At 69.4% G+C, this 57671-nt stretch carries 46 protein-coding genes and 11 pseudogenes; 23 read left to right on the top strand and 34 right to left on the bottom strand.

The window, feature by feature from the left end; all coding sequences use genetic code 11:
• Position 1: 1 nt before the first annotated feature.
• From ACZ4MF_RS38545 to ACZ4MF_RS38535, 3 genes are all read right to left on the bottom strand, one after another.
• The gene (locus ACZ4MF_RS38545; protein ID WP_467497596.1) at positions 2-280 is read right to left on the bottom strand and encodes a hypothetical protein; all 279 of its coding nucleotides are present in this window, start codon (positions 278-280) and stop codon (positions 2-4) included.
• 242 nt (positions 281-522) lie between these two features.
• Complete coding sequence (locus ACZ4MF_RS38540) at positions 523-1152, bottom strand: carboxymuconolactone decarboxylase family protein (RefSeq protein WP_467497594.1); 630 nt, start codon at positions 1150-1152, stop codon at positions 523-525.
• A complete protein-coding gene (locus ACZ4MF_RS38535; protein WP_467497592.1) occupies positions 1149-2129 on the bottom strand; it encodes an MBL fold metallo-hydrolase in 981 nt (326 codons plus the stop codon). The genes ACZ4MF_RS38540 and ACZ4MF_RS38535 overlap by 4 nt, the downstream gene beginning before the upstream one ends.
• 116 nt (positions 2130-2245) lie before the next feature.
• Here ACZ4MF_RS38535 and ACZ4MF_RS38530 point away from each other — a divergent pair, with 116 nt between their 5' ends.
• From ACZ4MF_RS38530 to ACZ4MF_RS38510, 5 genes and pseudogenes are all read left to right on the top strand, one after another.
• A complete protein-coding gene (locus ACZ4MF_RS38530) occupies positions 2246-2884 on the top strand; it encodes a TetR/AcrR family transcriptional regulator (RefSeq protein ID WP_467497590.1) in 639 nt (212 codons plus the stop codon).
• Positions 2885-2947: 63 nt separating this feature from the next.
• Positions 2948-3451 carry a helicase associated domain-containing protein gene (locus ACZ4MF_RS38525; RefSeq protein WP_467497589.1) on the top strand — a complete coding sequence of 168 codons (504 nt, stop codon included), beginning with the start codon at positions 2948-2950 and terminating at the stop codon, positions 3449-3451.
• 533 nt (positions 3452-3984) lie between these two features.
• Positions 3985-5385: pseudogene (locus ACZ4MF_RS38520) on the top strand (alkaline phosphatase family protein); the annotation flags it as partial.
• Positions 5386-5469: 84 nt separating this feature from the next.
• Entirely contained in the window at positions 5470-6498 is a 1029-nt protein-coding gene (locus ACZ4MF_RS38515; RefSeq protein WP_467497632.1) for a cytochrome D1 domain-containing protein, read from the top strand.
• Positions 6499-7251: 753 nt separating this feature from the next.
• Positions 7252-7722, top strand: a complete 471-nt coding sequence (locus ACZ4MF_RS38510) for a hypothetical protein (RefSeq protein ID WP_467497587.1) — start codon at positions 7252-7254, stop codon at positions 7720-7722.
• Here the strand turns inward: ACZ4MF_RS38510 and ACZ4MF_RS38505 are convergent.
• The gene (locus ACZ4MF_RS38505) at positions 7694-8509 is read right to left on the bottom strand and encodes an IS5 family transposase (protein ID WP_467497630.1); all 816 of its coding nucleotides are present in this window, start codon (positions 8507-8509) and stop codon (positions 7694-7696) included. The two genes, ACZ4MF_RS38510 and ACZ4MF_RS38505, sit on opposite strands and share 29 nt — an antisense overlap.
• 754 nt (positions 8510-9263) lie before the next feature.
• Between ACZ4MF_RS38505 and ACZ4MF_RS38500 the strand changes: the two are divergent.
• From ACZ4MF_RS38500 to ACZ4MF_RS38490, 3 genes and pseudogenes are all read left to right on the top strand, one after another.
• Positions 9264-11223: pseudogene (locus tag ACZ4MF_RS38500) on the top strand (ATP-binding cassette domain-containing protein).
• Between the two features lie 100 nt (positions 11224-11323).
• The gene (locus tag ACZ4MF_RS38495) at positions 11324-11896 is read left to right on the top strand and encodes a class I SAM-dependent methyltransferase (protein ID WP_467497585.1); all 573 of its coding nucleotides are present in this window, start codon (positions 11324-11326) and stop codon (positions 11894-11896) included.
• 7 nt (positions 11897-11903) lie between these two features.
• Complete coding sequence (locus ACZ4MF_RS38490) at positions 11904-13091, top strand: bifunctional class I SAM-dependent methyltransferase/NUDIX hydrolase (protein ID WP_467497583.1); 1188 nt, start codon at positions 11904-11906, stop codon at positions 13089-13091.
• A 155-nt stretch (positions 13092-13246) separates the two neighbouring features.
• Here the strand turns inward: ACZ4MF_RS38490 and ACZ4MF_RS38485 are convergent, their stop codons facing one another.
• From ACZ4MF_RS38485 to ACZ4MF_RS38455, 7 genes are all read right to left on the bottom strand, one after another.
• The gene (locus ACZ4MF_RS38485) at positions 13247-14086 is read right to left on the bottom strand and encodes an IS5 family transposase (RefSeq protein ID WP_467497581.1); all 840 of its coding nucleotides are present in this window, start codon (positions 14084-14086) and stop codon (positions 13247-13249) included.
• A gap of 497 nt (positions 14087-14583) precedes the next feature.
• A complete protein-coding gene (locus ACZ4MF_RS38480; RefSeq protein WP_467497579.1) occupies positions 14584-17946 on the bottom strand; it encodes a tetratricopeptide repeat protein in 3363 nt (1120 codons plus the stop codon).
• The gene (locus tag ACZ4MF_RS38475; protein ID WP_467497577.1) at positions 17943-18419 is read right to left on the bottom strand and encodes a hypothetical protein; all 477 of its coding nucleotides are present in this window, start codon (positions 18417-18419) and stop codon (positions 17943-17945) included. Before ACZ4MF_RS38475 ends, ACZ4MF_RS38480 begins: the two co-directional genes overlap by 4 nt.
• Positions 18420-18511: 92 nt before the next feature.
• Positions 18512-21829 (bottom strand): hypothetical protein, encoded by a 3318-nt coding sequence (locus ACZ4MF_RS38470; protein ID WP_467497576.1) that lies wholly within the window; start codon positions 21827-21829, stop codon positions 18512-18514.
• 540 nt (positions 21830-22369) lie between these two features.
• Entirely contained in the window at positions 22370-22939 is a 570-nt protein-coding gene (locus tag ACZ4MF_RS38465) for a hypothetical protein (protein ID WP_467497575.1), read from the bottom strand.
• An 87-nt stretch (positions 22940-23026) separates the two neighbouring features.
• On the bottom strand, positions 23027-23737 hold the full coding sequence (locus ACZ4MF_RS38460) for a recombinase family protein (protein WP_467497573.1): 711 nt from the start codon (positions 23735-23737) through the stop codon (positions 23027-23029).
• Positions 23738-23773: 36 nt separating this feature from the next.
• Positions 23774-23980 (bottom strand): transposase, encoded by a 207-nt coding sequence (locus tag ACZ4MF_RS38455; RefSeq protein ID WP_467497571.1) that lies wholly within the window; start codon positions 23978-23980, stop codon positions 23774-23776.
• Positions 23981-24353: 373 nt separating this feature from the next.
• On the opposite strand from ACZ4MF_RS38455, the pseudogene ACZ4MF_RS38450 reads away from it, so the two are divergent.
• A pseudogene (locus tag ACZ4MF_RS38450) lies at positions 24354-25022 on the top strand (cation transporting ATPase C-terminal domain-containing protein); the annotation flags it as partial.
• A 1201-nt stretch (positions 25023-26223) separates the two neighbouring features.
• Here the strand turns inward: ACZ4MF_RS38450 and ACZ4MF_RS38445 are convergent.
• Positions 26224-26532: a DUF3759 domain-containing protein gene (locus tag ACZ4MF_RS38445; protein ID WP_467497570.1), complete on the bottom strand. Its 309-nt coding sequence runs from the start codon at positions 26530-26532 to the stop codon at positions 26224-26226.
• Between the two features lie 669 nt (positions 26533-27201).
• Here ACZ4MF_RS38445 and ACZ4MF_RS38440 point away from each other — a divergent pair.
• A complete protein-coding gene (locus tag ACZ4MF_RS38440) occupies positions 27202-27654 on the top strand; it encodes a hypothetical protein (protein ID WP_467497568.1) in 453 nt (150 codons plus the stop codon).
• Between the two features lie 257 nt (positions 27655-27911).
• Here ACZ4MF_RS38440 and ACZ4MF_RS38435 read toward each other — a convergent pair whose 3' ends face one another.
• From ACZ4MF_RS38435 to ACZ4MF_RS38395, 9 genes and pseudogenes are all read right to left on the bottom strand, one after another.
• A complete protein-coding gene (locus tag ACZ4MF_RS38435; protein WP_467497566.1) occupies positions 27912-28160 on the bottom strand; it encodes a hypothetical protein in 249 nt (82 codons plus the stop codon).
• Between the two features lie 296 nt (positions 28161-28456).
• The gene (locus ACZ4MF_RS38430) at positions 28457-29005 is read right to left on the bottom strand and encodes a type 1 glutamine amidotransferase domain-containing protein (protein WP_467497564.1); all 549 of its coding nucleotides are present in this window, start codon (positions 29003-29005) and stop codon (positions 28457-28459) included.
• A gap of 245 nt (positions 29006-29250) precedes the next feature.
• A pseudogene (locus ACZ4MF_RS38425) lies at positions 29251-30197 on the bottom strand (TIGR03557 family F420-dependent LLM class oxidoreductase).
• Between the two features lie 129 nt (positions 30198-30326).
• A complete protein-coding gene (locus tag ACZ4MF_RS38420) occupies positions 30327-30482 on the bottom strand; it encodes a DUF6131 family protein (protein ID WP_467497562.1) in 156 nt (51 codons plus the stop codon).
• Positions 30483-30673: 191 nt separating this feature from the next.
• On the bottom strand, positions 30674-31522 hold the full coding sequence (locus tag ACZ4MF_RS38415) for a SigB/SigF/SigG family RNA polymerase sigma factor (protein ID WP_467497560.1): 849 nt from the start codon (positions 31520-31522) through the stop codon (positions 30674-30676).
• A 592-nt stretch (positions 31523-32114) separates the two neighbouring features.
• Positions 32115-32906: a metallophosphoesterase family protein gene (locus ACZ4MF_RS38410; RefSeq protein WP_467497558.1), complete on the bottom strand. Its 792-nt coding sequence runs from the start codon at positions 32904-32906 to the stop codon at positions 32115-32117.
• Complete coding sequence (locus ACZ4MF_RS38405; protein WP_467497557.1) at positions 32903-33145, bottom strand: hypothetical protein; 243 nt, start codon at positions 33143-33145, stop codon at positions 32903-32905. The genes ACZ4MF_RS38410 and ACZ4MF_RS38405 overlap by 4 nt, the downstream gene beginning before the upstream one ends.
• Positions 33142-33797, bottom strand: a pseudogene (locus tag ACZ4MF_RS38400) (hypothetical protein). Before ACZ4MF_RS38400 ends, ACZ4MF_RS38405 begins: the two are co-directional and overlap by 4 nt.
• Complete coding sequence (locus tag ACZ4MF_RS38395) at positions 33794-34447, bottom strand: diguanylate cyclase (RefSeq protein WP_467497555.1); 654 nt, start codon at positions 34445-34447, stop codon at positions 33794-33796. Before ACZ4MF_RS38395 ends, ACZ4MF_RS38400 begins: the two are co-directional and overlap by 4 nt.
• A 168-nt stretch (positions 34448-34615) precedes the next feature.
• Here ACZ4MF_RS38395 and ACZ4MF_RS38390 point away from each other — a divergent pair.
• The 3 genes and pseudogenes from ACZ4MF_RS38390 to ACZ4MF_RS38380 form a co-directional block, all read left to right on the top strand.
• Positions 34616-35322 (top strand): annotated as a pseudogene (locus ACZ4MF_RS38390) (LLM class flavin-dependent oxidoreductase); the annotation flags it as partial.
• 25 nt (positions 35323-35347) lie between these two features.
• A complete protein-coding gene (locus tag ACZ4MF_RS38385; RefSeq protein WP_467497553.1) occupies positions 35348-35914 on the top strand; it encodes a cysteine hydrolase family protein in 567 nt (188 codons plus the stop codon).
• A gap of 279 nt (positions 35915-36193) precedes the next feature.
• Positions 36194-36481 carry an ANTAR domain-containing protein gene (locus ACZ4MF_RS38380; protein ID WP_467497551.1) on the top strand — a complete coding sequence of 96 codons (288 nt, stop codon included), beginning with the start codon at positions 36194-36196 and terminating at the stop codon, positions 36479-36481.
• A gap of 184 nt (positions 36482-36665) precedes the next feature.
• Here the strand turns inward: ACZ4MF_RS38380 and ACZ4MF_RS38375 are convergent, their stop codons facing one another.
• Entirely contained in the window at positions 36666-36992 is a 327-nt protein-coding gene (locus tag ACZ4MF_RS38375; RefSeq protein WP_467497550.1) for a plasmid stabilization protein, read from the bottom strand.
• A 157-nt stretch (positions 36993-37149) separates the two neighbouring features.
• Positions 37150-37613: pseudogene (locus ACZ4MF_RS38370) on the bottom strand (MDR/zinc-dependent alcohol dehydrogenase-like family protein); the annotation flags it as partial.
• A 181-nt stretch (positions 37614-37794) separates the two neighbouring features.
• Between ACZ4MF_RS38370 and ACZ4MF_RS38365 the strand changes: the two are divergent.
• The 4 genes from ACZ4MF_RS38365 to ACZ4MF_RS38350 are packed head-to-tail and all read left to right on the top strand — an operon-like array spanning position 37795 to position 39857.
• Positions 37795-37959, top strand: a complete 165-nt coding sequence (locus ACZ4MF_RS38365; protein ID WP_467497548.1) for a hypothetical protein — start codon at positions 37795-37797, stop codon at positions 37957-37959.
• Positions 37956-38633 carry a HemK2/MTQ2 family protein methyltransferase gene (locus tag ACZ4MF_RS38360; RefSeq protein ID WP_467497546.1) on the top strand — a complete coding sequence of 226 codons (678 nt, stop codon included), beginning with the start codon at positions 37956-37958 and terminating at the stop codon, positions 38631-38633. Before ACZ4MF_RS38365 ends, ACZ4MF_RS38360 begins: the two co-directional genes overlap by 4 nt.
• Positions 38617-38829 (top strand): CDGSH iron-sulfur domain-containing protein, encoded by a 213-nt coding sequence (locus ACZ4MF_RS38355; RefSeq protein ID WP_467497544.1) that lies wholly within the window; start codon positions 38617-38619, stop codon positions 38827-38829. Before ACZ4MF_RS38360 ends, ACZ4MF_RS38355 begins: the two co-directional genes overlap by 17 nt.
• Entirely contained in the window at positions 38826-39857 is a 1032-nt protein-coding gene (locus tag ACZ4MF_RS38350) for an iron-containing redox enzyme family protein (RefSeq protein ID WP_467497542.1), read from the top strand. Before ACZ4MF_RS38355 ends, ACZ4MF_RS38350 begins: the two co-directional genes overlap by 4 nt.
• A gap of 48 nt (positions 39858-39905) precedes the next feature.
• On the opposite strand, the gene ACZ4MF_RS38345 is transcribed toward ACZ4MF_RS38350, so the two are convergent.
• Positions 39906-40196, bottom strand: coding sequence for a hypothetical protein (locus tag ACZ4MF_RS38345; protein WP_467497541.1), 291 nt, complete (start codon positions 40194-40196; stop codon positions 39906-39908).
• A 198-nt stretch (positions 40197-40394) separates the two neighbouring features.
• Between ACZ4MF_RS38345 and ACZ4MF_RS38340 the strand changes: the two are divergent.
• Positions 40395-40952 (top strand): annotated as a pseudogene (locus ACZ4MF_RS38340) (aminotransferase class I/II-fold pyridoxal phosphate-dependent enzyme); the annotation flags it as partial.
• A 3-nt stretch (positions 40953-40955) separates the two neighbouring features.
• A pseudogene (locus tag ACZ4MF_RS38335) lies at positions 40956-42134 on the top strand (catalase); the annotation flags it as partial.
• A gap of 562 nt (positions 42135-42696) precedes the next feature.
• Here ACZ4MF_RS38335 and ACZ4MF_RS38330 read toward each other — a convergent pair.
• A complete protein-coding gene (locus tag ACZ4MF_RS38330) occupies positions 42697-43800 on the bottom strand; it encodes an SDR family NAD(P)-dependent oxidoreductase (protein ID WP_467497539.1) in 1104 nt (367 codons plus the stop codon).
• A 325-nt stretch (positions 43801-44125) separates the two neighbouring features.
• Between ACZ4MF_RS38330 and ACZ4MF_RS38325 the strand changes: the two genes are divergently transcribed.
• From ACZ4MF_RS38325 to ACZ4MF_RS38315, 3 genes are all read left to right on the top strand, one after another.
• Entirely contained in the window at positions 44126-45661 is a 1536-nt protein-coding gene (locus ACZ4MF_RS38325) for a CYTH and CHAD domain-containing protein (RefSeq protein ID WP_467497537.1), read from the top strand.
• A 157-nt stretch (positions 45662-45818) separates the two neighbouring features.
• On the top strand, positions 45819-46046 hold the full coding sequence (locus tag ACZ4MF_RS38320) for a DUF5133 domain-containing protein (protein ID WP_467497536.1): 228 nt from the start codon (positions 45819-45821) through the stop codon (positions 46044-46046).
• 147 nt (positions 46047-46193) lie between these two features.
• The gene (locus ACZ4MF_RS38315) at positions 46194-46334 is read left to right on the top strand and encodes a hypothetical protein (RefSeq protein ID WP_467497535.1); all 141 of its coding nucleotides are present in this window, start codon (positions 46194-46196) and stop codon (positions 46332-46334) included.
• A 1322-nt stretch (positions 46335-47656) separates the two neighbouring features.
• Here the strand turns inward: ACZ4MF_RS38315 and ACZ4MF_RS38310 are convergent.
• The 9 genes and pseudogenes from ACZ4MF_RS38310 to ACZ4MF_RS38270 all read right to left on the bottom strand — a co-directional run.
• Entirely contained in the window at positions 47657-47974 is a 318-nt protein-coding gene (locus ACZ4MF_RS38310; RefSeq protein WP_467497533.1) for a DUF6400 family protein, read from the bottom strand.
• Between the two features lie 160 nt (positions 47975-48134).
• Entirely contained in the window at positions 48135-48794 is a 660-nt protein-coding gene (locus ACZ4MF_RS38305; protein WP_467497531.1) for a DUF5825 family protein, read from the bottom strand.
• 44 nt (positions 48795-48838) lie between these two features.
• Complete coding sequence (locus ACZ4MF_RS38300) at positions 48839-50797, bottom strand: RiPP maturation radical SAM C-methyltransferase (protein WP_467497529.1); 1959 nt, start codon at positions 50795-50797, stop codon at positions 48839-48841.
• A gap of 96 nt (positions 50798-50893) precedes the next feature.
• A complete protein-coding gene (locus ACZ4MF_RS38295) occupies positions 50894-51016 on the bottom strand; it encodes a hypothetical protein (RefSeq protein ID WP_256257095.1) in 123 nt (40 codons plus the stop codon).
• Between the two features lie 56 nt (positions 51017-51072).
• Positions 51073-52890 carry a S9 family peptidase gene (locus ACZ4MF_RS38290; protein WP_467497526.1) on the bottom strand — a complete coding sequence of 606 codons (1818 nt, stop codon included), beginning with the start codon at positions 52888-52890 and terminating at the stop codon, positions 51073-51075.
• 20 nt (positions 52891-52910) lie between these two features.
• Positions 52911-54350, bottom strand: coding sequence for an MFS transporter (locus tag ACZ4MF_RS38285; RefSeq protein ID WP_467497524.1), 1440 nt, complete (start codon positions 54348-54350; stop codon positions 52911-52913).
• A gap of 692 nt (positions 54351-55042) precedes the next feature.
• Positions 55043-55471, bottom strand: coding sequence for a PPOX class F420-dependent oxidoreductase (locus ACZ4MF_RS38280; protein WP_467497522.1), 429 nt, complete (start codon positions 55469-55471; stop codon positions 55043-55045).
• Between the two features lie 349 nt (positions 55472-55820).
• Positions 55821-56255: a hypothetical protein gene (locus ACZ4MF_RS38275; protein WP_467497521.1), complete on the bottom strand. Its 435-nt coding sequence runs from the start codon at positions 56253-56255 to the stop codon at positions 55821-55823.
• A gap of 66 nt (positions 56256-56321) precedes the next feature.
• Positions 56322-56582: pseudogene (locus tag ACZ4MF_RS38270) on the bottom strand (VOC family protein); the annotation flags it as partial.
• Between ACZ4MF_RS38270 and ACZ4MF_RS38265 the strand changes: the two are divergent.
• Positions 56520-57090, top strand: a pseudogene (locus ACZ4MF_RS38265) (winged helix-turn-helix domain-containing protein); the annotation flags it as partial. The pseudogenes ACZ4MF_RS38270 and ACZ4MF_RS38265 overlap by 63 nt on opposite strands.
• Positions 57091-57671: the final 581 nt, after the last annotated feature.

Raw genomic sequence — 57671 nt, 5'->3', positions numbered from 1 at the left:
GTCAGAACGGCGCTGGCGCCCCACTCGGCCGTGCGCCGGTGCGTTCGGCGCTCCTGCGGCAGAACTCCTCGATCTCGAAGCTCTCGGCCTGCCGGGGCTTGGCCTCGGTGAAGGCCAGGGAGATCGCGGTGGAGCTGGGCCGGGAGACGACGCCGGCGAAGGTCGAGCGGGTGCGCTCGAAGGCAGGCGCCTTGGCGGAGCGCGGGTGCCTCGTGCAGGAGATTGGCCGTGCCGGTGTCCGGCAGGCCGGGGCTCGGTGGTCCTGCGGCCCCGGGCGCACCGCAGGACCACCCCGAGTGTCTCCATAAAGGAACACACTCCATGAAACCGATCGCCTACCGGCGAAAAACACTATGACATAAGGGGTTATCTACCTACAGCAGATGCCCTCTCAGCTCCTGGCCCGCCCGGCTGCTACCTCTTGACGGCCCGCCCTCCGGCTGTGGAGCGGCGCCCGACGTTGCGGCGGGAGCGCAATTTGAATCGAGGTCAAGACCCATGTCAGCCGCTCCGAAGAGGGTGTCACCCCGCGTCCTGCTCATCGGCCGTGAACGCCGACGCGGGGGTGAGGGCCGGGACCGGCCGGGGGGCTTGCCAGTGGTCGAGCGGCACCTGGCAGCTGTTGAGCACGGTGGCCAGCATGCGGAAGGCACCGACGAGGTGGATCAGCTCCAGCAGTTGTCGTCGGTCGTAGTGGGCGGCCAGGATGCGCCAGGTCGTGTCGCCGATGATGGCGTCCCGTTCGAGTTCGTCCACCGCCCGAATCAGTGCGGCGTCTGCAGCAGACCAGTTCGCAGCGTCAGGCCCCTGTCCCACCTGGACGATCTCCGCGTCGGTCAGGCCGGCGGACCGGGCGAGCTGGTAGTGGTGTGACCACTGATAGGTGCACTGTGCGCGATAGGCGGTGCGCAGGATGAGAAGTTCCCGGTCTCGGGGAGGGATGGTCCCTGCCGTGATCGCGGCGAGGAACGGTGTTGTGATGTCGAACAGCCAGGTGTGGTTGGCCAGCGTGGACAGCACGTTGAGCACCGGCTCGCCGGACAGCTCTGCGAGCACGGGGGTTTCTTCGCTCGCATCGAGCGTCGCGCGGGCCGTGCCGTCCCACTTCTGAAGCGGCAGCGGTGGAATCCGGGGGATGTTCTGCCCGTTCATCGCCCACTCCCGGTTCGACAGTCGGCTGCCGTGGCCGCCCAGAACCCGGCCGACCGGCCGAGTAGGCGCCCGAAGTCCTCGTCCGAGGCGCCGAGTTCCCGGTATACGGCACCGATGTTCAGCACGATGCGCTCCGCATCCGACCAGTCCGAGTAGGCCTCCATCGGGAACCGGTCGGCGGCTTCCTCGATACTGAGGCCGGATTCCACCGATCGCGTGGCATGCTCGGCGACTTGCTCCAGGTATCCGCGGAACCGGGTGACGTAGTGCTTGCCGGTGACGGGCCCGTGGCCCGGAACGATGGTCTCCACGTCCAGGCTCCGGATCAGCTCGCAGGCGTCGATCCAGCGCCGGATCGGGCCGGTGTGGACGATGGGGTGGCTGCCTGCGAACAGGATGTCGCCGGTGAACAGAACGGCGTCGTCGGGCACTTCGACGAGCACGTCCCCGTCCGTGTGCGCCGGCCCAACCTGGATCAGCCGGACCTCCCGTCGCCCGACCGCCACCTGCATCTCCCCGGAGAACGTCGTGTCGGGCGGCGTCGATTCCACCCCTGACAGGTCGAACGCAGCCATGGACCTGCGCAGATAGGTCCCCAGTACGCCCAGCTCCCCCGCCTGGGCCTGCGCTATGAGGCCGGTGAAGTACTCCACCGAGGGCGCTGTGCGCATGTGCTCCGCGGTCGCAGCACTGCTGATGATTCTCCTGTCCGCGAACAGCTGGTTTCCGAAGACATGGTCGCCGTCGTCGTGGGTGTTGACCACCGTGGTGATCCGTGTCCCCGGTAGCTCTGCGGCAATGACGCGCACCATTTCCTCGGTCATCGGCAGGGTGAACAGGGTGTCGACGAGGAGCGCCTCGTCCTCGTCCACGACGAGACCGCTGTTGGACAGCCCCCAGGAGCCGTTCGGCTGAAGGTACGCGTAGCTGCGCGAGCCGACTCGATGTAACCCCCGGGTGTAGAGCGCGCCGGTCATCCTGGACTCCTTCGTGTGCCGTGCTTCACGTGCGCCGACAGAAAGTAACTGTACTCAAGTACAATCTGTACTCTACTACAGTGAGTTGGAGCGGGGTGGCTGTACAGCGAGGGAGCATGATGGGCCGGAAAGACTCGACCGACGGCGCGGTCGGCTGCGGAGTGAGCCGGCGGGAACTACGCAGGCTCGACACCCGGGAGCGGATCCTCGACGCCGCGCTGACGCTCTTCACCGAGCAGGACTTCGAGGCCACCACCTTCGATCAGATCGCCCTGCGGGCCGACGTCTCGCGACAGACGGTCTTCAACCACTTCCCCAAGAAAGACCATCTCGTCGACGCCTGGGGCCAGCGGCGCCGGGGACGACTGCAACAGATGCTGGACGAGGAGGAGTTCCGCAACAGCGGAACCGCCGAACAACTCTGCGGATATCTGGATATTCTGGCCGAGTTCAACGAACAGGAACGCCTCCTGACCCAGCGACTGCTCGCCGGTTCGCCCCGCTTCCTGTCCGTGATGTACGACACCACCATCACCACGGCCTTCGCCGCCTCGATCCGCCTTGGTCGGCAGCGCGGGGAGATCGATCGCGACACCCAGCCGGAGCTCGCCGCCGAGATGCTGGCCGACTGCTACTTCGGAACCCTCAACCGCTGGCTCAACACACCGTATGCACCCGGCGCTCTGCACGAGGACCTCAGACGCAAGCTGTCGCTCCTGCTCAGCGGCCTGGCGCCGAGCCCACGTCAGGGCTAGACAAGTAGTTCCGAATGCTGTCGGTCCGTCCGGAGGCACAGGGAGGGTGCCCAAGATCGTTTTGTGACGAACGAACACTTGGACACCCTCATCACCGGACTGGTGGAGTGGCAGCTCATCTTCCACCTCGTCCGCCGGCACCTGCACGCCAGCGGCACACTGCCTACCGCACCGGGCCAGGCCGTGAGCCAAGGCGAAGACCTCGGGCGATGGGTGCGCCAGCAGCAGCTCGGCTTCGACAAACTCACCGCCGTGCAGCAGTGGATGTGCGAGAACGTTCTCGGCATCGAACCCGCGGCCGAGGAGGACAAGTCGAAGCCGCGCCGTGCGCACTCCGACCCGTGGGCGATGAACTACGACGCCGCCCGCCAGTACTACGAACGCAAAGGACACCTCCGGGTACCCAAAGGACACATCGAACGGATCATCACCGGCGACGACGGCGGGGACCAGGAGGAACGGCAGCTGAAGCTGGGGGCGCGGATCGGCAACCAGCGCAGCAGGGCCGCCACGCTCTCCCCCGAACGGGTCGAGCAGCTCTCCGCGAGAGGCATGCGCTGGACATAGCCGCGTAACCGAGGAACGGCCGAGGACCGGGCAGGGCAGGACGACCGCCTGGGGGCCTGCCATGGCCCGTGTGACGGCCGCTGAGTGCCTGCGGGAGGCCTGAGCTGTGGTCCAGTGCCAGGTGGATGGCGGGGTGGTGAAGGGCCTGGTCGCTTCCCCCGTCGGGACAGCGGCTGCGCCTGGGTGATGGTCCATCACACAGGTCTAATGAGCTTCGGGTAGGGCCGGTAGTGGGCGACGCCTGCGTAGGACATCCCACGGAGACAGTGAGGATCTTGGCGTCGAGTTCGTCTGCGAGATCGAGCAGACGTGTGGAGCGCAGGACGCGTGGCAGGAGGCCGACGGGCGCGAGGCTGTCGCGGATGTGGGCGGCGCCGGCAGGTCCGTGACGTGTTCGAGTGAGCCGCATAACCCCGTTTGTCGGGAAGTCACATGAATCCGGCACTACCTGAAACTGCCTCACGCACTCTTGTGCCGGGGGGCGATGTGGTGTGTGCTGACGCGCGTTCTCGATCTTCGGTGCAGGGGTGAACATGGCTGGACTGTCCCGTCGCAGGCTCCTCGGTTCCGCGCTGGGCATGGGTGCGCTCGCCGCCGCCACGTCGTTGCTCCCACCCAACCTGCAACGGGCCATGGCCGACACGGCCCGTCGGCCGGGATCGCTCCACGACATCGAGCACGTCGTGATCCTCATGCAGGAGAATCGTTCGTTCGATCACTATTTCGGCACCATGCGCGGGGTGCAGGGTTTCGACGACCCGGACGCCGCCGTCCTGTCGACCGGCAGACCGGTGTTCTACCAGCCGGACCCGGAGAACCCGGACGGCTATCTGCTGCCGTTCCACCTCGACACCAGGACCACCAGCTCCCAGGCCATCCCGTCCACCAGCCACGCCTGGTCGGTGCAGCACGAGGCCTGGAACAACGGCCAGATGGACAACTGGGTGCCAGCGCACCGCAAGGCGGACGGCGAGGCCAAGGGTCCGTTCACCATGGGCTACTACGAGCGCGCCGACATCCCCTTCCAGTTCGCGCTCGCCGAGTCCTTCACCCTCTGCGACGCCTACCACTGCTCGCTGCTCGGCCCCACCTGGCCCAACCGGCTCTACCACTGGACCGGCACCATCGACCCGCACGGCCTGGCCGGCGGGCCGGTCATCAGCAACATCATCCCCGAGCCGTTCCGCTGGACCACCTACCCGGAGCGGCTCACCAAGGCCGGCGTGTCCTGGCACGTCTACCAGGAGGAGGACGACTACGGCTGCAACCCGCTGAAGTTCTTCCAGCAGTACCAGGACGCCGAGCCGGGCGACCCGCTCTACGAGCACGGCCTGACCATCGGCTCCGCCGACCAGTTCGTCCGCGACGCACTGGCCGGACGGCTGCCCACGGTGTCGTGGATCATCCCGACCGCCGCGCAGTGCGAGCACCCCGACTACCTGCCGGCCTCCGGCGCCGACTTCGTCGCCCGGCAACTGGACGCGGTCGCCGCCAACCCCGAGCTGTGGCGCAAAACCGTCTTCATCCTCAACTACGACGAGAACGACGGCCTGTTCGACCACGTCATCCCGCCGACCCCGCCGGTCGGAACGCCCGACGAGTTCGTCGACGGGGTGCCGATCGGCGCGGGCATCCGGGTGCCGTGCATCATCGTCTCGCCGTGGACGCAGGGCGGCTTCGTGTGCAGCGAGCCCTTTGATCACACCTCCGTGCTGCGGTTCCTGGAGCGGATCACGGGAGTGCACGAGGAGAACATCAGCCAGTGGCGCCGCCGCACGTTCGGCGACCTGACCTCGGCGCTCGGCTTGCCCAGCAAGCGTCCCTTTCCGCACCTGCCGCCCACCAAAGGCCGGCTGTGGACGGCGGAGCACGAGGTGGCGACCCTGCCGCGGCCCGCCCTCCCCGGCGCGGGCCAGACCCCGCCGCACCAGGAGACCACCGGTCCCGAGCCCGCCCCGGCCGGCACCGCCGCGACCGCGCGCGAGACGGAGCCCCTGGCGGGGCTGCGGCCGTACGTCATGAGCCGCATGGTGGAGAACGCCACCACCCACCGCGACGACTTCGCCGGTGACGCACCCACCCGCCACTCCGGCACCGGGGGCACGAACTTCCCGGGCATCCAGGACTCCGTGCCGAAGACCGGGCCTATCAGCGGCGTCCACGCCTACGCGACCGCACTGGTCAGCTACTCCATCGTGGTGATCGACACCACCACTCGCAGGCTGGTCGCGAGCATCCCCGGCGGCGCCAACCCCTGCGGCATCGCTTCCGCTCCGGGCACCGGCAAGCTGTACGTGACCAACTCCGGCGCCGGCGACGTCTCCGTGCTGGACACCACCAAGGGCACGATCACCGGCACCGTCGACGTCGGCCTCTACCCGCACGGCGTGGCCTCCTCCCCGGACGGCCGCACCGTCTACGTCGCCAACACCGGCCCGGACACCGGCACCGGCGGATTGCGGACGCTCACGGTGATCGACACCCGCGCGGACAAGGCCACCGCCGCCTGGCAGACCGGCCTCGCGCCGCACTCCGTCGCCGTCAGCCCTGACGGGCGGACCGTCTACGTCAGTTGCTACGACGGCCTGACGGTCCTCGACGCGGAGACCGGCAGAACACGCAGGCGGCTACCCGAACTGGCGCAGGCCGGGGGTGTGGCCGTCCACCCCGACGGCAGGCGGGTCTACGCGGTCAGCCCGTTAAGCGACATCCTCGCGGTGCTCGACGCCGGCTCGCTGCGCGTCGTCGCCCGGGCCCGGGTGGGCCGCACCCCGTGGCAGGTCGCGCTGAGCCCAGACGGCTCACGGGCCTGGGTCAGCGGCGCCAACGACGACACCGTCACCGTCGTCGACACCGCGAGCGCGAAGGCAGTCGGCACGGTCCGGGTCGGCCACATCCCGACCGGCATCACGGCGACCGGCGACACCGTCTGGGTCTGCACGAACGCCGGCGCCACCGTGGACGCGATCGACACCACTAGCCTGCGGGTGCTCGCCAGCATCGAACTGGGTCTGTCCTCCGGCCCCAGCGGCGTCGTGGTCACCTGACCCGCCTTGCACCGGCTGCAGACACACCCACACCCGCCGGAAGGAAACAAACCTTGTGGTGCGGCGGTCCTGTTCCTCATGCAGCGCCGACGCATCAGCTTGGATCCACCGCGCGATACTCGGTCTGTGGACAGCGAAATGAGAAGAGGTGCCCGCTGAGCTGGGATGACGGGAGTTCCTACGCCCTCATCAGTCCCACGCAGCAAGGCACCTCGTAAGTGAAAGTCTCCCACAGCACGGCGACGCTGTTCGCCGCGTTCGACGACCCGGACCTGATCGCGCCTGCCGGGCTGGTCCCGACGATCCGGTTGGCCAAGCGGTGCGGGCTGCCCGCCTTGGTGGCCGAGAAGGTGAAGCTCACGGGCGCGAGGAACGGTCCAGCACCTGAGCGCGGGAAACGATCTTCGGTAGCTCCCAGATAGTCGCTGATCAGCGTCTTTCGTCGGTGCCCCATATCCCGACGTGGCCGGAGCTGGAGGACGTGCTGCGGGCAGTCCTCACCGCCCCCGTCCCCAGCCGGCCAAGCGCCCTCGACCTGGCTCAGTGCCTGCGGGGGATCGCCCGTTGGGCAGATCGATCACGTTGCCCAGCGACGCAGTACTCGGCCGGAACAAGACGGCCGAGTCTGCGCACTCAGAAGCCATCCGCTTTCCGAACGTGATCGTTTAGTTCGGGTGGGTGGGCATGAACTCCGGTCGGCAGCGGGAGAGATGGGCGTGATTGGTCCGCTCGTCTGTCTCGTGGAGGTGGCTGGTGCCGTCTGTGCTCGGTTTGCTGGAGGCCCGGGAGAAGGGGGCCCGGGAAGTGATCGCGCGGTTGCGGGAGGAGGCCGAGCGGGTGCAGGCCGCGCTCGGAGAGGCGGAACGCGTGCTGCAGCGGCTGGTGGATGCCCGTGCAACGGTGGCCGAGGTGCTGGCCGGGCCACCTTCCGCGGTCGAGGAGCCGCAGCGGGGCTCGGTGGCGGGCTCGTTGGTGCCGCACCGGACCGACGGCATGGTGGCGGCGGTCCTGGCGCCGGACTACCAGCGGATCGTGTCGGTGCTGGAGTCGGATGCGGGCCGGGAGGGCATGCGCTGTCAGCAGCTGGCCAGGGCTCTGGGGCTCCAGGTGGTGCCGGCGAAGGTCGAGGGTCTGCGCTCGAAGGCGAAACGCCTGGTGGAGCGGGGGTGGGTGCTCCAGGTGAGGTCGGCAGTGTTCACCGCGCTCGTGGTGCCGGCCGAGTGAAGGCACCAGAGCGGCGTCCGGCCAGGCGGCCGCTCATGAGCATGGTCATCGACCACAGCACCATGGCCTCGTGCATGGCGGGCAGCGTCTCGTAGTCGCGCACCAGGCGGCGCGAACGCATCAGCCAGCTCAACGTTCTTTCCACCACCCACCTGCGCGGCAGCACCACGAAGCCCGTGGTGTCGTCGGTGCGTCTGACGATCTCCAGGGTGAGGTGGAGCTTCTCTGCAGCCCAGTCGACCAGCCGCCCGGCATAACCGCCGTCCGCCCACACCAGGCGGATGGAGAAGTACAGCCCGCGCAGCCGCTCCAGCAAGGTGACGGCGGCGTCGCGGTCCTGGGCGCTTGCCGCGGTCACCGCGACGACCAGGACCAGGCCGAGACAGTCCACCACCAAGTGCCGCTTGCGCCCTCCCACCTTCTTCCCGCCGTCCCAGCCGGACGTCGAGCGCGGGATGTTCGCCGCTGCCCGCACCGACTGTGAGTCCACAATCGCGGCCGTCGGGTCCACCGCGCGGCCTTCCTTGGCCCGGACGCGGTCGCGCAGCCGGTCGTGGAGCTCGGCGAGCAGACCTGTCACCTGCCAGCGGCGGGCGAAGGCATGCACACGCCGGTACGGCGGGAAGTCGGCGGGCAGGTTGGCCCACTTGACGCCGTTGTCGGCCACATAGCGGACAGCGTCCAACATCACGCGGTGACAGTAGCCCTCCGGCCGCCCGCCCCGCCCCTGAAACCATGCCGGAACGGGCAGCAACGGCCGGATGACCTGCCACTCCGCCTCCGTCATGTCGGAGGCGTAACACCGCACGCGCTCCGGCCCGTCCGCCGCGTTGCCGAACCTGTGCGCGAGGCAGTCACACGACATGGACGGCGAGTTGGACTCCACGCACGCGAGCGCGAAAGACTGCGGCAACAGGGCCTCCTGGTGATCGGTTTGGTTCGCACCCCCGAACTACCAAGAGGCCCTGCTGTCATGCGCCGGTGCTCTCGCGCGATCACCCGAACAGGAACCCTGTTCGACCAGGCCAGCCCCCGTGATCGATAAGCGGATGGCGTCTCAGGCCAGCAGCCTCGGTGGCTGATGGCAGCCCATCGTTTCCACGGACTGATCACCAGCAGGGAACCTCATCCGTCACACGGGTTGCGGCTGTCGGCGATTCGGCCAACTCCCAGGCAAAGAGCGGCCCTTGCACAACAAGGGTCGGTGCAACCCGCACCTCCATGTCGCGCTCAACCACGGGGTTCAGAGTCCGGCCGGAACACGGATGTTCGAAATCGTAACCAACTCGTTGAACCTCACGAGCCAACCGCACGACCGTCAAGAGGGGAACCACTTTGACCTCAGCCAGCACACAGGAACGACCAACCCCTGATGCATCGGGGTCAAACCCGGACGACACCAAGAGCACACAGGACGAGGCACCGGCTCTGCGCCATGCCGACCTGCCGCTGCCGCCCACCGTCGTGCCCACAGAAACCAGCGGGAGCAGCAACAGGCTGGGCGGCGGTGCCTTGTGAACAGGCTTTTCGGACGTGTGCGGATGGCCGAGCCCGAGGTCTCCGACGCCGAGCAGGAGCTTTTCGGGGGCCCTCTGCGCTACGACATGGGCTGGTCCCAACACGAGCACTCGTCACTGGACTTGACCATGATGTCGGCTCTGCGTTCCATGCCGAGGCTGGTCGGGGCGACCTTACGGATGGCGTGGCACGCTGGCCGCCGGGCCTTGGTCGTCGTCGCGATCAGCGAGATCGGGCAGGGGATCGCCGCGGCGATCGGGTTGCTCGCCGTCAACGCCGTCATGCACGCGCTTCTCAGTTCGGGCGCCCCTGAGCAGCGGTTGCAGGCGGTGCTGCCTGGCTTGGCCGCTGCCGCCGGTGCCGCGGTGGTCAATTCGGGTCTGGCCGGGTGGTCCACCTCGCGGGCGGGCCGGCTGGAGCCGATGGTCGAGCGGATCGCCACCACCCAGTACCTGGCCGCCGCCGCGTCAGTAGAGCTGGAGGCTATCGAGGACCCGGAGTTCCGGCGGCTGATCGACGTCGCCCAGTACGGCGCCGGCTCGGCCCGGCGCATGATCTCCGCGTGCGTGGCCGCGCTGCACGGGACCATCTCCCTGATCTCCACGGCCGGCGTGCTCACCATCCTCCACCCGGTCCTCTTGCCGATGCTGATCCTGATCGCGGCGCCCCGCGGCTGGGGCGCGATGCGGGTGGCGCAGGAACGGTACGTGTCCGTGATGAGCTGGATCGAGCATGTGCGGGCCAGCCGTCTCATCGGCAACCTGCTGACCGAGCGCACCGCGGCCCAGGAGGTTCGCATCCACGCCGTCGGGCCGTTCCTGCTCAGCCGCTATAAGCGAATGGCCGAGAGCGCAGAGGCGGAGCAGGAGCGGCTGGCCTCCAGCAAGGCCGTCACCGAGTGGGTGGCCGCAGCGATGTCCGGCCTGGCCATGGCCGCGACGTACGGAGCCATGTTCTTGCTGATCATGAGCGGGCAGATGGGTCTGGCCGTGGCCGGGACTGCCGTCGTCGCCGTCCGGTCCGGCTCGGCGAGCCTGGGCGCACTGGTGATGAATGTGAACCAGCTGCACGAGGAGTCCCTCTACGTCCGTGACCACGCCCGGTTCCTGGACGAGGCGGCACGCCGCACCATTCCCAGTGGAGGCGATCCTGTTCCGGCGCAGGTGAAGCAGGTCGCCCTGGACCGGGTCAGCTACCGCTACCCGGACCGCGACACTCCCGCCCTGGACGAAGTGTCCCTCACGCTGTCCATGGGCTCGGTCACCGCAGTCGTGGGTGAAAACGGCAGCGGCAAGAGCACGCTGATGAAACTGCTCGGGGGGAATGCTGCTCCCGCAAAACGGGACCGTACTCTGGGGCGAGGCGGATATCGCCCACCTGAACCGCTCCGAGGTCTTCGACCGCGTCGACCTGCTCACCCAGGACTTTCAACGCTGGCCCGTCACAGCCGCGTTGAACATCAGGATCGGCCGGCCCGCTCAGGAAGCCGACACCGAGGACCTTCAACCGTCCATCGACTACGCGGGGGCCAGGCCGGTCATCGCGAAGCTACCCGACGGCCTGCAAAGCCTCCTGGCCCGGATGTTCCGCGGAGCCAGCGAACTGTCCGGCGGGGAATGGCAGAAAATCGGGCTCGCCCGGACCCATTGGCGCAGCTCCACCTCGGATGACGACAGCGTCCTCATCGTGGACGAGCCGACCTCCGCCCTCGACCCGGAAGCAGAGATCGCCGCGTTCGACCGCATCCGCCGGCTCGCCGCCCCGAACCGCGCCGTCGTCCTGGTCACCCACCGCATGTCCGGCGTCCGCTACGCCGACCGTATCTACGTCCTGCACCAGGGACGGCTCGTCGAGCACGGCAGCCACGACGAACTCATGGCCGCCAACGGGCGTTACGCCTCGATGTTCGACGCGCAAGCCGCCCAGTACGCCCCCGGTTCCATCCCCCGCCCCAGCCCGCCCACCGTCGCGGATCCCGCATGACCCCGCCCATACTCCGGGGCGGAACAACCGACCTGTGCCGCCCCGGCACCCCTCAGCAGCGCGCCGCCGCGTCCATGGCGCCAGCCAGCGAAGGAGCCGAATGACAGCTGTCACCGCCACCGCCGAGCACTGGGAACCGCTCTGGGCCGGCGGACGCCGGTACCGGGCAGTCTCCAACGCCGAAGCCACGCTCCTGTCGGATCATGTCAGGCTCGGCCACGGACGTCCTGCGCTCGACATCGGCACCGGCGACGGTGCCCTCGCCCACCTCCTCCACCACCTCGGATACCGCACCGTCGGCGTCGACTTCGCTCCGAGTGCCATCACCGCAGCGCAGAGCACCCAGCACAGCCACGGGCCGACCTGGCAACTGATGAACTTCGCCACCGACGACCTCAGCACCCTGCCGGACACCGCGTACAACGTCGTCGCCTGCCGCCTGGTCTACCGGTGGCTCGACGACAAGCCGGCCTTCCTCGACCGCGTCCGCAAGATCCTGGCACCGGGCGGGACCTTCTGGGGCGTCACCGAAATCGCCGGCCGACGCACAGACAGCGGCCCCTGCCAACGCCTCGGGATCACCGCCGCCGAAGCCGAGACCCTCACCGCACGATGGTCCGTCGTCCGAACCGCCGACCTCGACGTGCTGCGCTGCTACGCACTTCGCCCTTGAACTCACTATGGAAGCCGCCGTGTTGGACATCGAAAGACAGACACACCTCGCCTGGACCGCCTACGGAGAGCATCACCTGCAACGCGCCACGCCTCTGCCGGACGTCGACCGAATCTCCTGGGGCCCGGCGACGACCGGGCCGGGGGACGAGATCCTCGGGGACCTGCGGGGATTGCGCGTTCTCGACCTCGGCTGCGGCACCGGCCGGCACGCCGCACACGTGGCTCGCGCCCACGGCGCCCAGGTCGACGGCGTCGACACCTCCCCCAGCCAGATCGAGCGTGCTCGCACCCGCTATCCCGACGTACCGGGACTGCGGCTGATCCACGCCGACGCCGTGGACCACCTGAGCACATCGGCCCCGTACGACGTGATCGTCTCCCTCAGCGCCTTCCACTTTCTCGACCCGCAACGGCTCCTGCCCGCCCTGTCGACCGCCCTCAAACCCGGGGGCCGGCTGTACTTCACCGTGCTGCACACCGACTCCACCGGCGACGGCCCCACCCCGACCGTCACCCCGCGCCCGGAGATCCTGCGCCTGGCCGGCGGCGGCGAACTCAGCATGCACATGTGGGTGCTCGCACCCGAGCTGTGGGAAGACCTGCTCGCGCAGTACGGGCTCCGGGTGCGGGACATCACCGTCCTCGACGCACCGGAGGAGGACAACCACGCCTCCTACCGGCTGTTCGAGGTACACCGGCCGACCCGGATCATCGCCCGTCCACGCACGACTAAGCCACCCGTCGCCCACGCGGCGGTAGGCGTCGGAGCCGTGCTGCTCGGGCCCCAGGGCCTGCTCCTGGGCCGACACCGGCGAGGCACACGAGAACTGCCCGGCGGGACCGTGGAGGCGGGCGAGTCTCTGCAAGAGGCGGTCGTACGCGAACTCGCGGAAGAAACCGGCCTGCGCGCGGATCCCGACGACGTCCACCTCCTGGGCATGCTCCACGACCACGTCGGCGACATCGTCCGCATCACCATCGGCGCACTCGTCACACGCTGGCGCGGAAATCCGGCCGACCAGCCCGCCGAGAGCGTCGGCGACTGGCGCTGGTGGCCCCTGGACGCCCTGCCCCCGGAACTCTTCGAGTGCAGCGCCCAGATCCTCACCGCCTGGCGCCCCGACCTGCCGATCGACCACGCCCCCGCCCGCTTCGTCCCCATCGCCGACCCTCATCCACCCACCGCCGCATGAACCCGCCTGTGCGGCCGAGGCGAACAACCAGGGACAACGAGTTGCTCCACCCCGGCCGCCCCTCTCCCGCCTCACTCACCGCCGAACCGAGAAGGGCCACATCCTTGACCGACCTATCAGAGGACGTTTGATCTAGGCGGATTGCCCTTTATCTCCTAGCAAGTTCCTCGCCAGGTGGGTGTCGTCTCGTCCGTTATGCGCTTGGTGAGGTTGTCGATCGAGGCGACGTGGATCATGACTTCGGAGCTGGCAGGCAGGGTCCCGTAGTCTCGGGCGAGGCGCCGGTGCAGCATGATCCAACCAATACTTCGTTCGACAACCCAGCGCCTTTTGACAACGTGGAAGCCGCGAACTCCTGGGTTTCTATTGATGCCTTCGACGTCGATTCCGAGGCTGGCGCCGTGCTCGATGACGGCGTACTTGAAGCCGGTGTCGACCCAGCTCTTGGAGATGGTCGGGTAGGTCTTCTTGGCCTGGTTGAGGAGCTGGATTCCGACGGTGTTCTCGGAGAGGCTCACGGCAGTGACGGTCACGGCGAGGATGAGTCCGATCGTGTCGGTGAGGATGCCCCGTTTCCTGCCGACGATCTTCTTGGCGGCGCCGGTTCCCTGGCTGGCCAGAGGCACATTGGTGGAGGTCTTCACGCTCTGGGTGTCGATCACGGAAGCGGTCGGTTCGGGCTTGCGTCCTTCCTTCACGCGGGCCAGTCCGGTCAGGTCGTAGTTAAGCCGGGTGAGAATTCCCTCGTCGCGCCAGGCAGCGTAGTAGGCGTAGACAGTGCCGTGGTTGGGGAAGTCGTGCGGGAGGTATTTCCAGGGGATTCCGGTGCGGTTGATGTAGAGGAGGGCGTTGAATACGTCGCGCAGGTCGACCTTGGCCAGCTGCCCGGTGGGCCTGCGGTCGAGCCGAGCTTTTCTCCAGGCCGTCAACGTCGGCTCGATTAAGGCCCATCGGGCGTCGGACAGGTCGCTGGGGTACGGCTTCCGCTGGCTCACGCCGTAGCGTGATCACGGATGCGGCGGACTGTGCTGTTCCGCTGTTGCTGGGCGTTTCTGCCTGATCTTCAAATCAGACGGACTTCGTGTATGAGAACCGGAGTAAACGGGTGGTCAAGTTCGCAGCTCGGCGAATGCAGAGGTGCTCGTATGGGGCAAACGCCTCAAGCCTGGCGAACATGAAAGCCACTTACCGACATAGATCGTCCCTAAATACCCACCGAGTGGGCGTTTAGGGAAGGAATGTGATGATAAGTCACTCCTGCAATCAACCAACGGCGGGGTGATTTACACCTTATTTTTGTTTTCTTGGGCTTCCGGGCGTCAGCGGTGTGCCCGTTTGATCCGCTTATCAGCACTGGATTCCGTCTGGCTTAGCAATGGGGCGGAAGATTGCCATCAGTACACCCTCCAGGCATCCCAGGTTTGCGCGCGATGGCGGCGAATACGGCAAAGCGGATCGAAATGCCCATCGCGAACCAACATTAAACGTCCACTCACATCCCCAGTACTTCGTATACGGCATCCATCGTGGCTTCTGTCTCGGTCACCCTCCTGATGCGATCAGCCCTGGCCGTGGAGCCGAGCTTGTCGAGCACGGCGGCGTAAGTGATCAGTGCGCCTCTCAGGTCGTCCGCGTACTCGTACGGCGCGTACGAGGCCAACTGCACGAACAGGGCGACCGCTTCCTCCAACGCGGCCTCGGCCTGCGGGAGCCCGCTGCCCCGGGCGGCCCTCAGTCGGCCCGCCCCCCACAGCGCCTTGGCGATGAAGGGGCGGTAGACAGCCGGGTCGGCCGGAGAGAGGCGGCGCAGGTTCCCGACGACCTCGTCGGCCGCGGTGAGTGCCTCGTCGTACCGCTCACCTTTGACCAGCAGGCTGTTGAGCCTGTTCACGGACACGGCGAGATGCGGCAGATGGGTCGCGGGATCCGCTGCGACCAGGCGCCAATAGACGGCCAGCGCCTCGCGCGCGGCCGGCAGCGCCCCGTCCTCCTCAGCGTCGGCCAGCAGACTGCTCAGGTTGACCAGGCTCCTGGCGAGGCCCGCCTGGTGGGCCTCGGAGCCGATTCCGGCCAGGCGCCGGTGGATCTCGACCATCTCGCGCAGGGGCACCAGCGTCTCCCGCAAGCGCCCAGCGGCCCGGAGCCGGGTGGCTAACTCCTCCAACAAGGCGATGAGACGGTCGAGTTGGGCGTCCGGGTCGGCTTCGGCCAGTCGCCTGCGCACATCGATCGCCTCCCGCAGGGCGGCCAGCACCTCGGGGCGCCGCATGCCCCCCAGCAGGGCGCACAGGTTGTCCAGGGCCAGCGCGAAGTCGGGCAGGTGGGCGGCGGGGTCCACATCGGCCAGTCGGCGGCCCACGTCGACCGCTTCCCGTATCACCTGCGACGCCTCGTCCAGACGTCCCAGGCGGGCGAAGACGGCACTCAGGTTGTTCAACGACTTGGCGAGGTCGGGCTCGTGGGCGTCGGGGTTGATCGCGGCCAGCCTGCGGAAGAGCGCCACGGCCTCCTCAAGCGTCGGCACCGCCTCGTCCGGCCATCCGGCGTCGACCTGGTAGCTGCCGAGATTGTCCAGGGCCGCGGCGAGGCCGGGTTCATGGGCATCGGAGTTGGCAGTGACCAGTCGTCTTGAGGTGGTGACGACCTCCTCCAGAGTCAGGGCCGCCTCCTGCGGCAGTCCGAGTTCCCGCAACCACATCGCCCGGTGGCGCAGCGCCCGGGCGAGATCGGGCAGGTAGGCGGAGAGATTCCGCTCCGCGACCAGCTGGAAAAGCTTGATGGCACTGTCGGCTGCCGCCAGCGCGTCCTCCGGCCGCTCCAGGGCGGAGAAGATCATCCCGAGATTGTCCGCCGCGGTGGCGACCGGGACGACGTAACCCTGTCGCGTGGCATCGTCGCCCTGGAGCATGATGGCCGCCGCCTCCATCGTGACCTGCAGAGCCTCTTGTGGCCGTCGGTGCCGAAGAAGGGCGGAGCCCAGATTGATCAAGGCTGCGGAGAGACCGCTGGGGTCGCTCTCCGGGTCGGCTGCCATCAGTTCCCGCGAGATCGCCGCGGCCTCTTCCGCCACCACCAATTCCTCGACTTCCCTGCCCACGCCGGGCAGGTAGGCGCTGAGGTTGACCAAAGCTCCTGCCAGGCCTGCCCGGTGGGCCCGAGGATCGGCCTCTGCCAGCGAGCGGAACATAGTGGTGGCACGCTCCGCAGAGGCCACTGCTTTGTCGGCCAGACCGGCATGGGCGTAGCGCGCGGAGAGATGGCTGTGCAGGATCGCCCGGTCGACGGCGGATTCGGTGTCCGCCAGGCGGCGGTCGGTGAGGCGCTCGGCCACCGCGGCGATGCCCGCGTCGAGGTCGATGTGCCGGTTGGCGGGCAGGACCGTGTCGATCGATTCGAGGACCCCGAGCAGGCTGCCGTCCAGCACCTCGCCGTCCGCGATCCTGGCCAGGGCGCCGAGCGCGGCCGAGCCCGCGTCCAGCGCGATCCGGGGATCGGCCTTCACCACCGGGTACAGGTACCCCTCCCCGACGTGCGGCCAGCGGTCCGCCGCCGCCGCGAGGTGGGCGACGGTCCGCGGCGTCCAGGCCGGCGCCGCGCCGTCGTCCCCGCGGCGCAGGACCGCGGCGGGAACGGAAGCCGCCCAGTCGTCCGACGGGTACCCGGTGATCGGGCTGCCGGGCAGCATGAGAGCGACGAAGTCCTCTGCCAGGCGATCGGGCAGCAGCGGTTCGAAGGAGTTGACGCGTGCGGGGTCGCCGGGCGGGTAGCAGACGCCGTGGTCCAGGAGGATCCGCTCGGCGGGTGCGTGCGGCATCAGCCGTTCGATGACGCTCCTGGCGGTCCGCCGGTCAGCGGGTCCGATCAAGGTGGCGGCGAACACCGCGCGCGCCATGTCCTTGTCGGGGGTCCGGAAGTCGAGGCCGTGCCGGGCGTTCTCGTACAACTGGCGCCAGTTCTCGTGCTCCCGGTCCAGCAGGTAGACCGTCCGGCCGACCATGTCGGCGGGGGCGCGGCGGCCGTGGGCCGCCGCGTCCACCGCCACCAGGGCGGCCATGTGCACCACCAGCGTCACCCCGAAGTCCGGATCGTCCAGGGCATCCGGAGGCGTGATCGCCCGGGGTTCGTCGATCTGCGGGTAGTGCCGGGCGAAGCACTCGCACGCCGTGGTGAACATGCGCTGGCGCGCGCTGCCATCGTCGGTCAGCGGCGGCAGGAACTGATCGGACGTGTCGATGATCTCCCGGAACTGGCCGAGCTTTCCCCGCAGTGCCGGCCATCCGGTCGCCGACCGTCCGATCAGCAGGACCCTCGCCGGGACGGAGTGGCGCAGGATGCGGTTGTGGAGCAGCCAGCTCAGGTCCGCCAGGGGCCAGCGGTCCGCATAGTCGACCAGCAGCAGGATCCCGGAGTGCCCGTCGGGACGCAGGTCCTCGCCGGCTTCCGCCGGCGGGTGGGCGTCGGTGCCGTGCGTCGCGTCGACCACCTTCCAACCCGCGCCCAGGGACTCGGCGGCCAGCAGGTTCGCCAGGCGCGTCTTTCCCTGGCCGCCCTTCCCGTGCAGCCACCGCACCGAGAGCCGCGGCCCGGTGTCCCGCCACGTGGCCAGCTCCTCCAACTCGGCGGCGCGGCCCGTGAAGTCGACGATCTCCGCGCGTGCGTCGAGCATCCGGCTGGGCTGGGCCCGCAGCCACGGCGACTCCAGGCCCGTCCGCCGACGGTGGCCGAACAGCAGGTACACCGGCCTGCCGTCGCCGAAGACGTGGATGTCCGCGCCGATGCACCCGTAGCCGAAGCCGTTCTCGACGTGCACGACCTGCTGGACACCTGCCGGTTCCCCGGACGGCACCTGGGTCATTCGGTGGCCTCGGGCTCGTCGCCGACGACGACCGAAGGTGCGGGCGGCGGCTGCGCCGGCCCGTGATGGACGATCACATTGCCACCGAGCGAAGCGAACACCTGCCCGTGGTCACGGGCGATGTTCGTCTGTCGCTGCTGCCAGACCTGTTGCGCCGACGGCAGTTGCTCCTGGATCTCGCGCACCAGCAGCTGAAGTTCCTCCGCCGCATCGGGATGCTGCCGCAGCAGGGCCGCGATCTGGAGCCGCCAGACCGGAACCAGGTCCTGACGGACCGCCTCCGCGTCGTCGGAGCTCGCCACCAACGCGGCGTGTTGGTCCAACTGCCCTTCGATGGCAGCTCGTTGGACGTCATCGGCACGGCGGAACAGTCCGGCCATCCGTGCGCGCGCCGTCGACCATCCGTCGGTGGCCATGGCAGCCACCACCGTTGTCGCCCCGGTCATGGCCAAGGCGGCCACCTCTTCGAACACGACGCTCCCTCGCCATCCGGAATCGGATCCCGCTCCTGCGGCACTCAACTTATCGGCGCCTACTGTAAGTTGTCCCCCGCCTCGCCCTCCCCTCACTGCGCGACGGCACCGTGGGACGCCACGTCGCCGTCGAGCAGGGCGACCACCAGCGGAGCGAGCTCGGGCCGGGAGTACACCACGGCCGCGAGCCATTCCGGGGTTCTCGTCCGCGTCGCCAGCAGGCGCATGATGTGGCGGCGGCAGAGCGCGGGATCGACGGCCACGGCCGCGAGCACCAGCGCCCGCACCTCGCGCTCCTTGTTGGCCAGGCTCCGCGAACCGAGGCTGCCGAAGGCTTCCTCCAGCAGGGCGGCGGCCGCGTCCTGGTCGCCGTCGCGGGCCAGTGCCTCGGCACGGGCGGCGAGCACCGGAATCCGCGGCTTTCCGAGCGCATCGTCCGCGAGATGAAGCATCGCGTCGGCGCGGTCCGGACGGCCTATGCGCGCGGCCACCTCCGCCACGGCCGCCCCTTGCTGCGCCCGTACGCCCTTCGTAGCGTCCGTCCATCCCTCGGCGGCCCGCCGGGCCAGATCCAGGAGGCGGTCGACATGGTCGTCCCTCCCCAGGGCGGCCGCGATCTCCGCGACTCTGAGCAATGCCTGCGCCCTGTTCGGCTCCGTCACCGCCAGCGCCTCGTACTCGGCGGCGGCGAGATCTCCCCCGACCGCGCGCTTCACCGCCGGTCCCGACTGGTCGCTGAACATGTCGGGCATCCGGATCCGCTCGGCGAACCTCCCGGCCCACTCCGGTTCCCCGCTGCGCAGGGCCACCGACGCCGCAACGGCGGCGGGGTCCTGCTCCAGGCCCCTCCGGGACCTGGAGACCGAGGTCTTGGACACGGACCGGGCCACGGTCAGCAACCGCTCGGCCAGGGCGAAATGGCCCGCCTCGGCGGCTCCGATCGTGGCCTGTTCGAGGGCGAAGACGTAGCTTCTCTCTCCGGCGTGCGAGGCGAACTCCCGGGCGAGGGCGTGGTCTCCGGCGCGTCCCGCACCCCGCCCCAGGATCGCCGCGATGCGGTGCACCGCATCGGCGTCGCCGTTCGAGTTGGCCAGCGCGAACAGCGGTCCCGCCTGGTCGAACCGACCGTGGTGGGCCACGGCCTCGGCCACTGCCAGGGTCTCCCAGAAATGGCCCGTGCCGGGTGCGCCGAGGTCCCGCAGGATCCGTTCGGCACGGCCCGGACTCCCGCATCGGGCCAGGGCCACGGCGAGATCGACCCGGCTGTCCGAATGATGGCGCGGACGGTCGATCGAGGCGGCCGCCCGCACGGCGTGTTCCAGATACACCGACGCGGCATCGGAGTTGCCGCCCTCGTGTGCCGCCTCGGCGCAACGTATCAGCGCGGCCAGCCGCGCCTCCGGGTCCATGAGGCCGTCGAGCAGATGCCAGGCCTGAGCGGGGCGGTCGAGCAGCTGGTACAGATGCGCCACGCGGGCGGCCCCCTGCCGGCCCTGCCCGGCCGCCTCTTCCACCAGACGTAGGCAGAGGTCCCGATCGGGCACGCGCGCCGCGGCCTCGGCGAGGTCAAGCACGGCGAAGAACCGTTCCCGGACCGCTCGCAGCACGGCGGCGTCCGTCGCGTCCGGTACGGGAGCGGGCAGCCTGGCCAGCATCTGCTCCGCGACCCGCAGCAGCGCGGCACCGGCCTTGGTCCCCTCCTTGTGGGCGACCCCCCGGGCGAACTCGGCGTACACACGGATCTGCGCACCCGCACCCTGGGGCCGGGGAAAGGCGAGAACGCACTCCTGCGCCCCGCGCACCTGGGCCGAGCGGGCGGCGATGCCGACGAGGGTGTCGTCGCTTCGCCCGCCGGCGCTGTCGGCGAGGCCCTCGGCGGTCCCGAGAATCCGCAGGGCGTCGGCGCGGTCGCCGATCTCCAGGTGGGCCTCGGCCACTGCGGCCAGGGCCACGGCCATGAGATCCGTCCCGGGGCTGGGCGGTGCGACACAGGCGATGTGCTCCGCCTCCCGGAGCAGCTCCAAGGCCGTCGTCCGCGCACCGCAAGCGTGCGCGGTGCGGGCCAGGGCGGCCAGTGAAGGAGCGTTCCAGACTCCGCCGGCCGGATCGTCGAGGGCGATGGCCCGGGCCCGAGCGACGTAGCGGTGGGCGCGCTCGGTGTCCCCCCGGCGTGCGGCCGCCTCGGCCATGCCCGTGTATGCCCGGACGGAGTGCCAGATCACCGATGCCAGGCACTCGGCCCAGGACCACTCCCCCTGCTCGGCCCAGGCCACCGGGAGATCCGGCGGGAAGCCGAAGCTCACATGCCCCGGACGTTCGGTCAGCCGATAGCGGCGCATGGCCAGGACGCACGCCTCGCCCAGGCTGTCCGCCTCCGTCGCGGCCAGGATGTTCAGGACATCGGTGATTTCCTGCCAGGCAGGGGCGGGGTGACCGGCCCGGCGTTGCCACAGCGCGATCCGCTCGGGCGAGGGGAGGGCGGCGAGCGCGGCGATATCCGCGCCCGCGACGAGCACCGCGGGGTAATGGTCCAGGAGATACGCCGGGGTGTCGTCCGGCCAGGCCCGACGGGCGAACTGTTCGGCCCAGGCGCGCAGAGCGCCACGATGCCGCTCGGTCTCGGCGTGACCGATCGCGGCGACGGTCTCCCGGCGCAGTGCGTCGTCGGCGAGGTCGAACCGCTCCTGTGACGAGTCCGGGTCGCCACGCGAGGCCAGTAAGCCGGAAGGGACCGTCCGCAGCACGGCCCGCGCGCCGTGCGCGTCCATGCCATCGCCTCGCGCGGCGAGGACCGCTTCGAGGTCATCCGCGGTCATGGGGCCGCCGACGGCGAGAGCCCCCAGCACCGTACGGGCATCACGGTCCGCCAGCACGGTGGCGAGGGGGCTCGCGGACAACCGGACGCGAGGGCAGCGTCGCTCGTCCCGCAGCGGGTGCGACCGGGGCACGGCCTCCGGAATCCGGGGCAGGACGCGACTGAGGACCAGAACGTGACCGTGGGAGCCCGTCGCGGCGGGCAGCAGGGCCGCGATCGGGGGCGACTCATGGTCCCCGTCGAGGCCGTCCACGAGCAGCAGCAGGTGTCGGCGGCTCGCCTCGGCCCGCGTGCAGGCACGGGCCCAGAGGCCGTCGAGTGTGCTCGGTCTGGAGAGCGGCGGAGCCGCCTCGCCCAATATCGCCGCGAGCCGGTCGTGGACTTCCTGTAGAAACCGCCTTGTCTGTCCGCCGGAGGCGCCCGACGCGAAAAAGGAGACGACGTCGACGTCCCCCGGCGGGTGAGCGGCGAGCCGCTCGGCCAGAGCGGTCTTGCCGGACCCGGGCGGCCCGATAAGCCAGCGGTAGGACTCGTGGGAGCGTGCGAACGCTTCGAGTTCCGCCAGTTCGCCGTCCCGGCCGCGACCGTCGTCCATCAGCTCCCCCTCGCCGGGAGCCCCGGAGGACCACCCTCGTCCCCACGGTGACAGAAAACACTGTCAACGGCCAGGGCTAAGATCCCCGTACGGCCGCAAGCGGCAGCCCTGATCGCCCGCAAGTCGGCCTCGGAAAAGCGGCTGGGCAAGCCCGTACTGATGGACCCGGGCGGCGACCACGGCCACCCAGTGCTCGCTGTCGGCGCCGGTGGGGAAGCTCTCGCGGTCGTGGAAGATCTTGTCGTTGGCGGAGTTCCAGCTCTCGACGACCTGCAGTCCGCCGTTGGTCTCGCGGTGGAGATGGTCATCAGCGAGACCGTCGCAGGTGAAGATCGGTCCTGACCGCCCGCCCGAGTTCTTCGGTTTCAGGAGTTCGAGGCCGTGACCTGGGCGTGTACCGGTGGTTCTTGATATCAATGGGGCCTCTCCGGAGCGTTGGAGGGGCCTCACCTGGTCATGCGGTCGGATTCGTACCGACTCCGTCCGTCGGGTTCGAGGCGGCCGAGGGTGTCGGTCAGAGGTCGGTCGGCGGCAAGCTTCTCAAGGGCCGGGCGGCTTGGGGGCGGCTGGGGCTGTCCGGGTTGGTTCCGGAGCATCTGCGGCGATAAGCCGGCTGTTCGCGACCATCAGCCGCTGGTTGACGTTGCGGAGTGCCTGCATGGCGGTCTCTGCTTGGCGGCCGGCTGCGAGTGCTGCGTCCGGTGCGAGCCGGTTGACGAAGACACCGCGGGGCCGGTAGTCGCCCCGCTGCGCCCACACCGCGATGACCTCGGGGCCGCAGTCGCGGGCGAGCTGCTCAACGGCGTCAGTCACCTGTCCCGCGACGTGCTGCCATGTATCTGCCAGGTAGCCATAGGAGGCCAGTGGCTCCGGGGCGACGGCGCTCGTGGGCCACCGGCCCGGCTGGACGTACGCGGCGATCGAGTCGTCCTGCTGCCCCTCGTCGGGCACGTCCTCCTCACCGAACGCCTCGGCAAGCCGCTCCCGGCAGATGACCACCGCCAGGTCCGCGATGTCCGGGGCGCGCTGCTCGGCCAGCGGCATGGCGTCGGGGATCGGGCCGTAGCGGGCGGTGTCACGAACGGGCGGCCGCGGCAACACCTGCGCCAAGAGCAGTTCCCCCCGCTGCCGCGAACAGCGCCTGACCGTGCTGTCCGGCCACATCACCATCCGCGCCTACCACATCAGCCAGCACCTTCAAGGTTGCGGCGTCGGCCCCCCTGTGCGGCGAGAGCGTCCCGTGCGTGCCTCCAGCGCAACGCGATGGCGTGCTCGGGACCATCGATGTCGCGCGAGGTGTCCAGATAGACGCTGGCGACGGGGCCAGCTGTGACGTACAGGGGTTCGAGGAAGGGCAGCCTCATGGCTCCACCTCCCGTGCCGCAGGGCAGACGGTCCCGGGCCGAGGCCAACGTGGCGGGCTTCCCGGCAGCCCCCCACTGCGGAGTTCACACCCCTGAGCGTACGGACGCTGAGCAGCCGGGCCGCCTTCTCCGCGTCGTTGATGCCGCTGATCAGGCTGTGCCGGTCGCCGTAGTTGCGTGGGAAGGTGCGGTCCAGGCTGGTCACGTGGATGAGGTAGCCGCCCGCCTCCGCCGCGTCGATCAGGGCCACGCCCTGACCGGTCTCGCGGGCAAGTCGGCTGACCTCCCACAGCGCGAGGACGTCGCCCGGGTCGCCGAACGCGCCGGACGTCAGGTCGGCCAGCAGCTTCCCGAAGTTGTCGCTGGTCTTGGTCGCGTACTTGCTGGCACTGCCGGTGTCCTTGTACGGCTCGCCCCACGCCCACGGGCCGTGGTCGGCCTCGGCCGCCAGGTTGTCCCGGTGCTGGTCGGTGATGCTGCGAGCGGTCTTCCTCTTGCCCTTGGACACCCGCAGGAACTCCCGCGCCGTCCGCGCCCCAATCACCGTCGCGATGGCCCTCCCCCATCCCTTACGGTCGCGCTATGCCTCCTGCCCAATCACCCGTAGGTGTAATTCTGACCGTGGCCGTGGTGACGGGGTTTCCTCAGGCGGTGGCAGGCTGCTGAGGCGTTCGATGTTCACGGCGATGGCCGTGAACACGTGTTGCAGATGGGTTTTCGGCTGTCCTCGGTAGCGGCACTGGCGCATGCCGTGTCCGTGGGCGAACTCGTTGATGGCGCCCTCCACTCCGGAGCGGACCGCGTAGCGGGACTTTCAATCAGGTTTCTGCTGCTCGGCGGGGACGCAGAGTTGCAGGTCGCGGTGTTCTCGTGGGGAAAGCCCACGGTCCGGGCGCTGTCGGCGGTGGTGGTGCACCGGGTGCGGACCGGCGACATCACCGTCACATCCAGCTCGGCCTCCGCCTTCATCAACGCCACAGCAACCCCGTCGGCACCCCCACCCGCAGCGTCCGCGCCCGGCACCAGCGAAGACGGCGCGGCCAGCACCTCCGCCAGATCCGATAGCGCGACCGGTGCCGTCCGCACGAAGTCCCGCACCCGTTCCCTGCTGCCGCAGAGCCGTGACCTCTGGTCCATGGCCAGGACATGGGCGGATTCGTGTCGACGCCGTCGCCGAGGGCCGGGCCCTGTGGCGCAGCGTGGCCAACGCGATCAGCGTCCTCATCGGCGGCAACGCCGGCGAGATCGGCTTCTCCGTCCTCGGCACGCTGCTGTCCGGCTCCTCACCCCTGTCCACCCGGCAGATCCTGCTGGTCAACCTGCTCACCGACATCTTCCCCGCAATGGCCGTGTCCGTCACACCCGGCGACGACACCAACGAGGAGAAGACGGACGGGGAGACCACCCTGGCCGGAACCACCCCCGCGGGTCTCGCCGCCCTGGACGATCCGCTGGCCCGCCAGATCAGGCACCGCGGCATCGTCACCACGCTCGGCGCGACCACCGCCTGGCTGATCGGCACGCTCACACCGGGCTCGGCCCGCCGGACCAGCACGATGGCACTGTGCGGCGCGGTCGGTGCTCAGCTCACCCAGACGCTCACTGGACGGAGCCACAGCCCCCTGGTGCTGGCGACCGTCCTCGGCTCCGCCGCCGTCCTAGTCGCACTCGTCGAGACGCCGCTGGTCAGCCAGTTCTTCGGCTGCACACCCCTCGGCCCCGTGGCCTGGGCCGGGGTCGCCGTCGCCATGACGGTCGCCGCACTGGGACCACGGCTGATGCCCAGGCTGGAAGAGCTCGTACAGCAACTGGCCCAGCACGAAGGATGACCGTGAAACAGGCCGTGCACGTCCCCTGGCACACGTGCAACGGCAGATCGGCATCGTCTCATTCGCCCGTCGCATGGCCCACTTGGCGGCGGGAGGACAGATCGGTCACGGTGGCGATGCCCCACACGCGACGCCTTTTCCCTGGACCTCATCGCTCCCCGCAGTTTTAGAGGCGATTCCCAAACCGAAGGTAGGGTCACGTTTTCCCAGGTGAAGTGCGTGCCCGTCGCTCGGCGTCGTGTCGGTGTGGGTGCGCTCGGAAGGTGGCAGATGCCGTCGGTGCTCGGGGTATTGGAGGGGCGAGAGCGGGTGGCGCTGGGCCCGGGCGGAGGAGCTGCGCGCCGAACTGGAGCGGGTTCAGGCCGCCGTGGTCGCGGCGGAGGAGGCGGCGACGCCGTGGACTCCCGAGCGGTGAGCGGCCGCTTCACCTACCCCGTCATCTAAGATGACGGCGCCCTCCCCACGAACCGGATCGAACCACTTCACGACACCAAGCGGCATAGGCAACCCCTTGTCGGGCCGGATCGAGAGGAGCACACAGCGTCCACCAGCGCGCACACGGCAGCAACCGGCGTGCATCCCAGCGCGCGACGCAATACCCCGGCGCCCGGTTTCTGTTCCTGGGCGAGGCCGATTGACGCTACGCAGTCACGACCGCAGAAGAGACGAGTGATCCCTGCCAGAGCAGTTGACGGCCACGCCGGTCACGGTCGGCCTGCCGTGTCCGACACGCAGCCAGGTCCGGTCTGGGCGGGGCTGACACGGTGACAGAGCTCTCCGAACTCGACGGAATCCACCCTCGGCCTCTTCGCCAGTGCATAATCAGCCACACGAGCGGCCCGCTGTCCCCCCGTCGGCGGGCCGCTTCGGCCATGTCCCAGGACACCCGCATCAGCCGTCTCCGCTATCCCCCCGGATACCGGAAACGCCGAGTGGGCCTTGAACGAACCGCTGCTGCCACGGTCGCCTGCGAGGCCGCCACAGGCGGCAGGCCGAACAATCGTCCCCGCCGCGAGATCGTCGACGCCCTTCAACAGGCCCAGAGCCCCCGCCTCCTCGCGGCCCCTGATCCCGAGGCCGGTACACGGTCAGGGGCCGCTGACACGCGTGCGCCGTGTCGCAGCCTTCAACGCCACCGCGACCGGCAGGACACGCCAGAGTCAACAGCGGGTGCCTCCCGCAGGAGGCACCCGCCACCGAGTCAGGCGGTAGCGAACTCAGGGGCGATTCGCGCCGCTGCGGCCGCCGCGTGACGCTTGACCTGCTTGTCGTCCAGGTAGTCCAGGCCGAGGTCGATCATGAGCCGGTCGGCCTGCTGGCGCGCCAGCGCCTCCAGGGTGTTGGTCAGGTTCTGGCTGTCGATCGGCTGCCCGGACTCCTTCAGCTTCCGGGTGGCTTCCCAGGCTGCCGCGTGGCCGGCCTGCTCCTCGGTGACGTTGCGGTCCAGGACGGTGCCGCCGTAGATGACGGTGTGGGCGTCCTTGTACTGCCTGATGCTGTGCTGGGGCACGGTTTCTCCTCGTATAGGGCCCGGCCGATCTCTTGCCCGCCGGCCGGACACCACCCCAGACAAACCCGCACCGACCGGTCCGCGCCCGGCAAAGACCTCCGAACGGGTGACCTCCGGGGTCGGCACGCACCGTGGGACAGGTACGGTGCACACAGGTAATTCCCCTGACCGATCTGCCGCCGAAGGGATGCCGGGTTCCCCCGCGGCAGGAGCCGCCCGGCACGGTTCGACGTCGATCCGGGCATGGGCAATGCGAACGACCGTGCAGCCGTCGCGGGCCTCGCTGAGCTGACTGAGCTGCGTCGTCACATGCACAACCGAGCGGCTCGAAAATCCCTAAGCCGCCCATCTGTACGGTGCAGAGGGTACAAACGCCGAGACGTCGATCTGGGGCTACAGGATCACAAAGTCGACCGCCCGGCGGCCCCGCAGCGATCGCTCTCCGTAGCGGCTTTACGCCAATTCAGTGACAAGTGTTAAAAGCGAGACAGCCACGGGTGGCGGAAGTTCGTGCGGCGCGACCTGCGGCTTCATCGCAAGCGACAGACGTTTCAACGGCTCCCCTACGACATGCCGCTCCGCCGTGCTCGGGCCAGCCTGGATTCGCGAGCCGCCCGAATGGCCGACTCGCTCCCGGGGAGAAACTCCGACGAAGCCAGGAGACCCACAATGAGCATCACCCGAAGGCGCCACGCCCGTGCGCTCGCCGCCGGTGCCATGTCCGCCGCCCTGCTGACGACCGGTACGGCCGGAGCCGTCGCCGCGACCGGGACGCCGACCCCCAAGCCCTCCGTGACCCGTACCGGCATGCCGAGCATGAAGCCGTCGCGGACGCCGACAGCGATGGGCTCGATCACCGTCTCGGCCAACCGCAAGGCCGTCAAGGTGGGCAACACCGTGGTGTTCACGGGCCGGGTCAGGGGCATCAAGGCCGGTTCCACGCTGGTGCTCCAGCACATGCACAACGGCAAGTGGACCACGCTGAAGACCACGGCGGTCGTCAACAAGAACGGCACCTACACGATCAAGCGGACGTTCACCAACAAGGGCACCGAGCGGGTGCGGGTGGCGACCAAGTCCGGCACGTTCCACTCCTCGCCGGTCACCGTGCAGGTCAGCTGACGGTGAACTGATGCGGTTCTGCAGCCGATCGCAGCGCGTTCGGACCCAGCGGGGCTGGGCAGGGTCTGATCCTGTCCAGCCCCGCTGTGGCGTCAGCCGAAGTGAGCTGTTCTGCGGCGGCCCAGGAGCGGAGCCGGTTGGAGGCGGCGTAGAAGGGCAACGCACGCAGAAGCGCGGAGCGCCTACCGGCGCATTCGGTGCTGCTGTTCGGCGGGCGTTGACGCCACCACTGAGGTCTGAGCGAGGGGCATTAACCCTCAAGCGCCGTAACCGTCGCTGTAGCCGTCAAGGCGGTGGTGGTCAGGCTTCTCCTCCACTACCTGCGTCGGCGGGACGAGGATCCGGCGACGACGTGCGATGCTGCTGAACGTCGTCACGCCGATCAGGCCCACGATCATCAGGATCACTCCGACAACAGGGACGTTGACGGCTTTCACGTGCCAGTCGGTCGCGAACGTCAGGACGGCTCCCACGGCCATGAGAATGATGCATCCGCCGAGCCCCATGAGACTTCACCTCCCCTTCCGCCCGGTATCTCCGGTCCCGTCCGGATACCCGTCTCGGTGCCGACTAGGCCTGTCAACCGCCTCCTCACCACCTGACGGACGTACGCAAGCTGGATGGGCGTTACGCACGGCGTCGGCGTGAACGTCCTCCATCAGCGTCAGCCCGCGTGCGCCCGCGGCCAGCGAGTCGGCGGTGTGGTCGACCTCCACGGGCCGTTCCGTGGGTGAGCGGCCCCGAAGCGGGTCCGCGCCGCGGAAGGTCTCGAGTTGCTCGTCCTTGAGGCCGGGGGTTGCGCTCATCGGCGCGCTCCCTCCTGTTCGAACACGTCCAGGTACGCCTCGCAGAACGCCTTCAGGTCGTCCGGCTTGCGGCTGGTGACCAGCTTGTTGGGCCCGTGACCGCAGATCTTCACCTGCTGGTCCACCCAGGTGCCCCCGGCATTGCGGATGTCGGTGCGCAGGCTCGGCCACGAGGTCAGCTCCCGGCCCCGCACCACGTCCGCCTCGACCAGGGTCCAGGGCGCATGACATATCGCGGCGACCGGGCGCCCCCGCGCGAAGAAGTCCTTCACGAACGCGACGGCCTTGTCGTTCGTCCGCAGGAGGTCCGGATTGGCGACTCCGCCTGGCAGCACCAGACCGCCGAAATCATCCGCGGAGAGGTCACCGACGACCTCGTCCACAGTGAACGTGTCCGCCTTGTCTAGATGGTGGAAGGCCTGGACCGCGCCGGTGTCGGTCGACACCAGCACCGGATCGTGCCCGGCCGCAAGGCACGCCTGCCAGGGCTCGGTCAGCTCCATCTGTTCGACGCCCTCGGGCGCTGTCAGAAACGCGATACGCATGATCGGTCCACTCTCCTTTCCCTACCGTCCGTGCTCGTGTACGACGTCAATGGGGGCGCCCGATGAAGTGCCGACCGCCTCGTTCCGCGCCTCTTTCATCAGTGAGTGGAACTCGTCGCCGGTGAGGCGACGCCGAGCGCCTCGGTTCCCGCTGTCGGTACGTTCTGACACTTTCGGGCTTCCGTGCGTCGTCACGACGCGGGGCGGCACCCTCGATCGACGCCCGTCACGTACTTGGTCCGGAATCAGAGATCGCGCACGGCGGGCAGCAGCGTCTTCTCTGCCCAATCCAGGTAGGGCAGTTGTGAGGCCCCACCGACTTGGACAAGCGCGATCTCGGTGAAACCCGCCTCGACATACGCGTGCACGGCCTCGGCAAGCACCTCCGGATCGTCGCCGCAGGGGATGGAGTCCGCGACATCTTCCGCACGGACGTACGCGGAAGCGGCGGCGAAGGCCGCGGTCCCGGGGAGCTCGGCGTTCACTTTCCAGCCGCCACCGAACCAGCGGAACTGCTCGCGGGCCCGGCGCACCGCCGCAGCACGGTCCGGGTCGTGGCAGACCGGCAGTTGCCCCACCCGCGGCTTGCCGGTTCCGCCGTTCTCCTCGAATGCGGTGACGAGATCCGCGTCCGGCTCCACGGCGATCATCAGGTCGGCCAGGCGGCCGGCCAACTCACAGGACTGCCGTCCGGAGACCGCCACACCGATGGGTGGCGGAGCGTCGGGCAGGTCCCGGAGCTTGGCGGACTCCACGTCGAAATGCGTTCCGTGGTGGTTGACGTACCCACCGCCGAACAGCGCCCGGATGATCTCGATCGCCTCCACGAGCATCTCCTGACGTACGTCGACCGCAGGTCAACCCCCGCCCACGACATGCTCGTTGAGGTTCTCGCCAGAGCCCGGCCCCAACCTGAATCGGCCGCCGGACAGCAGTTGCATCGTCGCTGCTTTCTGCGCGACGACCACCGGGTGGTAGCGCATCGTCGGGCACGTCACATACGCCATCAGGGGGATGCGCGAGGTGGCCTGTGCCGCTGCGCCCAGGACGCTCCAGGCATACGGGGAGTGCCCCTGCTCGTCCAACCCCGGAAAGTAGTGGTCAGAGGTGACAGAGAGTCGAAGCCCGCCTCTTCGGCTCGGACGACATACGCCACCAGGTCTCTCGGGCCAGCCCGCTCGCTCATCACCATATGTCCGATTTACGCCATACTCGACGGGTCCCCAGGCGGGTTCCGGGGAAACGGCATGGATGCCGCACTCCGGACGGGATCCGGCTCTCTCGCAGGGATCCCGCCCGTGTGCCTTCAGAAGCCGGCCGCTCACCAATAGTGCCGTCGGCCGGCGACTGCGTGACCCATGGACCCCAGCAGCCAGAGGACCACGCCGATCACGGTCAGGATGATGCCAATGGTCCACAGGATCGATATGCCCGTGAGGAAACCGATGATGAGCAGAATGATGCCGAGGGCGATCATGTCGCGCCTCCTCCGGTCGGCGGTTCTCTTGCTCCCGAGTTCCCTGGAGCAACCATCCCACCCCCTCACCAACGCCGAATCCGAGGAGCACGCACGATTCCCGCCACGCCCTGCGCAAGCACGCCCGGACCACCTGCCGATCAAGCCCGGAGGGCTCTGATCCGGCCCCGTCCGACGTCGCGGGAGGGGTGTCATACCGCGCAACGGCCGGCGGGCCGCTCGGCCAGGGCCTCGGCGCGGATACGGGCGCAGCTGCGGCTGATCAGCCGGGAGACGTGCATCTGGGAGATGCCGAACCGGGCGGCGATTCGGCTCTGTGTCGCGTCCTGGAAGAACCTCATGTAGAGGATGGCCCGCTCCCGCTCGGGCAACCGGCGCAGACCGGCCTTGGCGGCCTCACGGTCCACCACGAGGTCGTAGGAAGTGTCGGGGGCGCCCAGGGTGTCGGCGAGGCTGCAGCCGTCGTCGCCGGTGGACAGTTCGGCGTCCAGCGACAGGGTGCTGAAGCTCTCCATAGCCCCGAGACCCGTGTTCACCTCCTCCTCGCTGAGACCGGTGTGAGCGGCTATCGCGGCTGCGGTGGGCTCGGTACCACCGGGCTGCTGGGCAAGTTCCCTGCGAGAGAGGCGCACCCGGTTGCGTAGTTCCTGCACCCGGCGCGGCACCCGCAGGGCCCACATCCGGTCCCGGAAGTGCCGCCGGACCTCACCGGTGATGGTCGGCACGGCGTAGCTCTCGAAAGCCCCTCGGGACGGGTCGAACCGGTCCACGGCCCGGACCAGACCAAGCGCGGCCACCTGACGCAGATCCTCCAGCAGCTCACCGCGATCGCGGAACCGGCCGGCGATCCGATGGGCCATGGGCAGCCAAACGGCGACGAGTTCGTCACGCACGACGTCCCGCTCCGGGCCGTCGTCCAGCGCCACGAACCGGGCGAAGAGTTCGGCGGTGTCGGGTGCGTCGTGATGGCTGCGCCGCGTGGCGGGCGCGATGATGGTCTCGGACGTAGCGGGGCAAGACATTGATGTGTCAGTCAGCATGCGGATTCGCTCCTGAACAGTCTCAGGACAGCCTCGCGTTGGTTCCAGGGCCGGTCCAACAGTGTGGTCAGGGTCTGCCACAGGGGAACCACCGAGGCTGCGGGACAGTACCAGCACTCAGCCTTCCTCCACTGAGGCATGCGCCTCCGTTCCGAAGCACGAATATCCGTCTGCCCTACGAACTCGCAAGCAAACCGGGGCTGCCGGTCGATGAAAAGTGAACCGGTCAGCGCATCCATTTCCCCAGCGTCATCGCGTGCACTGCGAAGTCGGCCCACGTGCTCGACCGTCGCGCTCGCGCATCAGATGGACCGTCCGGTCCAGGCTGTCGTCCGGGGTGATGCTGACCAGGCCGTCGCTGACCGTCTGCATCACCGTCGTCCGCTCGGTATCGGCGCTTCGGCTGAAGCCCGCCCTACCAGGTTGCGATCGCTCACCGGCCGCCGCAGACGTCCTTCCTCCGTCACCAGGACGGCGCCAGCTTCCTCGTCCTGAATCAGCCGGGCTTATGGGTCGCCGACGCCTGCGGTTCGACGCCACGAGGTCGCTCGTCATGATGTCGCGCACATGCTGGGCCAGTGCGGTCCCCTTCTCACTGTTCGCCGGTCTGTGCGGTCGGAGATGACCGGGTATCCCCGGCACTCGGTGCTTCGCCGGGCTGACGCGAGTCCAGGGAGCAGATGTGGAAGGCCCGCCCGATGACGGGCTGGGCGACGTTGCGCACCTTCACGCCGCCGCCTGTCATGCCGTGTTCCGTGCCAGCGTGCGCGTGTCCGTGGACGGCGAGGTCGGCGCCGGCCGTGTCGATGGCCTCGGCGAGGAGGTAGCTGCCGAGAAACGGGTAGATCTCCATTGGTTCTCCGGCGAGAGTGTCGGCCACGGGGGCGAAGTGGGTCAGGGCGATCCGCGCGTCGCACTCGTACCCGTGGAGCTCCTCCAGAGCCGCGCGCAGACCGTCGGCGGGATGGCGTGAATACCGTACGAACTCCTTCATGACGGGCTCGCCGAACTCGCCGGCGCACCCGCCCACGAACCCGGCGCCGAACCCCTTGGTGCCAGCCACGCCGATCCGTAGACCGCCGTGGCTCACCACGGTCGCCTCGCCCTCCAGGACGTGTGCTCCGCCCTCCCGCAAGATGGCCGTGACCTCGTCTGGGTGGCCGTCGTGATGGTCGTGGTTGCCGAGCACGGCGACGACCGGGACGCCGAGGTCCTTGATCTCTCGTGCGACTACCCGGGCCTCCTCGGGCGTGCCGTGCCGGGTGAGGTCGCCGGCCAGCAGGAGGATGTCGGCGCAGTCGGGCAGGGTCTCGAAAGCCGGGCGGAGCACGCCCTGGCTGTCGAGACCCATGTGGATGTCACCGACGGCTGCGACCCGGATCATGCCAGCTCCTCGCAGTGGTCAGGCGGGCGGCTCTCGGCGATGACGAGGTCGCAGTGGACCGGCACACCCGCCAGTTCCTCGTGGGCAACGCGCCGGATGTCCTCGCGGCATCTGGCGGACGGCACCGTGCCCGTCAGCAGGACCGTCTCGCCGCGGATCCCGGCCCGCACCCCAAGCTCGCTGCAGGGCCCCTCCGCGAGCCGCTCGGTGACGTGGGCCACGCGGTATTCGAGGTTCATCGCTGCTCCTGTTCCTGGTCGGGGCCGATGACGTGCAGCCGCTCCAGAAGGTAGAGGAAGGCGGCGGGCATCGGCTCGTCCCCGCAACTGCGGCGCACCTCCTGCCAGTCGACCTTCTCGCGCAGGGAGCGGGCGACCGGCAGTACGGCACCGAAGTCGCAGTGGTGCTCCGAGAACGCGGTGCTCAGGTTCACCAGCAGGTCGGTTGCCGAAAGGACCGGCATGTGCACCGAGTCGACCGGAAGCTCCTCGGCGCGGGCCAGCAGATCCACGGTCACCGGCCGGTGGGCGAGCTCGAAGATGATGTCGGCGTCCTGGCCGACGCAGGTGGTCTTCACCAGCCAGTCCTCCGGCGGCACCCGCACGGTCAGTCCGACCGCAGTGACCCGGCCACCGCCTCGGCTTGCTCGGGCGACACGCAGAAGTCGGCGTCGTGTTGGAGGGTGTCGCTACCGCCGTGGGCGTAGACCGCCACGCTTCCGGCGAGCGCGACCTTGTGTCCGGCGCGCTTGAGGATGGCCCCCACCTGCTTGGCGGCCTCCAGGATGGCCTGCCTGCGGTCGGGCGGGAGCTGATCCGGTACGGGCGGGACCGGATCCTTGGCGGCCACCCGGAGATCGGGGGGCCGGGCAGCGCCCTGTCCGGCTCTCATCGCCGGTCCCCTTCGCGCGACGCGGTGTGCAGGCACCGCCGCAGCTCTTCCGCGTATGGCACGACGACCCCGGCCACGATGACGCAGACGAGCCCCGCGAGGTACGCGGCCGGCAGCGGATGCTCCTTGGGCGGCAGGCGCCAGTCCTGGGGGTCCGGGCCGCCCCGAAGGGCCTTGCGGACCTGGTCGGCGTGGAGGCAGGCAGTGAACGACAGAGCGGTGAGCGGCAGTACCTCCAGGAAGCTGTGGACGTGCTGCTCGATGGGCCGCACCTCGCGCTCACCGACGGCCAGCGACACGTCGTACACGGCCGTCGCGCCATGGGCAAGGGCGGCGCCACCCATCGAGGTGGGCACCAGGGGGTTGACCCGGGCGAGCAGGCCCATGAGCACCGGTACACCGGCCTCGGTCATCATGAGCGCGTGGACCGCGGATTCCCTGGTGCCGCTGGTGTGCTCGATCCGGGTGCGCCGGTGCATCCACCAGTCCGCGAGGCCCGGCAGCACCCACAACGGGAGAAGGCCGTACAGCAGAAAGCGCCGGCCCGCGTCCTCGGCCTCGGTCGATCGGAGCGGGATCCGCAGGTCGTCGGGCCGCCGCCAGCCCCGCCAGTTCCGCCAGGCCGTACGGGGCAGAGAGCACAGGGTCATGGAAACCTCCGTGACGGTGACAAGACCTTCGACCGGGGCAGGGCCTTCCGGTCCTCCGGGCCACGCCTCCCCGGTACCCCTCCTCCTGCCGGTGACGCCATGCACAACCTCGTGGCCATCGGGTACTCGGCTGCGGTCACCTCGATCGCCCCCGGTTCAGGAGGCACGATGACCGGCTTCGGACACTTCCTCGCGTGGGAGGAGCATCGCCCGGCGGAACTCGTCGAGCAGGCGCGCACGGCCGAGCAGGCAGGCTTCGAGTCACTGTGGATATCCGACCACTACCACCCGTGGAACGAGAGCCAAGGTCAGAGCACGTTCGTGTGGTCGGTGATCGGCGCCCTCCCCCAGGCGGACTCGCTGCCCGTGGCGACGGCGGTGATCTGCCCGCTCGTACGGACGCACCCCGCAGTCATCGCCCAGGCGGCCGCGACCGGTGCGGTACCGCTGGGCGGGCGATTCCGGCCGGGAGTGGGCACCGGCGAGGCGCTCAACGAACACATGTCCTCCGTGGAGCGCTTCCGACGCGGTGGCGGCGGCACCCAAGCCGGTCTACGGCGGCCTCAAGGTCTGCGGGACACGGACGGACGGGAAGCAGTCCCACCCCGCACCGGCTGTGGGCCACCGAGAAACTGCCCCGCGAACTCGCGCAGGTCCTGCCCGCCCCGAGCCACTTCGAGCAGGCGTCCCAGCCCGTCACCGAGGAACAGGTGGCCGGGTCCGGGCCATGCGGCGACGATCCGGATGCCCATGTCGAGGCGCTGTCGGCGTTCGTCGACGCCGGGTTCGACACCGTGTACGTCAGCCAGATCGGCAAGGACCAACAGGGTTTCTTCGACTTCTACCGCACCAAGGTCCTACCCGCAGCTGTGAAACTGATCGCACAAGGTGGTGAACGCAGTGTCCAAGCCGGGAGGGACCGGCGGCAGCGCTCTCGTCGTTATCGACATGATCAACACATACGAGCACAAGGACGCCGAGCTGCTGCTGCCCGCGGCCAAGCGGATCGTGCCGGTCCTGGCGAAGCTGATCAGCCGGGCCCGGGACGCGGGCGTACCGGTGATCTACGCGAACGACAACTTCGGGCTCTGGCGCTCGCACCACGGGGAACTGGTCGAATCCGCACTGTCCCGCCCGCACGCCGGCCTGGTCGAGCCGATACGCCCGGACGACGCATCGCTCTTCGTGATGAAGGCCCGGCACTCGATCTTCTACGACACGCCCATGTCCTATCTGCTGTGGCACTTGGGCGTCGGCACGGTGGTCCTGACCGGTCAGGTCACCGAGCAGTGCGTCCTGTACTCCGCCCTGGACGCGCACATCCGTCATCTGGAGGTTACGGTGCCGAGGGACGCCGTCGCCTCGATCCATCCCCACCTGGCGGTCGCCGCGCTGGAAATGATGGAGCGGAACATGGGAGCCCGGATCGTCCACGCGAAGGAGGTCGACTTCCAGGATGCCGGGTGACCCGGCCAGGTCAGTGCCCCTCGTTCCTGCTGCCCGGGCGGCCTGCGGATCCTCGGGGTTTTCGCGCAGGAGTACTGCGTGCTTCAACGCCAGCTGCGGCAACCTTCCCCGGAGGTTCGTCCACGCGCTCCTGCTGGAGTGGTCCATGCCTCGATGACGCCTCGACCCTTCCGACCGAAAGTGCACACATACGCGTCCGGTGGGTACTCGACAGAGTGAGCGTCACCCGCCGACCACGCCGATTCAGAGCGGTCAGCCAAGTTGGGGAACGTGATTACGATGAGTTACCCGTCCAACGGGTCGCAGAGGCCCGCCAGAACGACCACGCTGACCGCACCCGCTGATCTGCAGGTCAAGATCAGCAAGTTGCGGTGGGACATCCAGCATCTGCAAGAGGCCGTCGTCTCACATGCTGTCATCGACCAGGCCGTCGGTGTGGTCATCACCGTCGGCGAGCTCCGCCCCGACCAGGGCATCGACGTTCTCACGCGGTCGCCCAGCACACCGGGATCCCACTCCGCACCGTCGCCGAAAACCTCATTGCCTGGGCGGCCTGTGAGCCGCTGACCGATGACCTGCAGAGCGCGCTGGAGACAGCACTCACAGCCACATGATTGTTGGGGCAGCACGCTATCTGCTCGGCGCCTCCGACGCAGTCAGACGGACCTCAGCAAGTCAAGCAGCCGATCCCGGGTGTCTGACGTATTGAGCAGGAAGAGGGCCGCCTGGTGCGCACGGTGGGGGCTCACCATCAGCGGCCGAGAGCGTTCTGCAGCTGCTTCTTGGTCATCGACGAGCGACCGTCGATGTTGCGCTTCTTCGCCTCCTCGTACAGCTGGTCCTTGGTGGGCCCCTGCGCGCCGCTGTGCGAGCGCTGCCCACCACGCTGCGATGCGGATTTCGAATCGCGGGTCGAGGTTTTGCTCGCGGTCTTCGACTCACCCGACCTGGCGCGCTCTTTGTTGACCGTCCGTGCCGCGATCTCCTTGGCCCGCCCGGCGGACTCGCCCCGGTCCTGGGCGCTCTTCTTGATGTGTTCGTACTGTCGTTCCCGCTTGGAACTCGATCCGGCAGGCATGGTGCTCCTCCTCGCTCTCGCACATTCTGAGGGTGATCGGGCCACTGGTCCGCCCTTGCGACCGTGCCGCTGCCCGGGCTGCCGGAGGTTCGACATCCGCGGGCGCCGTGGTTCGATCAGGATGACGAGTTCCCCAAAGGAGCCGGTCAACCCATTCGAGGACGACCTTGGTCCAGCCCTCGTCCCCCTTGTCGAAGTGCTCGCAGGCCGACGGCGCCTCATCGAGGCTCAGCTCAAGCGATACGACGAAACCGGGCTCGGCCTTGCCGGAGGCGATCAGGTCGCGCAGGGCGCGGTTGTACCTCTTCACCGGGGCCTGGACGGTCCCCTCCTGCGCTGGCCCTTGAACCACATCAGGCCGTAGTCGAACGTAACCTTGCCCTGGGCCGCCAGCTGGTCCCGGACTCCGGCGCCGCCCCGGTCCTCCGGCAGGAACATACCCACGATGCCCAGTGATCCGGTGAAGCACGGAGTCGATCAGCCCGTTCACTGTGAGGGCGGCGACCTCCTGTCCGCTTGGTCATGGGCCGATGTCGGCACCGAGACCTCGGGTGGACTCCTTCAGGACCTCGGCCGGATCCTCGCCGACGGTGCGATGGCGCCGATCTCCTCTGCCTTGCGGCCCGGGCCCCGGCGTGCGGCCGCTGGACAAACGCGAGATCCAGTCGCCCTGACAGTCCTACATGCTTCGGTACTTCGTTACGGCGGTGGCCGCGGGGTACTCGGGCGACAAGGTCGGCTGCGTCCAGCACGCACCGGGTCCTCGACTCTGCTGCGGCGCAGACTCGTGAAAGTCTTCTGCATGAATTGCACACTCAAGAAATGCCCCGAGCCCTCCACTAAGGAAGCCCTTACCTCACTGTCCAAGCTCGACGTGAAGCTGTTCGCACGCGCCATGGACCTGGCCATCGCCCCGGACGAGGTCACCGACGCTGACGGCATCCGGCTGACAGAGGATCCACGATGACGGCAGAGTTCATCACTGCTCCCCGGTTCCGCTGCTGGATCCCGCCGGGGGTCTACCATCCGCAGACCGACACCGGGCTGCTCGGCCGGGCGATGCGCCAGGAATGGATCACCTCCCGGACACAGGTCCTGGATCTCGGCACCGGCAGCGGCGCGCTCGCGGTGGAAGCGGCCCGGCTGGGTGCCCACGTCACCGCGGTAGACATCTCCTGGCGCGCGCTCGCCGCCGCCTGGTGCAACGCCCTGGTGAACGGGCAGTTGGTGCACATACGCCACGGCGACCTGGCGTCCGCGGTCCCGGGCCGCCGCTTCGACCTGGTGGTCACCAACCCCCCGTACGTCCCCGCACCACTCGTCGGCGGCATGCCCCGGGGCAGTGCCCGGGCCTGGGACGCCGGCCCGGACGGCCGCCTGCTGATCGACCGCATCTGTGCGGCGGCCCCGTCGATGCTGCGCCCGGCGGGGACGCTGCTGATGGTGCACTCGCACCTGAGCGGTATCGAGAAGACGCTGGCCCGGCTATGGGCGGCCGGACTGCGCGCGGAGGTCGTCGACCGGACCCGGCTGCCCTTCGGCCACGTATTGAACTCCCGGCTCGCCTGGCTGCGTGAGCGCGGCCTGGTGACCGATCGCACGACCGAGGAACTGGTGGTGATCCGTGCCGAACACGCCTGAGCGCCCGCGTCGCATCCGCGTCCAGCACGACGGCCCGATCCTGGTGGAGGGCCCCGTGGAAGTCCTCGGCGCGGACGGCAAGGTGACGGTGTCGCAGCGCTTCACCGTGGCCATCTGCACCTGCCGACGTACCCGGACTCCGCCCTGGTGCGACACCAGCCACCGCCGTCGCGGGAATCGGGGCAAGACGTCATGACGACCGTACGTCCGCTGGCTTCGCTACCCGAACCGCGCGGCCCGCTGTCGGGAGCGGTCACGGACGCGTTGCGCGGAGCACGACGGGGCCTGCCACCGATCCCTGCGGACGCCTACGGCGAGGATCTTCATCTCGCCCTGTACGTTCTGTACGAACTCCACTACCTCGGCTTCGACGGCGTACTGGACGACCGCGAGTGGGACCCCCCGCTCCTCGTCCTGCGAACCGCACTGGAGGACCGCTTTCTGGGCGCGCTGCGCGTGGACGCGCCGGTAGGGGCGTCCGATACCGCGGAGCGGGCGCTGGACGAGCTCCAGCTCGAACCAGTCGGCGATGACAGCAGGAGCCTCTCGCATTTCCTGCGTAACCACGGCACCCTCGAACATTTCCGTGAGTACGCGGCGCTGCGTTCGCTGTACCACCTCAAGGAGGCGGATCCGCACGCGTGGGTGATTCCCAGACTGCGCGGGCGGGCCAAGGCCGCCATGGTCGCCGTGGAGTTCGACGAGTTCGGCGCAGGCCGGGCGGAGCAGATCCACGCGCAGTTGTTCGCCGACCTGATGGAGGACCTGCGCCTGGATGCCTCGTACGGGCACTACGTCGACGCCGCACCGGCCGAGGCGCTGGCGACCGTCAACCTGATGTCTCTGTTCGGCCTGCACCGGTCCCTGCGCGGGGCCCTCGTCGGGAACTTTGCGGCCGTCGAGGTCACCTCGTCCCCGGCTTCCCGACGTCTGGCCGAGGGGCTGCGCCGGACGGGCGCCGGCCAGGCGGCGATCCGGTTCTACACCGAGCACGTCGAGGCGGACGCGGTGCACGAACAGGTTGTACGACACGAGGTCGTCGCCGGCCTGCTGGCGGCCGAGCCGAACCTGGACGCCGACGTGGTCTTCGGAATCCGGGCGACCGGCCATCTGGAGGACCGACTGGCCGCCCGGTTGCTGGGCTCCTGGAGGAGCGGGCGCACGGCACTGCGTACCGGCTGTATCACCCCGACGACGGAAGGTACGGCGGGCGCATCACACTGAGCGTGGTCGACGCCGACTCGAACACGGTCCGAGCTTCTGGGATCCTCCTCACCCCCAGGAGACCTCGGGCGACTTCGTCCTGTCCACGGTGACGGCAGCAGCCGCACAGGCGAAGATCTTTCCCAACTCCGTCGTAGCACCGGGGCACGGCATCGATCGTGTCAACGCCAGCATCATGCGCCTCGCCTGGCACGAGGCTGCCATGACACCGGCTGCGGCCAGTCCCTCGATCTGCGAACAGTTCGATGCGATCCGGTCGAGGAACACGACCGGATCGAAGTCGCCGACGATGGAGGTCAGACAGCCGGTCGGGCGCGCGAACTGCTGTTCGCGGTTCATGGCCGTGCCCGGATCTCCTCCTCACCCACATAGACGCCGCGCGGAGCCGTCTACGCACCGGCACCGGTGCCCACCTAGCGCTGTGCACACGCAATGGCACGTGCTACGCGGATGAGAGCCTCAAAGTTGGGATTCCTGCCGGGCTCTGCGCGGTCCGCCAACGGGCATGTGAACAGTCTTCGGGGGAACTCCGCAAGCATGGCTCTCAACCACGATGAGGCGCCCGTGCTGGACGCCCTGGCCCGGTATCACCAGTTCGAGGAGCTGGGGTTCCCCCCGCCGGGGCACAAGCAGGCTCGCGGCGCTGATCCACGGGCCCGGGCGGTTCTCGGTGACGCCGTGTGCCTGGGTGACGTACTGGCCAGCGGCGGGCTGGCCGACCGGCTCTCCCGTGGCCGGGTGCTCCGGCGGGCCGAGGAGCTGATGGCCGACGCGGTCCATGCCGAGCACACGTTCTTCTCCACCTGCGCCAGCTCGCTGTCCGTCAAGGCGGCCATGCTGACGGTAACCCGCCCCGGCCACACCCTCATCGTCGGCCGGGACGCGCACAAGTCGGTGGTCGCCGGGCTCATCCTGTCCGGTGTCGAGCCCTTGTGGGTCGAACCGGAGTGGGACTCGGAGCGGCACCTCGCCCATCCCCCGTCGGCCGCGGCCTACGGCAAGCCGTTTACCGAGCATCCCCAGGCGGACGGTGCCCTCGTGACCAGTCCGACCCCGTACGGCACGGCCGCCGATCGCAGGGGCATCGCCGAGGTCTAGATCATCCCGGAGGAGCAGGTCCCGGTCCTGCCGATCGGCCGTATGGTCCTGAACCGCAACCCGGAGAACTTCTTCGCGGAGACCGAGCAGGTCGCCTTCCACACCGCCAATCTCGCGCCCGGGATCGACTTCACCAACGACCCCCTGCTCCAGGCCCGCAACTTCTCGTATCTGGACACCCAGCTGATCCGGCTGGGCGGGCCCAACTTCAGCAAGCTGCCGGTGAACCGCCCGGTGGTCCCCGTGAGAAACAACCAGCGCGACGGCTATCACCAGAGCACGATCCATCGCGGCACGAGTTACTTCCCCAACTCCCTCGGCGGCGGCTGTCCGGCCCCGGCAGGCATGGACAGCACGGCCTACACGCACTACGCAGAAAGCGTCGACGGTGCCAAGATCCGCCGACGCAGCGCGAGTTTCCAGGACCACCACAGCCAGCCGACGCTGTTCTGGAACATCATGGCCGGCCGGGAGAAGCAGCACATCGTGCAGGCGTTCCGGTTCGAACTCGGCAAGGTTGGTGCACGGGGCGTGCGAGTCCGGGCCATCGGTCAACTCGCCCATGTGGACGTCGAGTTGGCGAGCATGGTGGCGCGAGGCATCGGGGTGTCCGAGCCGCAGAGCCGTACGGGAGCGGCGTCCAAGCAGTGCTCACCCGCCCTCAGCATCGAGGCTCTGTCCGCGAACTGGTCGATCCGCACCCGCCGGGTAGCCGTGCTGGCCGCCGACGGCGTGGACGAACGCCACGTTGCCCCGATACATGAGGCGCTGGCCCCCGAGGGCGCGGTTGTGGACGTGCTGGCCGCGACGGACGGCACCGTGCCGACAGCCGACGGCGAGCCGTGGCCGGTCGACCGTGCGCTGCCCGCCGTGGCCTCCGTGCTGCACGACGCCGTCGTGCTCCCCGGCCATGCCATGGTCACCTCATCACTCGCCGGCGATCAGGACGTGATGCGTTTCGTACGGGACGCCTACCGCCACGGCAAGCCGGTGGCCGCGCTCGGCAACGGAGTGGACGTACTGACGGCTCTGGAGCCGGAGGGCGTCCGCCTGTCCACGCAGTCCCCTCAGTTGGTGGCCGACCAGGGCGTGGTGACCGACGCCGGACCGCACCCCGCGAGCGCCGAGTGCGCACGGGCGCTCGTCGCCGCCATCGCTGCACACCGCCATTGGGGCCGGCGTGCCAGGTGCCCGCTTCGCGCGACGGACCGCGGGTACTCGCGAAGCGGTGCTGCGCGGGACAATCAGCGGAGCGCGCCGACTGCCTCCTCCCGGCGCACGTCCTCCACGGTGCCGATCTGCCGCCGGGCGCGGTCCTGCAGATCGCGCAGCCGCGCACGGTCGAGGCCCTTGTCCGGGGTGAGCGACAGCAGAGTCTGCCACAGCAGACTCTTGCCCTCGATGCCCAGCCGCAGCGTCTCGAGTTCGAGGACGTCGCTCATCCCCGAGCGTCGTGTCACACGCCCGTTGAACTTGAGCAGACGCGCCTTCTCGCCGAGCCGGCCCGCGAACACCTTGTAACGGCGTGCTGGTATGCCGAGGGTTTCCATCACCTCCAGAAGAGCCTCACGGTCCTCCTCGATCTCGTCCGCCACTTGGCGAAGTTCACCGGCGTACGACGAAGAGCGGTGATGTTCGGCCAGGTGACGTGACAGGTGCTTCCCTGCGGTCGCACCGGCCAGATGGTCGTTCAGGTAGATCTTGAGGGCTTCCTGGTGCATGGAATCTCCCTGTTGGGTCGTTACGCCGATTCGGCCGCGGCGCGTACCTCACTGCTCTCGCTTGGGCGGGGAACGGACAGTAGGGGCCTCCAGCCGTGGTCATGTGCTGCTGTGTGCTTGGTCAGGCCACTGGTTGAGTCGGCGGGCGGCCCGGTCGTTGAGGGCGCTTCCCCAGTGGCGCAGCCGTCGTGCCGCCGGATGCGCCGCTCGGTCCGGGCTCGGTTCGACGTCCCGGCCCTTGCGCAGGGGGCCTGGCCCTGGTCTGGTGGTCTGGGCAGTGCTCGGGCGGCCAAGGCGCTGAGCCGGGTGGTCAGCGCGGGGGCCACGCCATGGGTGAGGCTGGCCGCCTTCGCCATAGGGGTCACCACGAGGCGGGTCCGACGCCGCTCCACGGCCGTCACGATTCGGTCGGCGGCGCGCCGCGCATCCATCGACACCAGAGGGCTGCCCGCGAGCGCCGAGAACCAGGCGAACTCGGCGGTCTCGTTCCCGCCAAACTCGGCGGCCAGGTGCGAACCGGTCCGCATCAGGCCCGGGTGAATGGCCGTCACGCTCACACCGTGACCGTGTAGTTCGGCGTGCAGGCCCTCGGCGAGGGCGGCCACAGCGGACTTGGCGCAGGAGTACGGCAGCAGGTGTGGCACGGCGAGCAGTCCGCCGACCGAGCCGATCAGCGCCAGTCGCCCGCCACTCTGGCTGCGCCGCAGCCAGGGCAGGGCTTCGAGCGAGGCATGGACAGCACCCAGGTAGATGGTATCCATGGCGGACCGGAACACGTCCGCGTCGATCGTCTCCAGCGGCGCGACCTGGATGATGCCCGCGTTCGCGATCACGACGTCGATCCCGCCGTGTACGTCGGCCGCCTCCGCCATCAGCGACGCGACCCTCGCCCGGTCGGTCACATCGCAGGCCACGGCGCGTACGCGCGCCCCCGGCAGCCCTTCGGTCAGAATGCCCCGCGCGCGGCTGAGCTCCTCCGCGTCGCGGGCGGCGATCGTGACCGCGCAGCCGCGAATCAGCAACTGCTCGGCCAGCAGCAGCCCCAGTCCCCGCGATCCACCAGTGACCACCGCCGAGAGCCCTGTCATGGAGCCTTTGCGTGACCTGGACAGCAGCGACGTCATCGAGATCACCTTCCGTGGCCGGCGAAAAAGCCGTCGTAACGCGGGTACCGCAGCAGGCCCAGGTTGACACAGTCGGGCCAGACCGCGAGCCAGCTGCGACCGGGAGAGCCCCCGCATATCCCCGTCGGACCCGGTTGCGGTGCTACCGGGTGGTCGGCCGGTGATGCGAGCGCTGCTGTCGCGCGCAGCCACCACCCCGCGTCGCCCTGCCACCGCTGCGGGCATCACCTGGCGCCTCCGCCTGGGAGTGGCCGGATATTTCACGGAGCGGTCCGAAAGTGGTGTGTGCCGGTTTGAACCGCGAGATAGCGTCAACGGGGACTGTATGGCCCAGTCGACACGAGAGACAGAACGCAAGTACGCGACGCCCGCGGCCGACGACAGCGCGTGGCTCTCCCACCTGGGCGGTGTGGAACCGGTCACCTCGCTTTCGGAGGGCGGAGTGCAGGAACTGGACGCCCTCTATTACGACACCGCTGACCTGCGATTGACTCGCGCCAGGGCATCCCTGCGGCGCAGGACAGGCGGCAAGGATGCCGGTTGGCATCTGAAGCTGCCCCTGCTGGGCGACAGCCGGGAGGAGGTCCAGGCCCCGCTGTCGTCGGAGACCGTACCCCCTGATGAGCTGGGACAGCTTGTCCTCTCCCGCACTCGCGGGGCACCGCTGCGGCCGGTGATGCGGATCCGTTCCACCCGCCGTCTGCACAATCTCCTCGACTCCGAGAACGCCGTCCTGGCCGAGCTGAGCGTGGACACGGTGCGGGCGGAATCCCTGCTCGAGGACGCTGGACACGCGATGTGGACGGAGATGGAGGTCGAACTCGCCGACGGCGTTGATCCCGCGCTCCTGGACGCTATCGAGGAGGTGCTGCACAAGCACGGCGTCGACCGCGCGCAGAGCCCGTCCAAGGTCGTGCGAGCCCTGGCAGAGACGACCTCCTTCCTGGAGGACGCGGTGGATGCACGTGTCGAGGTCCTTCCGGGATCGGCCGGTGGTCATGTGCTCGCCTATGTGGACGGGCTGGTCGAAGCCCTCACCGACCTCGACCCCGCCGTGCGCCGGCAGATGCCCGACGCCGTGCACCGGATGCGCACCAGGGCCCGCCGTCTGCGCGGCTGCCTGCGCTCCTACCGTTCCGTCCTCGACCGTGAGGTCACCGATCCCATCCGCCGGGATCTGAAGTGGCTCGCCGGTGAGCTCGGCGCGGAGCGTGACCACGAAGTGCTGGCACAGCGGCTCACCTCCGGCGTGCGGGAGCTGCCCGGGGAACTGGTCCTCGGCCCGGTCACCGGTCGGCTGCAAGCCTGGGACGTGGCGCAGCGGTCCGAATGCCGCCGACGCACCCTCGAAGCACTCACCTCGCCCCGCTACTTGGGCCTGCTGACCAATCTGAAGCTCCTGACCGAAGTACCACCGCTGCGGGAAAAGGCTGCCAGCAAGCCCGAAAAGGTCCTGGTGAAGGCGCTTGCGAAGGACTACAGGAGACTCACCCGACGCATGGACCGTGCGCTTGGCACGTCCGCCGGGTCAGAGCGTGACACCGCAATCCATTCCGCCCGCAAGGCCGCCAAGAGGCTCCGCTACGCCACGGAGGCGGCCCGCCAGGGCCTCGGTAAGCCCGCGCGGCGCCTCGGCAAACGTGTCAAGGCGGTACAGCGGGTGAGCGGCGACCAGCACGACAGTGTCGTGACACGTGACGCCCTGCGCCGCTCGGCGGTCGCCGCGCAGGCGTCGGGCGAGCCCGGCTTCACCTGGGGCCTACTGTACGGTCAGGAGAGGGTCGCCGCCGATATCCGCGAGCGGGAGCTTCCCGAGGCGTGGGCTCGTGTCCGCGCGGCAGCACGCCGGTACGGCGGATAGAGCCCAGAACTCTGGCCCTCGTCCGACCCGCCGCGGAGGAGAGCTGACGGAGTCGGTGCTCCGAATTCCGGATGTGGTCCGTGGGCATGGCGGACGGGACGCGAGGTACACGGGGGCTGTACAGGCCAGGCGGATCACGGCGTCCAGGGAGGCTCTCATGCTCATGGCGCATCCGGCAGTTTTGACGAACCTGATCGAGCAGTACGAAACACTCCAGGTCCTGCATGCCGGGAACGGCAGCAGCGGGGAGCGCCAGCGCATGGACGACGTTGCCTACGCCCTGTGCGTGGCAACGGGCACCCGCGATATCGACACCGCCCTGATCGCCGCTCGGTACCGGCTACCCGGGGCTCGCCCGGAGGACGACTCGCTCGTTACCACCTGAGGTGGTGTTTCGCCTCTGTGAGTGCGCCTGCCGATCGGCGATCCCTGTCGCGAGGAGCTGAGCGGGCTCGCCCCGCCGGACCCGGTGCGAGAGCGATTGCGCACGCGTCGACGAATCGCACCGGTAGGGCATGAACGGTTCCGTCCCATGGCGGTAATGACCGGTGCTTCGAGTGGCATCGGGTTCGAGCTTGCGCGGCAGCTGGCCGAGCGCGGCTATGGCTTCGTCATCAATGCCGAGGACGCCACCCGCCACCCGCCACCCGCCTTCAGGACGCGGCGCAGGTGATTCGCGCATCGGGCAGGGGGTGGAGGCGGTGCGGGCCTGCGGCAGTACGGGGAATCTCGGCACTCTCGCCGGAGCGGTCGCCTACGGCGCCGTCTCCAACTGCTGCGGCTGGCCGAGGCGGGCACGAGGTTCTTCGCGGCCGCCAATGTGATCGCAGGCGTCGTGGCGGAACTGGGGCCGCGTTCATCGGTGCCGCACTCGCCCAGTCGATGTGGGCATGAGCGTCGGCACTGACACAAACCGAAACCGCGGAGGCCACTACGCACGAGGCCCTTCGGTTTCGTCTTCTCCCCCGCCTGCCGCGCGGACGACGGCATACCCACCGAGCGACACCACGGTCCAGGCTGCCGTCGCGGCCGCCAGGGCGAGCCACGCCGAGTGGCGGCGCAGGAGGGTGACGGTGGTCAGGGCGAACGCCAGGAGCCCGACGGTTCCCAAGGTGGCGCCGCGGGCGTCGTCGCGGGCACTGCGCAGGCCCTCCTCACGACCGCGTGCCGAGCCTTGTGGTCCTAGGCGTCGAACTTGGGCGGCTGGCCGCCCCGCGAGCCGAGCTTCTTGCGGTTACGGGCCTGGTCGGCCTTGTCCGGGATGGTGCAGCGGATGCCGCGACGTCGCAGGTAGGCAAGGTTCTTGCGAGACGCATACGCCTAATGGGCACGGTGGATTGGCAGTTGTTTCGACGCGCTCGCACGCCACAGTGATGCCCGCGCCGACGCGGAGCGACAACGGCGGCCGCCACCCGATCGCGGCAGCAGCTGCTTCCCCTCGGCCACGACCAGGCGGTGCGGTCCGCTCACGCGCCCGCGGCTTCGACGGCGCCGGTACGGCGGCCCGCCTGATTCGGCCGGCACACCCGGCAGCCGGACCCCGGGCGGCCACCCCTCCTCCCGACAAAGTGGATCTTGACATATCAAGACCCCGACCCTGTTAACAACGCTCGTGATCAATACACCTAGGGTCCGCGTGTCAGGCCTGATTTTCCGGACCTCAGCCGCCGCTGGGGAGCCGCGTGACGGGCCCCGCCGCGAGCAAGCAACTAACGTCCACCGAGAACTGGACCACCAGGGTGTGTCAGCTGGAAGGTTCGGGCTGTCGGCGGAAGCTGTCGGGGAGGTTCCCCTGCCGGAGGTGGAGTGGGATGCGGTTAGGCCATCTCGAGGTCACCGCGGCTCGGGCGAAGGCTTCGAGACCGCTGCTGGGCGACAGATGCACGTGGTCGGCGGCAGACCGGACCTGGGCGGCGTAGTAGCGGTCGACGTCGTGGCTCGTCGGCGCAGCTCGGGCAGGCCACCCACGCGCGACGGACGGGATCCGCCTGTGGATCAAGCGGCAGCACGGTCATCGCCGTCGCTGCCCGCGCGCCGCGGCAGCACCCCCGCCGTGACGAGGTCGTCGTACAGGCGCTGCTGCTCTGCGTCCAGACCGGAGTACAGCACGTCGTACGCCTGCTCCTCACCGCGCAGCGCCTCGATGGGGTCCCAGTCCGGGCCGAGGGCAGCGAGGACCTGGGCGCGCCGCTCGATCTCGTGCGCGGTGAAGTCGAGGTCGAAGCCGACGAGCGCGGGCGGCGTGGTGCCGTCGGCTGTGTGAGCGGTCTCGTTCCGGTGCGGCGTCTCGGGGGTCGGGTCGTGGGGGGTCATTTGCGGGAAACTAAATAAATACCCTCTTTCCGGTCAAGGGCAGAGTGCGCGGAGTCACAGGAGCCCTGTGTCACAGGCCGTCCCTTGGCGGGGGTTCGAGCCGCTGCCGAAGAGGTCGGTGGTCAAGCGGACCCCGGGCTGGTTGACGCAGCACCGGCGCTCACACGGCCATGGCCTCTTGCAGCCAACGCGAGACGCGGTAGGGCAGCCACCAGGCGAGGTCGTCGGTCTGCAGGACGAGGTGTTCGGCAGTGAGCTCCTCGAGGATGTCGTGGGGGATGTCTGCGGGATGGGCGCCCCGGTCGAGCCGCGCGATCACCTCGGGATAGCGGGGGTCGTCCGCCGTGAACCGACGCAGGTCGCCCCAGCGCCGGTCGCGGATCTGCAGGAAACCCGGCCCCTGGCGCCAGAGCAGTTTGCACAGGTAGTGGCGTGTGCGCCAGGCGTGCAGGGCGGTCTCGGCGTCGGCGAGGCCGGCGACCGTCCGGGGCGGGTGCAGATGGGACAGCACCTTCCACAGATGGTCGGCCCGGTCCGGCGGGAGGCGCAGGTCCCAGTCGACCTGGACGGCTCGGGCCGTGAGGTCGCGGATCAGGCAGAGCCGGTCGATCGCCGATCGGGCGGCCGACGGCCCCGGCGCGGCGAGGTCGACCGGAGCGTCGATCTCGGCCCGCCGTACACCCAGGTCCCACAGCCGTGGGGCGTCGCGCGCATCGGAGGTGAGCGGTATGTGTCCCAGGGACATGCCGGGCAGTGTCCGGGTGTCTTCGTCATGGTCGCGCCAGCCCTGGACGGTCGCGCGAGACGTGCTGAATGGCATGGTCGGTTCCTTGTCAGTGGCCGAAGCGGGTCCGTGGACCGAGGTCAGGGCAGCGCGGGCGCCGGTACGGCCCGGTCCTGTGCGGCGTGTTCCTCCGCGGGGTCGGGCGAGGGGCGTGCGTGCGCGTGACGCATGTAGTCCAGGCGCAGCAGCTCCTGGTTGACCGCGGCCGGCGCGATGTGGACGTACTGACCGGCGTCGGTGAAGGTCACGCCGAGCGTCGTCCATTCGTCCAGCAGGTCCTGCACGTCCCGCAGGGTGTGCTGGGCCGACGCCGGGTCCGCGGTCGCCTTGCGGTGCAGGACCGTGGGGGTGTGCGGTTGGTCCAGCAGACGGAACACGGCGACGGCGAAGGGGTCGGTCAGGCACAGGGTGTGCCAGGCGAACGAGCGACGCCGGCTGACCAGCATGATGCGGTCTCCGAGGTCGGTGTGGGTGAGCCTGGCGTCGGTGTGGTGCTTCTTCCATGCGGCGATGCCCTCGTTCAGCTGGGTCACCGTGGGCTCGCCGATGCCGCGTTCGGGTGCTTGGAAGACGTAGGCCAGGTCGTGGAGTTCCTCTTCCGGCAGGTTGTAGGTGAACAGGTAGTGCTCTTCGGGGCGTAGTCCGCTGAAGCCCAGTTCCCGCCGGTCGAAGTACGGGCTGAAGCGTTCGATGGCGATCCGGGCGGACAGGTCGACCGGCGGGTTGAGGTGCTCCAGCGCGGGCAGTTGGCGGATCACCGGTGCGTAGTCGTCGGCGGTCTCGCCGGGGAAGCCGTGCAGGTAGTTCCAGGAGACGGACAGTCCTGTCTCGGCCGCGTCCCGGAGCATCCGCACGTTCTGGCACCCGCTGACGCCCTTGTCCATGAGGTCGAGTACCCGGCTGTTGAGGCTCTCGATGCCGGGCTGGACGTAGATCAGACCGGCGTCGGCGAGGGTCTGCAGCTGTGGGCGGCGCATGTTCGCCTTGATCTCGATGTGCATGCGCAGGTCGTATCCGCTGTCGATGATCCGCGGCAGCACGGTGGACAGGTAGCGCATGTCGAGGATGTTGTCGACCACGTACATGTCCAGGACGCGGTGACGCTCCGCCAGGTCCATGATTTCCTGGTAGAAGATGTCGGGGCTTTTGCTGCGGAATTCCATGAACGAGCCGTTCAGCCCGCAGAACGTGCAGTGGTGCTTCTCCCCCCACCAGCACCCGCGGGCGCCCTCGACGACCAGTTTCGGCTCGACCCAGTTGCGCGCCACGGAACCCGCGAGGCGTTCGAAGTACCCGCTGTAGTCGGGAGGGAGGATCGCCGCCGGCGGCAAGGGGCCCGTCGGCATCGGGTTCGCGACCGAGTCGGTCCCGTGGGTGCGGTGGCACAGTCCCGCTATGTCGGTGAGGGCAGCGGTCGGCGCCCCGTCCCGCAGCGCTTCGAGCAGACGCGGAAAGGCGTCCTCGCCCTCACCGCGGATCACGAAGTCGACGAAGGGAAAGTTGCGGTGGACGGCTGCGCCCTGCTCGGCATCGCAGTTCGCGCCGCCCATGACCGTCACGATGTGCGGGGCGAGCCGTTTGATGTGGCGGGCGGCGGCCAGAGCGGCGGTGTTCTGTTGGAAGGTGGACGTCAGTCCCACGACGTCAGGGGCCAGGTCCACGACCCGCCTCGCGACTTCTTCCACGAACTGCGGGACGGCCGCGTGCAGTTCACGGGTCACCCGCATCCGCTTGGCACGCAGCCTGCCGGACATCGCCCGGGTGAACTCGGCCTCCTTCCAGCCCGGATCGTCGTACAGCGCGCTGGAGAACACCCAGTCGCCGCAGCCGAGGAAATAGGACGAGAGCGCGTAGTACTCGTAGTCCTCGGCGGAGAACTCGGTGTGCCGGGTGATCCAGTCGGTGAAGTCCAGGTTGGCGTGCAGTACGTCGCACGTCGCCCCCGCGACGCGCTCGTCGACGCTGCGTTTGAGGATGCCCAGGGCGAGGGAGGGCAGGTCGATCGGCGACCAGGGCATGTTGAGCAGGAGAACGCGCACGGTCGGCTCCTTGTGGCGCGGCGGGGCAGGGGCGTGGCAGGACGGTGGACGGGGCCCGGCCGGCCCGCCCGATCGGCGGGCCGGCCGGGCCGTCGGTCACTCCTCGTCGCCGCCCTCGTCGGCGTTGCGGAACGGCACGGTGATGGTGATGCCGATACCCGGCTTGCGGTTCTCCTCGTCGCCCGCGAGCGGGTCGTTGTGGATGATGTCCTTCTGCACGGTGCTCCTCCTTCTGCGAGTGGGATGGTGCTGTGCCGCCCGGTCCCGCTGTTGCCTCAGCGGGACCGGGGTCCTCCCGTCGACGCGGGAGGACGTGTGAGGGTGCCGGGTGCCGCGGTGGGCAGCCGGTCGTGCAGGAAGCGCAGGGACCGACGCAGGACGGCGACGTGCGCCGCGCCGTCGTAACCGTCGTGTCCCGTCTCGAGCCACATGGCCTCGTGCGGTACGTCCGCCGCGGCCAGCGCGGCGAGGTAGCTGCGGATCTGTCCGGGCGGGCACTTGACGTCGCGGGTCGCTCCGACGATGAGGAGCGGTGCCGTGACCTTGGCCGCGTAGGTGAGGGGAGAACTGCTGGCGTAACGTTCCGGCAGCTCGTCCGGGGTACCGCCGAACAGCCGGACGTCCACGGCGCGCAACGCCGGCGTGCTGGTGCGGTGGGCGGCTGCCCAGTCGGCGACCGGCTTGACGGCGATACCGGCCTGCCACAGCCGGGGGCGGGTGCCCAGGGCCAGCAGGACCAGGTAGGCGCCCCAGGACACACCCCAAAGGGCGCTCGCGGAACGGGCGACGAGGCCCTGGGCGACGAGGTCGGCGCGGACCGCCGCCAGGTCCTCGACCTGAGTGTGGCCGACTCCGGCGGGAAACTCCCGCTGCCAGCGCGGCCCGTAACCGGTGGAGCCCCGGTAGTTGACGCGGGCGACGGCGTAACCGGAGGCCACCAGGGAGTGCACCGTGGCGTCGTAGGCGTCACGGTCGTGATCGGCAGGTCCGCCGTGGATCAGGAAGACGGCCGGTGGCGGCTGGGACCCCGGCCGCTCCGGCAGGCTCAGCAGGGTGTGCACCCGTCCCGAGGACGAGGGCGTCCACAGGTCGGTGTGCCGTCCGGGCACCACGGCCGTGGAACCGCACGGAGGCAGCTCCATGCCGTCCGTTGCGCGCAGAACAGGGGCATGGACGGTGTCGGTCCACAGGTAGTCGACGGCTCCCGCGGCCCGGGGCGCGGCATCCAGCACGCTCCCGGCGGGGGTGGGCACGAGAGCCCGCTTCCGCGAGTCCAGGTCCACGTGATGCAGCAGGGAGCGGCCATGCCGGTCCTGACGCACCAGCAACGCGCGCGTGTCCGGGTACCAGCGGGCGCTGATCTCCGTGTCGAAGGGGCACCAGTGATGGGTGCACAGGCCCTCCTCCGGCGTCCACGTCTGGAGGACATAGCCGTCCATGAGGTCGCGCACCAGGAGCAACTCGTGCCGCCCGGGCCGGGGCGAGAATCCCTGACACCACAGCCTGGTACCGGCCGGCGTCAGGCCCGCCAGGCCCTCGGCCGCGCTCCCGTCGCCGCCGGATACGCCGGGTCCGGGCAGGGCGAGAACCGTTCGGCCCTCACGTGACACGACCCGCACGGCGGCAGGGTCGTCGGCGGCGGCCGCCACGGCGATCAGAGCGCCGTCCGGCGTGATGCCACCCAGCCGGAGCGATCCCGGTGCGCACCACACCTGTCGCTGCGCCTGACCGCGCCGGCCCACCACGACCGTGGTCCCCTCGGCGTGGGCGATGGCTGCGGCGACCGTGCCGTCCGCGGTCACCGCCAGCCCGTGCGGCCGCCCGGCCGGCGCTCCGGGCAGACCCGGCAACCGGGGACCGCCGTCGAAGTGCTGAAACCACCAGTGGCCGCTGTCGGTCGCGTCCTCCTCGAACCACCACACGTACCCCTCGGCGTCGATCGCCCGGTGGGCCGTGCCGTCGGCACTGTCGGTCACCTGCCGGACCCGCCGGGCCGCGGCGTCCCATGTGAAGACCTCACAGCGGCCGCCGGAGTCCGCCGTGAACACCATGCGGCGCGGGTCGGCCGGGCACACGTCGGGCAGTGTCGTCACGAACACGCGATAGGGGTTGGTCATCGTGCCCCGCCCGGACGGCCACCGGTGGGGCCCGCGTCCAGGTCCTCGCGGGCGGGTGTGAGAGGCCTCAGCACCGTGTTCGCCGTGCGCTGCGTCCGGACGGCCAGCAGAGCCAGGACGACGGTGCAGGCCGCCGCAGGAGCGCCCGGACCGCCCCAGGTCATCAACAGGGCCGCTCCTGCCGGCGCGCCGGCGGCGGTCAAGGCGCTCGCCGACCCCAGTACGGCACCGGACCGGGACTGCAGCTCCACGGGTACCGCGCGCACCGCGGCCGCGCCCAGGACGGCGGTGACCACCGGCAGCACCAGGCACAGTCCGCAGAAGCACAGAGTCCACAACCACGGTTCACGGGCCACGGACAGCGCGGCACACGGCGGAAGGAGCAGCCAGGTCGCCATGGTCAGCGACCGGTGGGCACCGAGTCGGCGCACCGCACGCGCCGCCACCAGCGAACCGGCCAGGCCCGCCGCGCCGGAGGCCGCGAGCACCCCTCCGGTGACGACGCTGCCCGCCTCGGTGCCCAGAACGAACAGAGCGTTGTAGAACAACAGGGTCACGGCTCCGCTCGCCGCGCAGGACCACAGCAGGACCAACCGCAGCACGGGGGAGCCGACCACCGCGGCGACGCCGGCCCACAGCGCGCCGGAACGGACCGTACTGACGGGCGGGCCCGAGGAGACACGGGGCGGGTCCGGGACCGTTGCCGACGTCGCCGGCGGAGCGTCCGCGGGACTCCCCGGGACGTCCGCTCCCCGGGAAGGGTCGGCAGGTGTGCCGTCGAGGGGGGTCCGTATGGCCCTCACTCCGAATGCCGCCGCCGCGTAGGAGCCGGCGTCCGCGACGAACGGCAGGAGATGACTCACGCCGAACAGGACCCCGCCGAGCGCCGGCCCCAGCACCAGTGCGGCCTGATCGCCCGCCTGGACTCCGGCCACGGCCCGGGGCAGATCCGCGGCACCGGCCAGCCGGGACAGGGCACCACGTGCTGCGGCCTCGTACGCCGTCGCGCACAGACGCTCGGTGAGCGCGAGGCTCAGCAGGACCCACAGGGGAGGGCGCCCGAGGCAGCAGGCGGCGGCCATCCCGGCCATCGCCAGGGACGCCGACACCGATGTGCCGGTCATGAGAGTACGACGGCGGCCTCGGTCGGCCGGCAGGGCCACGAGCGGGCTCAGGACCACCCCGGCGAGGGCGGCGGCGCTGGCGAACGCGCCTGCGGCACCCCGCCCGTGACCCAGATCGAGGAGCAGCAGGGGGAAGACGAGGCCGGAGGCCTGACTGCCGAGTCCGTCGACGAAGTTGATCCCCCAGAGAACGGTCAGATCACGTCCGCCCGCCGTACGGATCCCGGTGTCCGCCGGGGACGGCGCGGCACCAGGCGCGTTCGACGCCCCGCCGGAGCGCCGCAGTAATCGAGACCTGCCGATGTCCTCCACCCCTCCCCCGGCGTCCGGCGGACCCTTGCGAGGTCCCCGGCGTGGTACGCCGCCACGACTGATGAACCGGTGATTCCGGTCATCATGTGCAGAAAATGTGCGGGTCGTGCGAAAGTGAGCCGGAGCCTAGCCATCGCACGGCGGGCGGAACAAGGGCCCCAGCCCTTCCCGTCACCCGTGGTCCGAGCCCTGAATGGCCGACACAGGTCTGGCCCGGTGGGAGTCGGTGGCTCTATGCGACGCCTGCTGGCCGCGGCCGCCCGCGCGATGCCGTCGACGCCGTTCGCAGCCGCGTACGAGCCCGCCGAAGAAGGCCCTCCGCCTGCTGTCGCCAGCCGCTCGAAGCGGCGCGAGGCGTCAGCGCCACCGGCACGGTGCGGACGGCAGCGTGCCGTCGGACCCCGGCCTTCCGGGCGTTGCACCGCGAAACCGTGGCGCCTTCGGCACGCGGTGCGCACCGTCACATCCGCTCGGTCGTGTTCCGGCGAACGGTGAGGTGAGACCTGGCCACCGGCCACCGGGGCAGACGTGTCAATTGGCTGATAACGCTCCCCGTCCGACTGTCAAAGAGCAGTCAGGTCCGGTCAGCCGCGACGGATCCGATCCGTGGACTCCGGTCCGGTCCGTAGGCGGTTGCGTCCACGCGGTACCCGACGAGCCGACCTCCTCAGTGGCGCCTGCCTCACGGACGGTCAGTCCGCGACCCCGGCCAGGGCAACGGCCTTGTCGACTCGGAGCCGTACCAGCAGTTCCCCGGGAACACCGTTGCGGGCGCCGTACTCCTCAGCACGCTCTTCCCCCACGTACCGGGCGGCGATACACGTCGCCCAGCGGCGGATCTCCGGGAGATCGTCATCGAGTTCCGTTCTGCCCTGGAGGACGACGAAACTGAACGGCGGCCGTTCGTCGTCCACGCACAGCGCAACCCGCCCGTCGCGGGCGAGATTGCGGCCCTTGACGGTGTCACGACCCGTGTTGAAGACGATCTCGTCGCCGTCCAGGAGGAACCAGACCGGAGCGATATGAGGGGAACCATCAGCCCGTACAGTCGAGAGCTTCGCCGTACGGGTGCCCTCGGAGATGAACGACTTCCACTCGTCCTTCGTCATCCTCTGTGCCATGGAACCCCATCTTGTTCTCTCTTCTGCAACATCTGGGGCATTTAAGGTCGGACACGCTCTGGACCGATCCGAAACATGGGAGAGGGTGCCGCTCAACGCGGCTCCGTACCCCAGCCCGCCCAGGCCGAGCAGGGTCGTCAGGAGCACGCCGCCGGCCGTGCCCGGCCCACGCCCCCACGCGGATGCCGACGAAGGCGAGCGCGAGCAGCACGGTGCCCAGGGGGCGCCCTGCGTTCGACAGCGGCGGGCACGCGGCCGAGCAGCGGGCCGGAGACACCGAAGGCAGCCACCCAGGGAACAGCACGAGGCCCGAGTAGGTGGCGCCCTTGTGGAGTCCCGCTCGTAGGTACTACGCCAGCACGAAGAGCAGGCCGAAGTACGTGGCCCGGGTGACGGCCTGAGAGATCAGGGCGTAGACGACCGGCTTGTGTGTGAGGAGAGACAGAGTGATCAGCGGATGCCCGCCTCGTCGGCCCACGCGGCGCTCAACCCCGACGCACCACGGCAACGCGGGCAGGCTCGCGCTACCCGACAGCACGGCCGTGTACAGGCCCCAAAGCCCGGCTTCGGGCAACGCCCTGGAGTTGAGCTGGATGCCGGTCAGCACCTGCGAGGTGAGCAGCGCGGTACCGACGCCCTGGACGGCCCGGCCCACCGCCGGGAGGACGGGCGCCGGCACCAGGCCGCAGGCCAGCGACGCAAGAGTGAAGACCGTGAGACCGAGCTGGAACATCCGCCGACAGCCTCGCGCACCGCCCAGCCGCGCGCTGGTGATGAGCAGCATGGCGTAAGCAAGGGTGTAGCCGGAGACGATCAGCTCCAGTTCAGCAGTCGCTGCGATCCTCTTCCGTCAGTGGCGGCCGGAATCAATGACACAGAAGCGGTTGCCCTCGGGATCGGCGAGTACGACGAAGTCGGCGTCCTCCGGATATAGCTCCCACTCGACGCGCTGGGCCCCCAACGACACCAACCGCTCGACTTCGACGGCCTGGCCGACCGCATCCCCGGCATACAGGTCCAGATGGATCCGCGGATACTCCTGTACCGGCGTCTCGCTGAGACCGAGTGCCAGCTGCACCCCGGCCCCTTCCGCCGGCACCAGCACCACCCAGGAACCCGGATCAGAGTGCTGATCGCCCGGACGTTCAGGCTGGACTGCTCGTCCGCGGCGGCGTGGCGGTTGCTGCACCGGCACGGCTGGTCGAGTGTCCCGCCCGCCGGGCCCTGGAGCGCGACGAGCAGGCGGTGGGCCTGTGGAAGAAGGATGTGTGGCCGCAGGCGGAATGACTGCGGCGGCGCTGGGCGCGTACATCGTCTTCGAGGACGAGGCCGGGTTCTCGATGACGCCGCCACGTGCCCGCACCTGGGGCCGGCGTGGACACACGCCGGTGGTCCGGGTGCGGGGCCGTTCCTGGCACCGCTGATCGATCGCGGCCATGTGCTGCTACAAGCCCGGCGAGACCTCCCGGCTCATCTACCGGACGCGCCGCCACCGCAAGCACAGGGGCAAAGGACGCGACACCTTCGCCTGGAGCGACTACCGCGATCTGGTCGTCCGCGCCCACATCCAGCTCCAGGCCCCGATCGACGTCGTCTGGGACAAGTGCGCCGTGCGGCGCTTCGTTGTATCCCCGACTCACTCGGGAGGAATTTGGAGGAACGTTCCTGGGTCGCCGGACTCACCTGGAGACGAAAGTCGAAGGGGGCAGCAGCATGTCCGGGAAGCGGTGGCCGACTGGTGGCGTCCAGGGCGGTGTGCCGCAAGACCCGCGCGATATGGCCAAGGCTGGATTGCTTGAAGCCCCATCTTCAGAGGTGCAAAGACTCACCCGTCGGAACGACTCCTGATACCGACGCCGCGCTGTGCCCGGCCATGGTTGTCCCGGCCGGGCAGCCTCCACAGCGACGGACACCGCCCAGCGAGGGCGGCCAGGGAGATGAGTGGGCGGCCTACGTCGTGCTCGATACATACAACGAAGACGTACCACGGGATCACCTACCGGGCGCGAGCCCCACGGTGACGGAGTGCCCGTAGTAGTCGCAGGAGTTGCGACCTGCCAAGGAGGCCGGGAAAGCCGGACCGCAGGGCAAAGGGGCACAGGCTGGGTTGCGTCCCTGGAAGTGGTGTACCGGTTCCCACCTGATCCGGGTGTTTGTCCCGGCGTCGGAGTGAGGGTCCGGATATGAGAACGGCCACCGG

Source organism: Streptomyces sp. NPDC025793 (assembly GCF_055558375.1).
Note: the sequence above shows the minus strand (reverse complement) of the source record. Positions and strands in the feature narration are given on the sequence as shown.

Coding starts and splice junctions, on each gene's coding strand:
- ACZ4MF_RS38540 (WP_467497594.1), bottom strand. CDS start 1,152: ATGAACGGGCAGAACATCCCCCGGATTCCACCGCTGCCGCTTCAGAAG.
- ACZ4MF_RS38535 (WP_467497592.1), bottom strand. CDS start 2,129: ATGACCGGCGCGCTCTACACCCGGGGGTTACATCGAGTCGGCTCGCGC.
- ACZ4MF_RS38530 (WP_467497590.1), top strand. CDS start 2,246: ATGATGGGCCGGAAAGACTCGACCGACGGCGCGGTCGGCTGCGGAGTG.
- ACZ4MF_RS38515 (WP_467497632.1), top strand. CDS start 5,470: ATGAGCCGCATGGTGGAGAACGCCACCACCCACCGCGACGACTTCGCC.
- ACZ4MF_RS38505 (WP_467497630.1), bottom strand. CDS start 8,509: ATGACGGAGGCGGAGTGGCAGGTCATCCGGCCGTTGCTGCCCGTTCCG.
- ACZ4MF_RS38495 (WP_467497585.1), top strand. CDS start 11,324: ATGACAGCTGTCACCGCCACCGCCGAGCACTGGGAACCGCTCTGGGCC.
- ACZ4MF_RS38490 (WP_467497583.1), top strand. CDS start 11,904: ATGGAAGCCGCCGTGTTGGACATCGAAAGACAGACACACCTCGCCTGG.
- ACZ4MF_RS38480 (WP_467497579.1), bottom strand. CDS start 17,946: ATGACCCAGGTGCCGTCCGGGGAACCGGCAGGTGTCCAGCAGGTCGTG.
- ACZ4MF_RS38470 (WP_467497576.1), bottom strand. CDS start 21,829: ATGGACGACGGTCGCGGCCGGGACGGCGAACTGGCGGAACTCGAAGCG.
- ACZ4MF_RS38440 (WP_467497568.1), top strand. CDS start 27,202: ATGAGCATCACCCGAAGGCGCCACGCCCGTGCGCTCGCCGCCGGTGCC.
- ACZ4MF_RS38435 (WP_467497566.1), bottom strand. CDS start 28,160: ATGGGGCTCGGCGGATGCATCATTCTCATGGCCGTGGGAGCCGTCCTG.
- ACZ4MF_RS38430 (WP_467497564.1), bottom strand. CDS start 29,005: ATGCGTATCGCGTTTCTGACAGCGCCCGAGGGCGTCGAACAGATGGAG.
- ACZ4MF_RS38420 (WP_467497562.1), bottom strand. CDS start 30,482: ATGATCGCCCTCGGCATCATTCTGCTCATCATCGGTTTCCTCACGGGC.
- ACZ4MF_RS38415 (WP_467497560.1), bottom strand. CDS start 31,522: ATGCTGACTGACACATCAATGTCTTGCCCCGCTACGTCCGAGACCATC.
- ACZ4MF_RS38410 (WP_467497558.1), bottom strand. CDS start 32,906: ATGATCCGGGTCGCAGCCGTCGGTGACATCCACATGGGTCTCGACAGC.
- ACZ4MF_RS38405 (WP_467497557.1), bottom strand. CDS start 33,145: ATGAACCTCGAATACCGCGTGGCCCACGTCACCGAGCGGCTCGCGGAG.
- ACZ4MF_RS38395 (WP_467497555.1), bottom strand. CDS start 34,447: ATGACCCTGTGCTCTCTGCCCCGTACGGCCTGGCGGAACTGGCGGGGC.
- ACZ4MF_RS38380 (WP_467497551.1), top strand. CDS start 36,194: ATGAGTTACCCGTCCAACGGGTCGCAGAGGCCCGCCAGAACGACCACG.
- ACZ4MF_RS38375 (WP_467497550.1), bottom strand. CDS start 36,992: ATGCCTGCCGGATCGAGTTCCAAGCGGGAACGACAGTACGAACACATC.
- ACZ4MF_RS38365 (WP_467497548.1), top strand. CDS start 37,795: ATGAATTGCACACTCAAGAAATGCCCCGAGCCCTCCACTAAGGAAGCC.
- ACZ4MF_RS38360 (WP_467497546.1), top strand. CDS start 37,956: ATGACGGCAGAGTTCATCACTGCTCCCCGGTTCCGCTGCTGGATCCCG.
- ACZ4MF_RS38350 (WP_467497542.1), top strand. CDS start 38,826: ATGACGACCGTACGTCCGCTGGCTTCGCTACCCGAACCGCGCGGCCCG.
- ACZ4MF_RS38345 (WP_467497541.1), bottom strand. CDS start 40,196: ATGAACCGCGAACAGCAGTTCGCGCGCCCGACCGGCTGTCTGACCTCC.
- ACZ4MF_RS38330 (WP_467497539.1), bottom strand. CDS start 43,800: ATGACGTCGCTGCTGTCCAGGTCACGCAAAGGCTCCATGACAGGGCTC.
- ACZ4MF_RS38325 (WP_467497537.1), top strand. CDS start 44,126: ATGGCCCAGTCGACACGAGAGACAGAACGCAAGTACGCGACGCCCGCG.
- ACZ4MF_RS38320 (WP_467497536.1), top strand. CDS start 45,819: ATGCTCATGGCGCATCCGGCAGTTTTGACGAACCTGATCGAGCAGTAC.
- ACZ4MF_RS38315 (WP_467497535.1), top strand. CDS start 46,194: ATGGCGGTAATGACCGGTGCTTCGAGTGGCATCGGGTTCGAGCTTGCG.
- ACZ4MF_RS38310 (WP_467497533.1), bottom strand. CDS start 47,974: ATGACCCCCCACGACCCGACCCCCGAGACGCCGCACCGGAACGAGACC.
- ACZ4MF_RS38305 (WP_467497531.1), bottom strand. CDS start 48,794: ATGCCATTCAGCACGTCTCGCGCGACCGTCCAGGGCTGGCGCGACCAT.
- ACZ4MF_RS38280 (WP_467497522.1), bottom strand. CDS start 55,471: ATGGCACAGAGGATGACGAAGGACGAGTGGAAGTCGTTCATCTCCGAG.
- ACZ4MF_RS38275 (WP_467497521.1), bottom strand. CDS start 56,255: ATGCTGCTCATCACCAGCGCGCGGCTGGGCGGTGCGCGAGGCTGTCGG.